Below are 54,931 nucleotides of genomic sequence, written 5' to 3' on the forward strand. Positions count from 1 at the left end.
CCCGCGGAGCGGGTACCACAGCGCTGCGCGCTGTGCAAGGGAAGGCCCTGCGCTGCGCTCCGGGCGCCCCACCCTTCGGGTGGGGCCGGCCTGCGCTGCGCTTCGGCCTGGTGGGGGTTCGCTGCGCTCTCCCCCACCCCTCGGTCATCCCCTGCGCTGCGCTTCGGGGTTGACCGAGGGTCACCGGCCGCCGCTGCGCGGCGGCCGGGCTTGCTGCTGTGGGGCGTCAGCCACTCCAGGTGGTCCAGCGGGCGTGGGACGGCTCGCACTGTCCGGACTCGATTGCCCTTTGGTAGGCCTCGTTCGGATCTACCGGCTCCGCGGCACTGCTGAAGAAGCCGTAAACGCAATCCGGGTAGACCGGCTGTAGCCCGTACCAGCAGGTGGATATCAGGAGAGTCAGCACGAATGGAGCAAAGGGGTACCTCCACGTGAGAGGACCTGAGAGAGGACGGATCACACCGGAAATCGTACGGCCGGGACCTCGAGATCCGGCCCTCGCGGGGCCTTCCCATCGACCAGGGGTGGCCGCGCTTGCCGCTGCTGTAGGGAGTCAGCGTCGTCTTCTGAAGTAACCGTGTTGATGCAGTTTGTAGAGGACCACGGGAAGCAGGGCAGCCCACACCCCCAGGAACGCCCACTTGAACCACGGAGTCCCATCCGGCCTACTGTCTCGCGCCAACTCGGAGGCAACCACCATGAGTGAAGTCATACCCCCCGACTGCCCAGCCCACAGACCAACACACGGCCCCTCGGCACCGACCCAGATGGGGGAAGGTTCAGTCCGTTCCGCCGGACCGCGGCAGCCTCACCGGCCGCGCGGCGGGTGAGGCGGGTGAGGCGGGTGAGGCGGGTGAGGCGGCTGAGGCGGCTGAGGCCTTTCACTACGCTCCAAGTACAACCCCACCCTGAGCCCGCTTCCCGGCGGCCGGTTAGACCGTCTCTTCCGGGTCCTGCATGCCCGGCGCCGCCCAGCACGGTCAGACGACTCGGCTCATGCCGGCTGCTCGCGGCCGCCGCCCTCCACGGCCCAACCTGTGATCTCGGGCCTGACCGGAGGCAGCGCCCACGGGTCCAGGGCTCCGTCGCACAGCTCCGCCAGGAACTGGACCATTCCTCCCTCGTAGTGCCACCAGGGGCCATTGCGGGAGCAGACGGTGACCGGCCAGTGTTCCGGATCATCGCCGAGCACACTCCAGAAGAACTGGTCGCCCTCCGCCGAGTCCCCCCAGGGCATCAGGCTCGTCGAGACGAGCTCCACGGGACGCAGTTCCGCGGGGTAGTCGGAGTCCCATCTCTTCGATTGCGTGCCCTCCGCCCCGGCCCGGCCGGTTTCCTGCCCGGGCCAGGGGAGCATGATGGCCAAAAAGTCGTCCAGGTCGAAGGCCGGATACCACTCGGCGAGCGACTTGAAGTCGGACGGCAGTGCCCTGCCGGCTTCCTCCTCGACCGCCCGCCAGTCGAAAACGGCCGGCGTCTGCCGGCGCAGTGCCACCAGGCCGGGGACAGTGCGTTCCAGTACGGCAATCGCCTCGTCCGGGTCGAGGATCCTGCGCACCGGCTTCTGGGTTCCCATGAGCTCTTCCACAGGCGCAGCCTGCCAGACGGTTCCGACGGTCTCGCTGCTGGGTGATCCGCTGGTTGGTGTTCCGGTGTAGCGGCTACATCAGTTAGATGCAGCATGTAACGTTAGCAAAAACACGGGACATCCACAGACCGCCTCGGCAGCAAGCGGTATCCTCTGAAAAAGACCAGTGGGCATGTGGAGTGCTGACGACGTGGCGCGAGATTCGGTTCGACGCCAGGGGGATGGTCTGGCCGGGGCTGTGGTGGCGGAGCGGGTCGCGGAGGCGGCGGTCAGGAAGAGGGAGACGGAACGGGCCCTGCTCGGCGGGGCGTTCTCCGAGTGCGAGTCGGATCCGGAGCGGTTGGCCGCGGTCTGGACGGCGAAGCGGCGCGTCAGCCTCCTGATGGAGGCCTCCGGGTGGGGCGCGTACGAGCCGGAGCGGGATGTCCAGGGCTCCGAGTGGGCGCGGGAGCGTGATGAGCGGCGGCAGGTGGTCCTGTCCGGGCACGCTGCGGAGCTGGCCCAGCGGCAGGGCGAGCGGGACGAGTTGCGGGCGGAGCTGTGGCTGTCCGCGGGCTCCGGCCGGCTGATCCGGGGGGCGGCCGTCCGGGCAGGGCTGCGGCCCGTCGAGGTCCTCGCGCAGCTCGCCGAGCGGGTCGTGGTCAGCGGGGACGGCACGGTGTCCGTGCCGTCGTTCTCGCCGTCGCGATGACCCGTGGCCGTCTGAAAACCCGCCGAAATTAGTGATCGGAAGGCCTGGAGAATGTCTGTGATTCAGCTCAGGGAACACCAGCTCGTGCAGAAGTCGGCGTTCCGGAAATGGGTTGGATTTGCTGCAAGATCTTCTGCGCCTGCTCAGGGGGTTCGGGGCACGATCGTGTCCGCGACCGGTTCGGGTAAGACGATCATGGCTGCCGCCTCCGCGCTCGAGTGCTTCCCGGGCGGCCGGATCCTCGTCACCGTGCCGACCCTGGACCTCCTCGTGCAGACCGCGCAGGCCTGGCGGAAGGTCGGGCACCGGGCGCCGATGGTCGCCGTGTGCTCGCTGGAGAACGACGCGGTCCTGGAGCAGCTCGGGGTCCGTACGACCACGAACCCGATCCAGCTCGCCCTGTGGGCCGGGGCGGGGCCGGTCGTCGTGTTCGCCACGTACGCCTCGTTGGTGGACCGGGACGACGTCGAGGACCTGGGCGGCGCGGGGAAGGTGCGGGGGCCGCTGGAGGCCGCGCTCGCGGGCGGGGAGCGGCTGTACGGGCAGGTGATGGCGCCGTTCGACCTCGCCGTGGTGGACGAGGCGCACTCGACCGCGGGAGATCTGGGGCGGCCGTGGGCAGCGATCCACGACAACGCACGGATCCCCGCGGCCTTCCGGCTCTACATGACCGCGACCCCGCGGATCCTGGCCGCGCCGCGGCCGCGGAAGGGGGCGGGCGGGTCCGAGCCGGTGATCGCGAGCATGGCCGACGATCCGGACGGCACGTACGGGGCCTGGCTCCCCGGGGCCGAGCTCGGGCTGTCGGAGGCGGTGGAGCGGGGGATCCTCGCCAGGTTCGAGATCGACGTGCTGGAGATCCGCGACCCCGACCCCGTCCTCGGGATCTCCGAGGACGGGCTGCGGGGCCGGCGCCTGGCCCTGCTGCAGGCCGCGCTCCTCGAACACGCGGCCCGGCACAACCTCAAGACCGTCATGACGTTCCACCAGCGGGTCGAGGAAGCCGCCGCGTTCGCCGTGAAGCTGCCGGAGACCGCGGCCGAGCTGCACGCCACCGAGGCGTCCGACGCCGATCTGGCGGCCGCCGGCCGGCTGCCGAAGTCCTCGATCGGCGCCGAGCCGTACGAGCTGGAGACCGGCCGTCACGTACCCCCTGGCCGGGTGTGGTCGGCGTGGCTGTGCGGGGACCATCTCGTCGCCGAGCGGCGCGAGACCCTGCGCCAGTTCGCCAACGGCATCAACGCCGAGGGCCAGCGGGTCCACCGGGCGTTCCTCGCGTCCGTACGCGTCCTCGGCGAAGGCGTCGACATCACCGGCGAGCGGGGAGTCGAGGCGATCTGCTTCGCCGACACCCGCGGGTCGCAGGTGGAGATCGTGCAGAACATCGGCAGGGCGCTCCGCCCGAACCCGGACGGGACCACGAAGGTCGCCCGCATCATCGTCCCGGTGTTCCTGGAGCGGGGCGAGGACCCCGGCGACATGGTCGCCTCGGCGTCCTTCGCACCCTTGGTGGCCGTGCTCCAGGGCCTGCGCTCGCACGACGCCCGCCTCGTCGAGCAGCTTGCCTCCCGCGCCCTCACCCGCGGACGGCACGAGCGCGCCGTCCACGTCCAGCGTGACGAGGACGGCCGGATCACCAGCGCCAGCGCCGCGGCCGGCGCCGGGGACGGGTTCGGGGCGGGCAGCGAGGGCCAGGAGCAGGACGGTACTGGCGCCGCGGCGGAGTCGGCGCTGCTGCGCTTCTCCAGCCCGCGGGATCCCGCGACGATCGCCGCGTTCCTGCGCACCCGCGTCTACCGGCCCGAATCCCTGGTCTGGCTGGAGGGGTATCAGGCCCTGCTGCGGTGGCGGGCCGAGCACGGGATCACCGGGCTGTACGCGGTGCCCTACGACGTCGAGACCCCGGTCGGGGTGACCGAGGCGTTCCCGCTCGGGCGGTGGGTGCACCAGCAGCGGAAAGCCCTACGCGGCGGGGAGCTGGAAGAGCGGCGCAAGACCCTCCTCGACGCGGCCGACGCCGGGATGGTGTGGGAGCCGGGCGAGGAGGCCTGGGAGACCAAGCTCGCCGGCCTCCGCTCCTACCGGCACGCGCACGGGCACCTGGCGCCCCGGCAGGACGCCGTCTGGGGCGAGGACGGCGAGCAGCTCGCGATCGGACAGCTGATGGCCAACCTCCGGCGGAAGGGTGGCCTCGGGAAGAACGAAGAGCGGGCCCGTACTCGCGCGCAGCAGCTGGCCGCGATCGACGCCGACTGGGCGTGCCCGTGGCCGCTCGACTGGCAACGCCACCACCGGGTCCTCGCCCTGCTCGCCGAGACGGAGGCCGGCGGCCTGCTGCCCGCGATCGAGCCTGGTGTCCTCTTCGACGGCGACGACCTCGGCCGATGGCTCACACGACAGACCCGCAACTGGACGCAGCTCTCCGCCGAACAGCAGGAACGACTTGCCGCGCTCGGCGTACAAGCCATCCCCGCGCCGGCGCCCGAGCCCGTGGCGAAGGGGTCGGGCAGGGTGCGGGAGGCGTTTGAGCGGGGTGTGGAGGCGCTCGCGCAGTACGTCGCCCGGGAAGGCGCCGACCGGCCCGTCCCCCGCGGGCACGCCGAGCCGGTCGCGGTCGACGGCGAGGCGGAGCCGGTGATCGTCAAGCTCGGCGTGTGGGTCTCCAACACCCGGGCCCGGCGCGACAAGCTCGACGGGGCGCAGCTGGCCGCGCTCGCCGAGCTCGGGGTGGAGTGGGCGCGGTAGCGGGACCGCGGGGGGGCGCAGAGCCGTGGCGGGGGTAGGCCACCGGCCGTACGGCCCGCCCGACGGCGTGAAGCGTACAGATCGCGTACCCCAGACGCGGCGACAGATCGCGCTCCGACCAACGCCGTGCGTACCGGGCGGGGCAGGGGTCCGGGGAGCGCGCGGCCGAGCTGGAGGAGCTGGGGGTCGTGTGGGACACCGCCGATGCCGGGTTCGCGGAGAATCTCGCCGCCGCGCGGGCGTACTTCGAGCTGCACGGGACCATGGCGACCCCGCGGCACGCGACCGCCCTGGACCGGTCGATCGGGGAGTGGCTGACGAAGGTGCGGCGCCCCGGCGAGCTCGGGAAGGAGGGCCGCGCGGGTCGGCGGGCGGAGCAGCTCGCGGCCGTCGATCCGGACTGGAACCCGTGCGGACGCGGGTGGACCGTCGACTGCCAGCGGCACCACGCCTACCTCGCCCAGCTCCTCGCCGGCGGCGCCCGGCTCGCCGACGTCGTGCCCGGGGTCACCCGGCACGGCGAGGACGTCGGCCGCTGGCTCGCCACCCAGCGGCGGGACTTCGGGAAGCTGAACGCCGAGCAGCAGCGCAGGCGCGGCAAGCTCGGCGTGAAGGGCCGTACGGGCCCATAAGGCCCCCGCGAAGGCGGTTGTGGCGTCCGGCCCGGCGCGGGCGGCGGGGCGTTCCAGAAGGGTGTGGAAGCGCTCGCGCAGTACGTGACGCGGGAAGGCCGGCCACCGGGGCGCGGCGTCGTCGAGGTCCTGCCCGACGGAACCGAGCACCGGACGGGGATCTGGATCGGCAACCAGAAAGCCCGCCGCGACAAGCTCGACGCCGAACAGCTCGCCGCCCTCACAGCGTTGGGCATCGACTGGGCATGAGTGGAGGAGGGGCGTCGGAGGAGAGAACGTGCCCTGGGCGCTCTGGGCAAATGCGGATCCGCCTCCTCCATGTCGGCCTACGATCTTTCGAGAACCTGGGCTAGGCAGCTGAAAGGCTCATCTGCTGAGCGGCAGGACCGAGGGGGTACGTCGTGGCCACGCTGAACCACAAGGAACGCACCGTCGGCTTCTTCGAGGTCGTCGTTGTCAAAGAGGGAGAAGCCCGGCGCATTCCAGAACTCATGGACTGGGACGGGGCGCTCGCGGCTCTGGCGCAGGCGCCCGTCGGAGCGCGTTCACACGAGAGCGAACACCGGATCGTAGGCACCACGATCACCCACAACATGGAGGACCACCTGCTCCTGCACCGGGTGAAGGATGCCGGCGAGTGGCTGTCAGTCATCAACTTCGACACCGGCCACCTCCGAGAGCTTGAGCAGTCGGCACATGAGGGTTACCTGGACACCTCCGTGGTCTGCTTTCTGCCGTTCGGGAACGTGGTGGGGATCATGCAGGGTGGTGTATCTGCGCCCAGTCACAAGGCCCTTGAGACCTGGCTTAACGGCATCGAGATGTTTCCCGGCACGCAGCTGCAGCTGCGCCCTGTCGTTGCGCACTCCGAGATCGAGAAACTCAAGACTGCGGTTGGGGCAAGCCGCGTAGAAGTAAAGGTCATGGGCAACAAGATGGGCGCGCTGCAGGACCGGCCCGGCGGCCTCGCCCGACTCCTGCGTGTTGCTGGCGAAGCCTATGGAGAGATCAGCGTCACGATGGTCATCTCCGTGCCCAGAGGGAAGGAGCTCAGGGAACACCGGGAGCATCTGCTGGCGGACCTCGATGAGATCTCCGATGTCGTCACCGGTGCCGAACGGGCGCGGGCCCGGCTCGTGTACTCGGACCCAAGCGGCCCGGAACAGACCCGCCTCGTCGAGCTGGTCGAGCACAGCATCACGGCCAAGAAGCGAGTGCCGGCCACGGACGCGGAAGGCAACTCGATCCGGATCGTGTCAGCGGTGGATGCCATCCTGGCAGCAGCGGCCGAGCATGAGGACGCGCTCCGGCTCGCGGTGGACGCGGGGGATTCATGACCTAGGCAGGGGGATCGTGTGGGCGTCCGTACGAGCATCATCGACAAGTGGGCCGAGCGCGTCTGGGCCGACTACCTGGTCGCGGTGACGGTCCTTGGCGCCCACCTCCTCATCGTCCGGGCGTCAGGATCGGGAGACTGGCTCACGTGGATCGGCGCCACCCAGCGCACCGACATGTACGCGGCGGCAACCGGGGCGGTGTCAGCCATCGGGGGTCTCAGTGCCATCGCCATCGCCATCTACACCACGGCCAATGGCGCGCGTTTGCGTGCCGTACGGCGGCAACGGCACGGCGAGCTCAGGCGGACCTGGCGCAGCTTGCTGCAGGGCACCGCGCTGACCTGTGCGCTGATCCTGGCCGCCTTCTCGCTCGACCGGGACAAGGACCCTCTCTCCGCCCGCTTCATCTTCGAGTTCGCCATCGTCTTCGCGGCCCTACGGTTCGCCCGGTTCGTCTGGCTCTTCGACAGAATCATGGCCATCTCGGACGCTGACCTGGTGGAGGAGAGTTCCACCGCCGCCGTACCCGTACGTGACCCCAACTGGCTCGAACGTCGCCGGCGCCAGCACGACAGCAACGCGTAGCCTCCAAAGCCGCAGGGAGCCCGCCGCAGGCGGTAGACGGCCGGGACAGCTCTCCGCCTCTCAGCGCAGATGCCGAAGCTCGCGCAGCCCGTAGTCCGGTGGCATCCACCCGTTCTTTTTGCGGTCGATGGTCTTCGCTGTGTGGGGAGGTGGGTACGGACAGCCCTGCATCAGGTCCGGCTCCGGGATACCCCATGAACGCCGGTAGTGGGCGGTGCACACAGGCCAGATGGTCTTCACGGGCTCCTTCGAACGCTGGGGCGTCCTGCTCCTGGTACGGCGGCGCTTGGGGCGCGGCGGCTGGGGTGGTCGTAGCTTGCAGCTCTCGGCGAGGGTCGTCAGGGACGGGGTGTCGTTGCTTTCCAGGGGGTTGTTGAACAGGGATCCGTTGGTGCCGGTCTCGATGCTCCACAGGAGAGCGGCGGCTCTCAGCAGAGGGCGGGCCCAGGCGGGAACGGGGTGGGTCATGCAGCCCTGGCGCAGCCCGTGGTCGTGGAGCGTGATGGTGGTGCCGTCCGGGCCCAGGTCGCGGACATGCGCGGTGTCGAGCTGTGTTGTGGAGGCCGCGGTGAATATTGCCGTGGCGAGCTTGGCCGCCAGGTGGGGGTGTGCCGTGGCGCGGTGAAGGCGTCGGGCGACTTCGGCTTCGGTCACCGGCGGCATGGCGGGCGGGTAGAAGTCCTGGTCCGTCGCCATGGGCGCGGTGCACCGGCAGGGGCTTGCCGTCTCGTCGAAGGTCTTGAGGGTGGTCAGGGCGGGCAGGCTGATCCAGCGGTTCGCCAACGGCCTCGCTGTCGGGGGCGTCTGCGGCTGCGGGGCGGCCGGTTCGGCTTCGGGCAGCAGGGCTGAGGCCTCGGCGATGTGGTGTTCCACCTGCCGCAGCTCGCGCTCCAAGAAGGGCCGCATGGCCCGGCGGTGGCAGACGAGGACCAGGCGGATGCCCGTGCGCCGGCGCAGGGCCAGGAGGTCTTTGAAGCGGTGCGGGGTGAGCAGGTGGGCGCGCAGCAGGGTCAGGTGGGTGATGGGGGTGGCCAGGATCCAGGCGGCGGCGGTCGTCCAGGCCGGGGCCGGGTCGAGTGGGCGGTGGCTGTTCAGGGGTACGGGCTTGTTCAGGGCGGCGAGGATGTCGTGGGCGAGCGCGACGGCCGAGTCGACGCCCGGGGTGGGGTGGACGGTGAGGCGTCCTTCGTGCGGGGCGTGGGATGCCAGGGCCGCGCGGGTGTGGACCACGTCGTCGTGCGGGTCCAGGATCACCGTGACCGGCGGCGGGTTCGGGCAGTCCAGCATCAGGCCGCCCGGCGGTGGCTCAGTTTGCTGTAGGCCCAGCGCAGGAGTTCCTCGTCCACGTGCGCGCGTCCGGACTCCTTCATCCCGACGGTGAGGTGGTGGGTGATCTTCGCCCAGGCCCGGAAGTTCCCGTGGGCCGCTTCCCGGTCGCACAAGGCGATCAGTTCCGGGTCCGCGTCCGTCCAGGCGGGGTGGAAGGCCGGGACGACGGCCAGGACCTCGTCCAGCGGCATTCGGTCGATCTCCTGCCAGGCGTAGACGCGGGACTCCAGCATCGGCTCGCTCTGCAGCATCGCGAAGCAGCCGTTGCCGCCGGTGAAGACGATTGTGAGGTCGGAGTCGGTGTCATCCCAGAGGTAGCGCAGGTATTCGAAGCAGAGTTTCGACAGCCACTGGGCCTCGTCGCAGACCAGGACGTGCGGTTCCTGGAGGGCGCCGCGCAGCATCCGGTCGAACTCGATCGGCTGCGCCGGCGGGCGGCCCGGCAGGCCGAGGGCGTGGAACAGTTCGTGGCGCAGGTCGCGGGTGGAGGGCCGGGCCCGGAACTGGATCCGGCGTGTCAGCTTCGGCGCGAGCTCGCGCAGGCAGGCGTTGACCGCGAAGGACTTGCCGTTGCCGGCCTGCCCGTAGATACAGATCATCGCCTTGGCGTCGATCGCGGCCCGGATGTTCTCCCGGGCGGTGAGCAGGGCGCGAGTGGAGACGACCTGGGCGCCCGGCAGGCGCATGAAGTGGTCCTCCCGCTCCGCGGGCAGACGGCCCCTGCGGGGTGAGGTGGGCATGACGGTCACTCCTTGCTGTCCGGCGCGGGCTCGCTGGTGTGGTCGTCCGGCACGGCGGTGCCGGACGGGTCGGACTCGGACAGGACGGTGGTGTCCGGGTGGGGACGGGGCCGGGCCCAGCCCGGCGGTGGCTCGCGCGGTGGGATCAGGTCCGGCAGCGCGCGGGCCGCGAGGTCGACCGCCCGGGCGCGGCTGATCTCCTCCTGGGCCTGCTGCCCGGTGACCGATCGCCTCGGGTGGGGCGCGGCAGGGGTGGTCGTCGCGGTGTAGCGGGTCCGGCTCAGCTTCTCGGCTGCTTTCAGGTCCGCTTTCAGTGCGCGGGCGTTGCTCTCGCGGACCTTGGACAGGGCACGGCGCTGGGCCGGTGTCGCGGCTTCGGCGAGGTAGGCGCTGCCCAGGTGCCGGGTCGGTCCGTCGGCGGTGAAGACCTCGACCTTGCCGTCGAAGTGCGGGAGGTAGCGCAGCCGCACTTTGGTGCCGACGTGGCCGGACATCCACGGGGCGATGTAGGCGCGGCGCCGCCACGCGACCCCGTTCGTGGTGATCTTCCGGATACGGCCGTCGTCCTCCATCGCGAAGAACGCCAGCTGCTCCTCCGGGACCTCCTCGAGGGGTGTCGGGTCCGCCTCCCACGCCTCGAGCGGGGTCATCCCGTCCGGAACGCCGGCCGGACGGTGCTCGCTGTTCCACCAGGCCACCCAGTCCAGCAGGACCCTGACGAAGTCCGGGTAGGACAGCAGGTCCTCCACCGGAGTCGGCCGGTATACCTGCGCGGGGCGGGCACGGCGTGTGTAGCCCGGCAGAGAGACCAGCAGCATCTTCTCCACCGCGCTGTTCAGGGCCTCCACGGTGCCCTTCCGGTACGGCTTGTAGGCCGGCAGGTCGTGGACGGGGACCGCGAAGCCGCCGAGTGCTTTCGCGACCGCGTTCGATAGAAAGTCCTTGCCGCGGTCCACGCGTACCTGGCCTGGCAGGCCGCCGAACGGCCCGTAGGGGGCTGTCCGGCTGATGCCCGTGCGCAGCGCGGCCAGAACCGCGTCCCGGGCCGGCTGATGCGGGGTGACCGCCACCCCCACGATCACCTTCGACGCCACATCGATGAACCACGTCACCCACGGACATACCGCAGAGCCTTCGAGATCCACTCGTACCGGGATCCGTTTGTGATCACCCTCCCAGCAGGTATTGCGGTGCGTGGGCGGCCGTTTGCCGTAGACGTCGAAACGACGACGCGCCGCCTCACCCCCGCGCAGGCCCGCCCGCTCCCCCACAGACAAATCCCGCACGATCGCACGCTGCAACGTCGCCAATGACGGCACGTCGAACACGTCCCCGGCATCCCGGGCCCGGGCAGCAAGCTCACGGTGTACCGCGGCCGCGTTCCCGCCCCACACGGCCAGCAGCCGACGCACCTCGGGCGACACGGTGAATCTGGGACGCGGTCTCCGACCGGTCCGGCCTTCCCGGCGCGCCGCCTCAACCCAGCGCCGCACCGTCCTGACGGATACTTCCTGAGCGTCGGCAACCAGCCGCACGTGCCCAGACGTCAACTCACCACGCCCATCCAGCGCCATCAGGCGGAGCACCGCAGCCTCACGGCCGACAACAGCTTCTCTCCCACGGCAAGGAGAGCCCTCGTCGTCCGGCTCGGTCATCCTCACCACCCCCGCCCACACAAGACGGCATCACCAAGATGAGACCGACCCGAAGGGCGATAGGACACCAAAAGCCGCATAGAGCTGACGGCTGCCAATTGAATGCGGTACAAGCAAGCCCAGCTGTCGGAGCCTTGCGAGACAATGCGCCATGGCTGAATCACTGGCTACGCAGATACTCCGGTCAGACCTCGAAGCCGATTGCCCTTTCTGCGGGTACCTCATGTGGATCCGGTACTCCGAGGTAGTGGCGCAGACCGCGGTGACATGCCCCTGCTGCTACGCCCGCATCTGGCTGGTCGACGAAACCGGCAGCGCCCAGAACGCCGGCGCAGTCGTCGAACGTCAGATCGCCCAGGCGCTGAGAGGAATGTTCAGGTGAGGTACCAGCAACAACTCCAGGTCGCCGTACGCGAGCGCTTCCGAAGGCTCATGACCGCGACCTCTTCGGCCGCTTCCCACGAGATCTACCTCGCCACCCAGTGGATCAAGGCCCAACCTGCGTTGCGCGGGCTACTCGAAGAAGCTTCCCGGGCAGAGCCCGGGATGGACCACGAGGGCTTCCGGGCCAGTCTCAGCGGTAGCCAGCGATTCCGTTGGCCCAACCGCACGGAAGAAGGCGGCGCCGTTCTCGTATGGGAGCTGATGCAAAACATCGCCCGGCTCGAGGAGAGCCAACCTGACTTCGCCCAACGAATCGCGGTCGCGTACAGCCACAGTCGCAACATCCAGGACAGCTGGCGCGAGCTCGCCGAAGAGGTACTCCAACCGCTGTTCAACTTCCTGAGCGAACGAATCGGCTCCCAGAGCAGCGTCCTCCACACCCTCGAGCGCTACCGCACCCGCATCGAGTGGTTCGACCGTCAGGAGCTGTACGCGCGGTTCGAAGCCGACACCGCCAATGGCGAAGAGATCTACAACCTCGACCTCCAGCGATTCCTGTTCCTCGAAGGCGATCACGTCACCCACGCCAAACCGCGCTCAGCCTCCGGCGAAGCAGACCTCATCGGCAGCCTCGATGCAACCGACCCCCTCGTATGCGACGGCAAGATATTCGACGGCAGCAGCCGAGGAAAGACCTACCTCCTCAAAGGGCTCCACCAAGTCGTGAAGTACGCCCACGACTACGGACAGCACACCGCCTACCTCGTCATCTACAACATCACAGCCAAACTCATCGAGTTCCCCACCGACGGACCGGCCGACACATGGCCGCCCTACACCGAAGTCTCCGGCGTACGCGTCTACTTCGTGCACGTCCGTGTCCTCCCACCAGCCACCACCGCCAGCAAAGCCGGCAAAGCCACCCGCGTCACCATCACACGAGACGACCTCACCAACCCCGACGCGAACTGACACCTACAGACACCGCACCCACCCGCCCAGCCAACCGCATCCCGATGACACCACGAAGAACGCACCACGCCGACACACACAACGCCTATACCCCGCTGACCAGCCCGACCACGACGACCCACACGGTCAACAAAACGCGGCCTTGCAAGGACAAACAAACGCCGCCCATCACCCCATGCTTCCCCCTCTAGGTTCCCCCTCCATTTCCCCCTCTAGGTTCCCCCCAACGTTCCCCCCATGCTTCCCCCCGTTCCTGTCTCTCGGTCAGAGGTCGATGGGGTCGCCCCGGAGCACCCAGGCAGCCCGTGTCCCTCGGGTCGGGTGGCGGTACCACTAGACAGAATGAACCGTGACGTGCTTTAATAGAGATGTCGAGAGGGGGAGGGCAAACCCCCGGACCGACGGTCGAACACCGCCTTCACACCGAGGAGTAGAAGTCAGCATGACCAACCCCAACACCCCCGCGGAACGCTCCCCCGAAACCATGCTCGGCACCCTGTTCGGCATGCCGGTGCCGATCATCCACAAGTACACCCGGGCGCAGGCCATCGAGGACGGTGCGCTCATCCAGGTGCCCGAGGCCTTCGCGAAGGAAGCCGGCTTTAAGTTCCCCGTCGCACTCACGGCCGCCGCGTGGGCGGACTGCGTCGCGTGGAGCGACGAGGACAGCAAGGCCCAGACGCATCAGGACGAGACGGCCCGACTCTGGGATGTGCTCAACATGACCCGCTACGCCGCCGTACGGTCGTCCGGCGGAGGAAGGATCACGGTTCAGCTGTACCGGATCCCCTGCGACGGGAAGACCACCCGCGCGCTCCCGGTCAGTCTCGCGTGCGAAATCGGCCCCGGTGACAACGCCGAACCGGTACTGACGATCATGCAGCCCGACGAGGACTAGCCGCCCACCGGCGCGGGTGCCGTACCACCGGCACCCGCGCCCCACAGGCCGGACAACGTCAGTGGCGGGAGAGCGCAGCGCCCCCGCCACGCCATCCCCGAAGGAACAGGCATGCAGATCACCAGGGCCGCGAACCTGTACGAGGGCGCCCGCTTCATCGTTGACGGAATGCGCACCGCGAGCGTTGACAAGGTCCAGGGTCGAGACGGGGCCGTTCTTGTCAGCTCCCACTACGACGACGCCGGCGCGCCCACCGGGACCAGGCTCGACACCTACCAGCCCGAAGACGACGTGAGGTTGTGCTCCATCCCGGCCGTCAGCTGGAGCATTCTCCACAGCGACCGTGACCCCAACACCGGTCAGGCCACCGCCGGTACGCACGTCTCCGGCCCCATCACCCCCGTCTACTGCGTCCGTGACCACTGGGCTTACACGGTCGGGCACCAGGTGGTCACCCGGTTGATCGAACACCACACGGTCACCGCCTACACGCCCATCACCCTGGAGCAGCTCCCCGGAGAGGGAGAGCCCACCGAGCGGCCGGCCAACCCGGACGACCGACGGTTCTACCGCCTCAACGAGATCGGCCCCAACGTCCTGCGGACCGGTGACGACGTGCGCCGGCTGCTCGCCAATATCGCCGAGGTACACGACCGCGAACACGGCCGGCGCGACGAACGCGGCAACAAGCTGGCCCCGCTCTACCCGCCGCACGAGTGCCTCAGGTGCGTGTCCGGACCCCACGATCTCCACCCCCTGGAGGTGACCATCACGCGCACCGAGCGGGACGTCCGGTTGTCCGATCTCCCTCAAGACTGGGACTACTCCCTCGGGCACGCCATGGCCCACGCCCGGATCACGGCCGCCAACAACCGCGACCAGGCCGAGGCCGGTGATTCCGTTGACCGCTGAGACGGAACCCGCCGAGCGCGGAGCAGCGTTGGTCTACCTGTACCTGGACGCCGTACTCGGAGGGCTTGCACCGACCCGTCAAGCCGGATGGCCGACGTTCGGGCGCCCGATGTCCGACACCTTGGACGACCCGGTGCGCCGGGCCGTGGTCGAGGCCATCTGCGACGTGTTGCACGCCGGTGACGGACACTACGGGGCGCAGTCGATCATCGGTCACGCGTTCACCCTCTACGGCAGTGGGGAGGATGGCGACCAGGCCCACGAGGTGAGTTCCGCCAGCCCCTGGCAAGGTCTGTCGGCACTGGCGGGAACCGTGGCCGCACTGCTCATGGTCGCCGGCAGGTTCTTCGACGTGGCCGACGATCTTGCCCGCGCGGCTCAGGAACAGTTCGCGGCCGAGGTCGAGGAAGCACGGTTCGAGGCGACCGCCAGGGAGCGCGCCTACTGGATTCCCCGCGCCGCCGGTCGGCGCTCCGTGCCGATGCCGCAGCCCAGGCCCCACGCCTGACGTCCCCCGGGGGTCCCGAGCAGTCGGGGCCCCCGGGGCCGGACGGCGAAGTCCCCAACCCCTTTCCGCCCGTTCCCCGGAGGAACCATGGACATGGACCAGGCGCCCGCCTACATCGACTCCCACCCCGACGGCCGGCGATTCACATGGGACGACCTCAGGCCGGGTGATCTCGTACAGGTGTGGGTCGGAGCGTGGCCCTACGACACCGAGTTCGCCACCGTCACCGAGACCCGTGGCAGGAACGTGCACGTGGCCTACGAGCGGTACAGCGGACCGACGTGGATCAGCCAGCGCCGCATCGCGTCGCTCCTGCGCCCGGTAACGCAGTAGCCGGCCGGCCCGAGGGTGGACCGGGGCGGAGCCCCGGAAAGCCGGCGGCCGGCGAGGGTGGGGCGCGTAACTCACCCGATCGGACAGCAGAACACCTAGACAGAATACACCCTGACGTGCTTTAATAGAGGTGTCGGGAGGGGGAGGGCAAACCCCCGGACCGACGGTCGAACATCACCTTCACACCTTGGAGTTCCACCCCATGAAGACCACCGTCAAGCCGAACCAGACCGGCCCCGTTCTCCCGAAGGCCGACGTTGCCACCCTGGTCGCGGCGAACCCCTTCCCCCCGCTCGACGTCGCCGCCCTGACCGAGGACATCGCGGCCAACGGAGTGCTGGAGCCCCTCTACGTGGCGACGACCGAGGGGGGCACGCTCCGACTCGTCGAGGGCAGGCGCCGCCTGGTCGCCGCCGCCGCCCTCGGGTTGACCGAGGTCCCGGTGACCTACCGGCCGCTCGTGAGCGTGACCGCGCTGCGCGCCCACCCCGGCAACGTCCGCCAGGACCTGCGCCTGACTCCCGAGTTCATCGGCTCCATCAGCGTCGAGGGCGTGCGCACCCCCCTGGTGGTGACCCGCACGGAGGGTGGGGAACTGCGGGTGGTCGACGGTCACCGCAGGCTGGCCGCCGCTATCGAGGCGAAGGTGACACATGTCCCGTACGTCTACGAGGAGCGCGACGAGGCCGGCCAGGTCCTCGACATGATCACCACCGCCCGCCACCGCGCACCGCTCACCCGCAGCGAGGAACAGTCCGCCCTGTTCGAGGCCGCCGCACTGGGCGCGGGTGACAGGCGGATCGCCGCCGCCGGCGCGACCACCCTCGCCAGGGCCCGCACGGTCCAGAAGCTGGCGAAGTCGCCGACCGTACTGGCCGCCGCCGCCCACACCACGACGAGCAACAACATGCCCGACCTTGAGACGCTCGCCATGCTGGCCACGCTGGAGAGCGACGACCCGGAGGCCGCCGCCCAGGCACTCGCCGAGCTGGAGGCCAACCCGAAGGGCAACCACCAGTGGATCATCCGTAGGACCCTGTCCGCGTCCAAGGCCCGCAAGGAGGCCGAGGCGCACCGCGCCAAGCTGGACGCGGCCGGGGCCACCGTCCGGCCGTTGTCCGAACTCAGCGACACCGCGACCCGGGTCTGGTCCCTGAAGGACGTCACGGCTCAGGCCCACACGAAGTGCCAGGGCCACGTGTGGGCGCTGGAGGAAGGCGCGAACGCCTACACCGCCTACTGCACCAACCCCGCCCTGTACGGGCACGAGACGGCCGCCGGCGACAAGGGCAAGGCCAAGCCGACCGCCGAGCAGCGCCGCGCCGTCATCCAGGGGAACCGGGATTGGGACACCGGCACGGAGATGCGCGCCGAGTGGCTGGCCGGCCACTTCCGGGCCGCCCGCCGCCCGAAGGCCGTCACCGAACGCATGGCGGAGATCACCGCGCTCGTGCTCGTGACGGGGTCGTCCGTGGTCCGCCGTCGCGCGTCGCACCCGGCCACCCATGCCCGCATCTGCACGTGGATGGGCGTGCCGGAGCACTCGAAGGACTCCGTCCTCGCGACCACCGTGGTCAAGTCCCCCGCCAAGGCGCAGCTGTACTCCTTCGCCGCCGTCGCGGCCGCGTACGAGCAGAACACCGAACGCACCGTGTGGCGCGCCCTCGGTACGACGACGCGCGTCGACGCCGCCCAGTACCTGTCGTGGCTGGTCAGCCTCGGGTACCAGCCGACCCCGATCGAGCAGGCCGTGATCGACAGGGCGGAGTACAAGCCCACCGTGCCCGCCAGCGGCAAGGCCAAGGCCAAGCGCTAGCCGCAGCACCGCCGGCGGAGGTCAACCCCGCCGGCGCCAGGGGCCCCGGGGGGAGGGGAGGGCAAACCCCCCCCCCCGGGGCCCCAGCACCCCCCGCCCCCTTCACACGCTGGAGCACCCATGCGCGCCATGCACACCGTGACCGCCGCCCCGACCGCCACCCCGACCGATGCCCTGACCGGGCTGGTCATCTCCGGCCCGCTCCGATCGGTCACCGCCAACGGTGATGGATCATGGACCGTGGTCCCCGTCGCCGGCCCCGCGTTGCTGCTCACCGGGACCGCTCAGGTCAGCGCCTACGTCGAGCGCGCCACCCACGGCACCGGACCCCAGGCCCTTTCCCCCGCCCGCGTCACCCTCCCCGCCGCGCCCAGCGTCCAGGCCGACGAGGACGAGAGCCCCCAGGGATGCGGGTGCGGCGGAAGCGAGCACAGCACCCCGGCCACCCCGTTCGCCGCCGATCTCATGCAGGCCCGCGCCGTGGCGCAGTTGCTCACCGCCGAGTTCCGGCTCAGCAGCAATGACGTGTCCGTCAGCGTGGACGAGGCCGCCCAGGCCGCCGTCGTCCGGGTGCAGACCAGCTACGGGCTGTACGCGCTGCATGTCCCCCCGCGCGGCGGACAGTTCAGCGTCCACCGCAACGGCCGGCGGGACGGAGCCATCGGCGCGCGCCGCATCCCCTCCACCAGCGATACCGGGATCACGCTCCAGTTCGGCGCCTATCTCCGCGACCGGGGCGCCCTGTAGGGCCTCAGGCCCCCACCGTGCGCGGAGTACCGGCGCAGCCCCCGGACGCCCGCAGGAAGCAGCCCGAACCGCCCTGACGGCCCCGCTCAGGCCCGCCCCTTTCAGGGGCGGGCCCACAGGGGGTGGGACGCCGACCGGGCGCCCAGGCAGCGAAGGAGAGCGAGTGCACCCGAGCACGAAGTACCTCGGTGATGGCGTTCAGGTGGCGCGACCGTACAACCACCGGGGGGTCGCCTACGCCTCACACCAGGAAAGGGTCCACGGCCCCGGCGGGGATGCGGTCGGGCACCTCACCGGCCGGGAGGCGGACCTCATGATCGGCCGGTTCGTCCGGCGCGGTGGCGTGGTCCGAGCCCAGCGGTACGGGGCGCTCACCCTGACCCTCCCGAACCGCCCGGGGCGGTGGGTCACCCTCACCCCGACGTCGGACCCGTGGAGGATCACCGGCCGCCAGTACGAGGACATGGAACTCCTCGCCGCCAACGAACACCGCATCCGGATCACCAGGGACCGGAACGGAGTCGCATCGATCGAAGCCGGCTTCACCCGGATCCCGCCCGGTGCGACCCGGGTCATCCGGCGGCGGGGATGGCTGCATGAAGAACCGCACGCCGAGGCCGCGCGGATCTCAGCGGCCGGACGAATGGCCATGGCGTTCCGGTGGGCGAAGACCAACGACGTTCTTCAGGTCCTGACGGGCCTGTACGTGGACGCGGCATTGGAAGCCGCGAACAACCGATGAAGGAGAAGACGATGACGCAGGTACAGGCGGGATCCGAGACGTTCGAGGTGACCCCGGGCGGGTTGGCGGACGCCGAACTGCTGCTGTTCCACCAGCGGGAGGCAATGACCTCCGGCCGCTACCAGGCCGGGGTCATGCACGAGCGGACGGCGCGTCTGGAGAGGGCGGTCGAGGACTTGGTGAAGCGATTGAACGTCGAGAAGGCCGGCGCGGCCGAGCTGGACCTGAAGCCGGCGCCGGCGGACTTGAAGCGGCACGAACGGGTGTGCGTGGTCGGGTGCAGCGGGCACTTGGAAGGGCGACTCGTGTGGGCGGTTCACACCGAATCGAAGCGCGGCGGAATGGTGTGCCTGACGCACTACGACACGAGCAAGGTCATTGCCCGACTGCGGGGCGGGGTGCAGATGACCAGCGAGACGTACACGGAGATGATCACGTACACGAGCGAGTGCCGGCCCAACGAGCCGTGGCGGAATTTCGAGCGGGAGTGGTCCGGGCAGGGGTGGGCCGACATCGAGGACGAGGACGGGGACGTGTTCCGGCCGCACCAACTACGAGTCCGGTGGATGCAGGTGGAAGGCAAGGTGGAGTGGCAGTTGATCCAGGTGACGGGCCGGGCGGTGGTGGACGGGAAGCTGACCCGGCATGAGAGCCGGTTCGTGTGGACACAGCATCACAACTGGCTCGGCGGACCCATCGCGGCGGACGTGATGCGGTTCGTCGAGGCGAACACTCCCGAGGCGAGGACCGCCGGCAGCACACGCACCTGAGAACCTGCCGGGCCACGACGTGGCCGTCGCCGAGCCCCTGCCGGCGACGGCCGCCACACGGCGGATCCGCCCCGGTCGGTTGTCCGGACCCTTGCGGAGGCCGGACGACCGGCCCTCGGGCACCGTCCGACGAGCCTGTTCACCAGTGCCTTTCATCCGATTGGACCAGAGGAACACCTAGACAGAACACACTCTCTCGTGCTTTAATAAAGATGTCGGGAAGGGGGAGGGCAAACCCCCGGACCGACGGTCGAACACCACCTTCACACCGAGGAGTCCCGCACCATGCAGAACACCGAGCCGGCCAGCCCCGCCCGCCTCTCCCTGACCAAGACCTTTCACACCTACTTCCTCGTCGCGGACGACGAGTGCACCACCGTCCCCGGAGCGCTCGGCCGCTACCGGAGCATCCTGCTGGCCGAGGCCGCGCCGACCGACCCCGAGGCGTACGCCGCCCGTGAGGACTGGATCCACGAAGGAGTCGAGGAGTCGCAGAGCCCGCTCCGGTTCCTGACCTATCGGGCCCACAGCGTGGAGCACGCCATCCGACTGGCCCGCCGCGCCTACGAGGCCGAGCGCGCCGCCGAGGACGGCGAGGAGACGCCGACCACAACGACCCTGGACCCCCAGGGCATCCCCCACCGGCTGTTCGGCCCGTGCGGCGCCACGTTCCGACGGGTGCCCGTCATCAAGCAGCGCACCGGCGAGCGCATGGGCCTCACCTCCCAGTTCGGGCACCGCGCGTGCGGACTCCCCGCACGCGTCGCGCGGTTCGTCAAGGTCGCCCAGAGCGACCGGTACGCGCCCGTGTACCACTGCCCGGAGCACCAGGCTCGCTAGGCGCCGTGCGGTGCCCCCTGGAGGGGGCACCGCGCCCGCCCGCTTCGCGGGCGGCGGGCCGGCCGTGGCCGGCCGGCCCGAAAAACCCCGCCGACCACCGCCGGTCGTCCCCGCCGGCCGCGCGCCGCTGAAAGGCGCGCGGAGCCGCCCGAGGGGCGTCTCCGCGGCCGCCGCCCGCTTCGCGGGCGGCGGGCCGGCCGTGGCCGGCCGGCCCGAGAAACCCCCGCCGCCCACCGCGATCGTCACCCGCCGGGCCGCACCTCCCCACGAAGCCCGCACCGACGACCAACACCCGGTCGGCGCCCGGTTCGCGCGGCCCCGCGGCCACACCCCCCGGCGATCCGCCCCGGGACCGGCCGCCCCCCTCTACCAGTGGCCAGCGCCACTCACTTCCAGGAGTCATCGACATGAGCCACACCCTTCAGCCGCGCACCGAGCTGTGCGCGATCTCCACCCACGCCCAGGCCCTCGCGCTCCACCCGACCACTCCCGACGGTCGGCGCCCCGCGCTGCTGTCCGTGGCCGACGAGGCCGGTTGGACCGCCCAGCACTGCCACCCCGGTGGCCCGTGGGAGCGCACGAACCTGAAAGTCGTCATGATCCTCGCCGACGCCCACCGCGACGCGGCCGCCGCCGGTCTGCCGCCCCTGGACACCACCGACACCGCCGGCTTCCTTCTCGACAGCGCGGTGACCCACCTGCGGAACTCCCCCTACTGCCGCGCCCAGGCCGTCACCGCCGTCGAGGTCACCGCGCGCCCCTTCGGCCGGAACATCGAGTGGAGCCCCATCACCGACGCTGTCACCCACTACGCCGACGGCACCACCCGCGACACCATCAGCTACCCCGCGACCCAGCTCGGCACCTACCTGCAAGACCTCGCCGCGATCCTCTCCCCCCGCGTCGGCGACAAGCTCACCCTTCACATCGCGCCCGGCCCCTCCCACCTGCCCACCGACTGGACCCCCTTCGACCTGTTGAGCCTGTTCGACCCCGAGCACGCCCCGACCCCGGACCCCGAACCGGACGCCGCCCCCACGCCCGAGGCAGCCGAGCCCGCCGCCATCCAGCCCCCGAAGGCCGCCCCGAAGGCGAGGTGGACGTTCCCCGCCGAGGACGATCACCTGGGGTGGGTGTGGCACCACATCGACCGGACGCACGTCAAGGGCACCGTCACCCGGCTGCACTTCATCAACAACGGCGGCCGGTCCAAGCTCACCGTCCGCATCCTCGACGGCACCCACAAGGGCATGGCGCCCACCCTCAATCGCGCGATCCACGCCGACCTGATCGAGGACGCCCACCGCCTGTTCAAGGCCAAGCACGGCGCCCGCCGCAACTGGCCCGTCCACACCCTGCTGGAGCGCCCCGCGCACGACAGCACCGCCACCGCCGACCAGAGCTGAGCCCCCTACCCGGGGGTGCGGGACGACACCGCGCCCCCGGCCGGGGCCGCGCACCCCCGGTCCCACCGCGGCGCCGGCACCGCCCCTGTCCGCGCAAGTCCCGCCCCGGTACCTGCCCCCGCGCCCACCCATCCCTCACCTGTCAGGAGTTCGTCATGCCCCGCACCCCCTTCCAGCCCGCCACCTATCGACTCATCCCCGGCCCCGACGGTTCGACCGTCGCCCAGGTCATCCACGGAACCCACATCGACGGCGAGACCCTCGCCGCCCGGCTCTACGACTACTACGTCCACCGCCAGGACGAGGGCGACGAACTGCCCACCGACCTCACCATCGACACCGTTCTGCACCACCTGGGCAAGCAGTCGACCATCTGCGTCGAGGGATGGCACCAGTCCATCAACGAACCCGGCGACGAGGCCGCCGAGATCACGTGGAAGTGGGCCCGCGCCCAGGTCGAACGACTCTTCCCCGAGCTGTCGTGGACGGTCGACCCCGACCAGCGGCACGCCATGACGTGGGAGCACCGAGGATGAGCGGCGACACGGCGCCCCGGCCGGACGGCGTCGCCGGGAACGTCCGCGTGCGTCATGTCGTCCAGTTCAGTGGGGGCGTCGGCTCCGCGCTCGCCGCCGTCCGTGTCGTGGAGCGGCACGGGCCACGGGACATGACGCTTTTGATCGCGGACACCAAGGTCGAGGACCCCGACCTGTGGCGGTTCAGCCGGGAATTCTCCGACCTGATCCAGGTGCCCCTCACGATCGTCGCCGACGGCCGGACCCCCTGGCAGCTTTTCCACGACGTGCGTTTTCTTGGCAATGACCGTCTCGCGCCGTGCACCCGCCACTTGAAGCAGATCCCGTGCCGCCGGTGGATGGAGGAGAACGCCCCGCCCGAATCGACGGTCGCGTACGTCGGGATCGAGCCCACCAAGAAGGACCGACCCCGCGCCACGGCCATCACCCGCAACTGGGCGCCCTGGACGGTGGAGTACCCGCTCCTGGACGGCCCCGACCGCACCAAGGCCGACCTACTGACCGAACTGCGCTCCCTGGGCATCCGACCCCCACGCCTCTACGAGCTCGGCTTCGAACACAACAACTGCGGGGGCGGTTGCGTCAGGGCCGGCCAGCGCCAGTGGCGGCGACTCCTCGACGTCTTCCCCGAGCGCTACCACCAGGCCGAACAGGCAGAGGAAGCGTTCCGCGAACGCGTCCAGAAGGACGTATCGATCCTCAAACGCCAACGCGACCGGACCACCACTCCCCTGACCCTGCGTGCGCTCCGCATCGAGGAGGAGAACGCCGGCTGATGAGGGCCGGGGCGTGCCGGGTCACCCTCGGCAGGCCCGGCCACCACAGTGACCAGTCCGCCCGACGGTCCCCGCCGGCCGTATCGAAGTCCACGCGCTGCGCCCCGGCAGGTCCCGCTCAGACGTGGCACCGCCCCCGCGGCCCGTTCGAAGCCCACCACGCGAGGAGACCCCCCGATGATCACCCATCAGCACGTCGGTACCGATTCCGCCGGAACCCCGCTCGTCACCGGCCCCCGGCCCGAGGACGACGAGTTCGAGGCCCTGCCCGAAGGCACCGACCTGGACGCGGCCCGCATGGTGCGCGCCCACGAAGTACGCGACGGTGACCTGATCCTGGCCCACTTCCCCGAATCGGAACCCGGCACCCCCCGCGAAGCCGACTACTTCACCACCGCCTACCCCGCCCGCCTCGGCCACCCCTGCGGTGAACGCCACCAGTGCCACACCGACCAGTACGAGATCGGGGACACCCCCGACCACCAGGTCCGCTACGCCGTCCTGGACTTCACCCCGGGCGACGGATGCGACATCTGGCTCCGCAACGAACCCATCCTGATCATCCCGGCCACCGTCACCCCCTGACCCACCCCGCCGGGCGGCGGATGACACCGCCGCCCCGGTCCCGCTCGAATCCCGGCGCACCCATCCCCACGCAGCCGGCCGGCCCCGTCGACCGAGAGCATCACCGAGCTGCCGTCGAACCCCGCCCCCGGAGGTCCCTCTCCCCCTCTCCGGCGCCCGTGAAGCGAGGAACGCGACGGCGGGCCGTGCGACTCACCCCCGTCGCGAACCCGAGGCCCCGCGAAGGGCCCGCAACCGTCACCCACCCGCTGCTCACCGCGCCGCGCGCGCCACCATCCGGCCGCAGCGTCACACTCACCACCGTCCCCGACCCACACGCGCCCGACCGGGGCCTCCACCGCCCTGGGCTCAGCCGTACCCGCCCCGCCGGCCCACGACGAGCCGCGCCGCGCGCTCGACGAACGGCGAACCACTGGTAAAATTACTCCTACGGTGGTTCAATAAACCTCGCCTCGGGGAGGAAAACCCCCGGCGGGAACGACGACCACCGACCACACCAGGACACCCGAAAAAGGCGCGGCCGCCAAGGGAGAACCCCGGCGGCCGCGGCCAGAACGTAGATCGCCCGGCGGCGCAATGGGCAAAAGGCCGCCGGGCGGGAGTCCCCTTCACACTGAGCAGCCTCACGGCCCCACAGAAGGAACACCCCCATGGTAGACCCCGTCCCGACCGACCTGCCACGCCCCTACGACCACGTCCACCTGCACCCCGACAACCGGCTCGGCGCGGACCCCGCCACCCCGTACCTCGTCGTCGACGTCCTCGACACCGAACCCCCGACCATCGAGCTGTGGCACCTCGCCGACCACCCCGACCACCAGGACTGGGCCGGCACCGCCTCCCTCGCCGACATCGCGCTCGTCGTCCGCGTCACCACCGGCGACACCCGCACCTGGACCCCCAGCAAGTAACCCAACCGGAGGCCACCATGACCGAAACTCCCGAACCGCGCCGTATGACCCGCGCCGAACTTGCCGCCGCCCACGGACTGCACGTCGGCACCCTCGCCCGCTGGTACGCCAAGCGCGACAGCAACGGCCACCCCCTCGGCCGGCGCAACGGCAAGAACCTCGAATGGGACGCGGCGGAATGGGCGGAATGGCACCGCCGCGAACACCAGCAGGACCCCAACCTCGTCAACGTGACCGAGTTCATGAAGATCCTCGGCCACAAGGACCACGCATGGGTCAGCAAGGCCGCCAACGTCCCCCCGCCCGGGTTCCCCGAACCCGTCGAATGGGACGACCCCGAAAACCGCCGCGGCCCCAAATGGCGCCGCTCCGAAGCCCAGGCCTTCGCCGACAACCGAGAGGAACGCACCGCACCCCCCGGCGCCGGCCGACGCGCGGGATCCCGAGCCGGCACCCGCTACGCCAACGACGAACGCCTCACCGCGGCCCTCAAAAGCCTCACCGACCACCCCGACGACCGCCTCGCCCGCCACATCGAGCGACTCCACCAACTCCTCCCCGGCACCTCCCCCAGCGGCTGGACCCAAATCCTCAAAGCCGCCCGCGACCAGATCGCCGAAGCCCAGGCCGAACCTCACCAGCAGGCCTGACCCAGGTGGGCCACGTTGTCCCCGCCGCCGGAACTGGATCGCGACCCCGCGATGCTGTTGAGTCAGCAGGTCAAGTTGTCTACGGATTTCAGGGGTTGACGGTGTTCAGGACGGTACGGGGACTCGCGGGTGGAGCAGCGTTGATAGTGGCGCTGACGGCGTGCGTAAGTGAGGGTGACGACGGGACGGGTGCTGTCGGGGGCGCCGGGGAAGCGGGTGGCAAGGCAAAAGCTCCGGTGGTCGTGACCGAGGACATGATCCGCACGGCCCTCATCAGCAAGGCGGCAGCGCCGCAGGGCTGGAAGCAGACGGGCAGCGTCCAGTTCTATGAGGGCGGCGACAGTCTGCGGGCGTGCGAGGAGCACACGTCGACGAACTGCGGCGGCTTCGTCTCCGTCGGGTCGAGCGCTATTGGCCTCGAAGGGGGCGGGTTTGACGGATCGTCCATCCGGTTCAGCATCGTGTCGTTCAGGTCCGTGGATGATGCGAAGGCAGGGCTGAAGGGCATGTCAGCCGAAGCGCGGCGCAAGGCAGGGGCTGAGGCGAAGCCTCTGAAGATCTCGGCGGGAGCGGACGAGACCGACGCCTTCACGGGTCCGCACACAGAAGTCATGATGCGCGTCGGAAGCGCCCTGATCCGACTGGAGAGCGGGAACCTGAAGGAGAACCAGCCCCAGCCCTACAGCGAATTCGCCAAGCTCCAGGTCGATCGCCTCAACAAGACGATCGAGGGGAAGAACCCCGACGCCTGAGGCCGGCACCCATTCGAGGGGGGGGAAGGAGGGCCGTTGCCGCCCCGGCGACGGCCCTCCGCCATGCGCCCATCCGTACCGCGGCGCACCCGTACACCGGTGTCGCACAGCGGCCAGAGGGGCGACCCGCAGTCCGGGTTACCCGACCGGTCGGGTCCGCTCCGCCGTGCGCAGCGCGTGGACCAGCGTCCACGCCGGATCGTCGGAGTCGAGGTCCTCGGGGTCGGCTTCGTTCATGAAGGCGTCGGGGTCGTACAGCTGCCGAGCGGGCCGCAGAGGATCTGAACGTCACCCGGTCGACACCGACACCGCAGAGCCCTGCGACCAGTCGACAATCACTCGGGGCAGGACCTCAGGCCTGAGGCCTGAAGCCCGAGGCGAACCCGCCGCGCTTGTAGAGCTTTAAGAGTCGTGGGAAAGTGGCATCCGTCCGATGACGCGTAAAACTTGACGCGGAGCCGGACAACGACGAAGGCCCCCCCGGACTGCGAATCTAAGAGGGGCCTCGCCGTTCGTACTAGCTGCCGTCGGCACCTTGGTGGGTTACCACCAGGGGCCGGTGGCCTGCTGGGCATAGTCCCAGAAGCGCCACGACCAGTAGCCAGCCTTCGCGAGCGCCGCCACCATCATCGGAATGATGAGGAACGCCCAGGCCCACCACGGGTACGGCGGGCGGAAGAAGTGCCACATGGGCACCTCCTTCACGGAGCACTTTCCGTAGCTCCTCCTCGGGCACGGCCGTTATCCGGCCGTACGCGTAACGGTCGGCACGCGTACCCGAGTTCGGAGAGTCCCGGAGGACTCCCGCCGGGATGAATCGAATCACATCCGCCGGCGCTGCGGCAGTTGACGGAGTCAAGGCCTTCCACCTGCTCAGGGCTTTGGGAGCCGCACATCGTGCAGCAACCGATCAGCACTCGGACGGCCGGGACGCTGCTGCACTGTCTCATGGCGAAATAGGACAAACTCGCGCGGCCGGGGCGGTGACCAGCAGCTGGCCAGGCGGTGACCAGCGGCGACGAGATCGGCGTCATTCACGTGATCAACACCACCATGCGAATGGTGCCGATCTTCACCATGACCATGGTGGAGATCGGCACCAGGGGGTTCGAACCCCAAAAAATGGCCGATTTACGGCTGTGGCGAAAAGTCGCCGAAAGGCACGGGTTCGCTGCGCCGGCCGTGGTCTGTCCACGGCCGGAATACCTGGACGCACATGGAGGCCCCCGGTTTCTCGTGGAACCGGGGGCCGGTGATATTCCAGCGGGTCAGGCCGGCCGCGGGGTGAGGGCGGAGGGGCCGGTGAAGTCCTCGGGGAGGGCGTCCATGAGCAGTTCGTCCACGGGTCGGCCGAGCCAGAACCCGGACTGTCGCATGCGGCCCGACTCCTGAAATCCCGCTTTCCGGTACGCGGTGATACCGGCCGTGTTGGGTTCGAGAACCTTCAGCCAGACCATGCGCAGCGCGCCGAGGTGGAAGGCCCAGTCGAGGGTGAGGTGGGTGGCTTCGGTGGCGTAGCCGTTCCCGCGTGCTTCGGGTGCCAGAACGATGATGAACTCGGCTGTGCGCACGTAGGTGTTCACGATCAGGGTGGTGATGCCGATGGGTGTCTCGCCGTCGAGTCGCACGACCTCGAACTGCGGGTAGTTGTGGTTCGCGCGTTGTCCGGCCCATCCGGCCTCGCGGGTCTCCCACGCCTGCGGGAACTGGTTGCCGTATCCCAGGAGCGTGCCCGGATCGTTCTCCCAACGGTGGTACTCAGCGAGCATGTCGCGGCGGGCATGGCCCAGGCCGAGCCGGCGTCCGCGCAGCAGCACCTGCGGTTCACTCATCAGGTCCTCCATTGCGGCCCCGGCGAGCGGGGCCCGGTCCATCGGGTGTGTGGGTCACGACGCACAGGGAGATGTCCTCGGGTTCCCCGACCGGCCGCCCCTACCGGTCAACGATCCATGCGTGCAGGCGCACCGGGTCCCCGGCCACCCCGTGCCGCCGCTCGCCCCTGACTCCCGTCGCGGCGAGCAGCAGGGCGGCGGCCGCCGACTGTTCCAGGCAAGCCCAGCGGGCGGGCATCATCCGTAATGCCGCGCGCACCGCCGCCCGCGTGCCTCGCCCGCCGGGGGAAGTGCCCGCCCGACACAGCCGAGGCGCGTCAGGCGGTGGCTCTGCCCGCCGGTGGCGCCGCGGCGGACACGGCGGCCGTCGCGAGGAGTCCGGTCAGGGCCCGGCCGCCACGCCGGCGGGACCACGGACGCCGGCCCAGGGCCGCCGCCAGTGGAATCGTCGACTGGCCCGGACTGTTACACCTCCTCAGCTGCTGTTGGACACCCCAACTGCGGAGCAGCCGTGACGGCATCGCGAAGAAAGGTGCGCTTGGAGTAGAAGGTGCGTTCCTTCGTCAGGCCACGTGCGGATAGGTAGGAGAGCAGCCAGGTGTCGATGCGTGCCATCTCGGTGAGCATCCCGGCCGCGTCGCTGTCCAGGAGACTGCGGGACCGCCTGTACTCCAGCTCGCATTGGGAGAGCACGATCTTGGGAGCGGCCAGGAGCGAGCAGCGGTCGAGGAAGATGCCGTAGACGTGGCCGGTCCTCATGGATTCGCACTGGATGTCGTATCGGACTCGGCGAAAGGGAGGTAGTGCCCTCACGTGAAGTTTCAGTTCCGAGCGCAGGTACTCGCCGAATGTGGCAGGCGTGACGTCCATGTCGGTGAACAGCTCCTCGCGGCGGGCGAAGGCGTCGCGTTCGAACCACTTTCGTTTCAGGACGAACCCGCCGTCGGCCCGGGGGATGAAGGAGGCGTAGCCGATCTCCTCCCTGGGCCCGAGCACGTCGAACATGTGGTTCTCGATGGCGTGGATCTGGAATTCCTCCCGGTACTCGGGTCGGCAGCCGGGCAGTTCGCCTGCGCGCAGCGCCTTGAGGAGTTCCATGGACGTCGCCCAGATGTCGGGGGCCGGGTCCAGGTTGTATTTGACTTCCAGTTCGGTTCCCGCGTTGAGGGTGCGGAACTATCGCAGGTGGTTGTCCAGCTGTGGCGCCGACTTCGCGCGTTCTGCCATGGCGGGTTCCAGCCAGGTCAGAGCGTCTGCGGGACCGTGGCCGATCGGTTCGGGGGTGATGCGGATGAAGCAGGCGTCTTCGGCGTAGAAGCGGACCTGCGCGTAGGTGTGGAACCCGCCTGTGGGGTCTTCGGCGAGGTAGAACATGGGGACGAGTCCTGGGGCGGCCGCGGCGCCGACCAGTGCGCCGAGCGTCGGGCCGGCGATGGCGTCGGGGAACAGTTCGCCGCCCTCGATCCGGGTTTCGCCCAGGGGGATGCCCCGGGTCGTCAGCGCGGTGGCGGGGCAGGTGCCGAGGAAGGCCCAGCGCACGATCACGGTCGTCGTTGGAAAGCTGACCTCCTGGGCTGTCACTCGGATCAGCACGATCGGGTCGCCGTCCTGGCGGGGCGCGGTTCGGTTGAGGAGGTGGATTCCGCCGAGAACGATCCAGGCGGTCCGTGTCGTGTCGTCTGGCATGGGTGATGAGTCCTTTCGGAGGTGTGGTGCGGCATAGGGTGAGTGGGGTGATCGAAGAGATGACCCTGGAAGCGGCGCTCGCCGATGCCCACCTGGCGGTGCGGGAGTACGACGACGCCCTGTCGTGGCTGGATCGGGCTCGTCAGGGGCCGATGGCGCCGCTGTCGGCCGAGGTGTGGGTGACCGATCCGAGCCACCGCCACGTCCTGCTGGTCAAGCACCGGGTGCGGGGGTGGGTGCCGCCCGGCGGCAAGGTCGAGGCGGGCGAGACCCCGCGGCAGGCCGCGGTGCGGGAGCTCGGTGAGGAAACCGGCCTGCGGGGCAAGTTGCTTGCCCGTCCGGCGGCCGTGGCCGTCCGCTCCTACCGGGCGGACTGGTCCGCGACACTGGGGTTGTCGTACGCCGCCGTGATCGATTCGGAACTGCCGCTCGGCGGCGAGAGCGGTCAGCCGCCCCGCTGGTTCCCCCTGGGCGAAGAGTGGGAGAGCGCCTTTCCCGCCGACCGTGAACGCATTCGCGCACATGTACGTCTACTGGCGGGCCGCGAGTCGGTCGCGCGCTGAGCGGCCGGTCCCCGGGGTCTATGCCGGTTGCCGGGCGACGACGGTGAGCCAGCTCGTCACGGTGAGGGCCTGCGGAGTCGTCAGCGCGTAGGCCTTGGCCAGGATGGTCATGCGCTGGGCGTGGGTGAAGTCCCCTTCGGGTCGGGCGAACACGGGGATCGACAACCACGCCCTCTTCTCGGCCATGGTGCCGTGCTGCGCGACGACTTCGGACTCGACCAGGTCCAGCCCGGCGGCCACCAGGTGGGCGCCGACCTTCTCCAGCGGCAGCTTCGGGGGCTTCGCCGCCGCGGCCGGGGTGTGCCCGTGGTCGCGGGCCGCGATCTGGTGGATCAGGCGGTTCAGGGAGAGCCCCGGGTGGGCGTCGTCCTCGTCGGCGTGACGAACTCCGGCGAAGCCTCCACCGATGTTGAAGACGAAGAACCCGCCGGGGCGCAGCACGCGGGCCACGGCGGTGAACACGCGGGGCACGTCGGTCTTCCAGATCGCCGAGTTGCAGACGACGGCGTCGACGCCCCCGGTCGGCGCCAACAGGGCCAGGTCTTCGGCCGGGGCTGTGATCCAGCCGAGGCGCGGGTCGGTGAGGGTTCGGCGCCCGGCGCGCTGCATGGCGGCGGAGCTGTCCAGGGAGAGGACCCGGCAGTGGGGCGGGGCGAGGGCGAGGATCGCTTCCGCGGTGGCGCCGGCCCCGCCGCACAGGTCGATGACCAGGTGGCTGTCGGCGAGGTGGGCGCGGCGCGCGAGGTCGCGGCTGGTGGCGCCGTAGAGGGGGAAGTCGCGGCAGTAGGCGGCGTAGGCCTCTGCGGTGGTGTCCTCGTCCCAGCCGAGGACGGCGTCATGGGGTGCCATCAGGGGATACCTCGCTTCGAGGAAGAGGGGGCGGGCTCGATGGGGCCTTGAGGGGTTCAGAACAGGGAGGCCTGGACGGCCGTGCCCGGGGAGGCGAACGGGCCCAGGGTGATACGACATCCCTTGAGTGTTCCGAGGTCGAGGAGGTACCCGGCTTCGTTCTCGTCGTCCAGGAGGGCCAGGACCTGGGAGCCGAGACATGCCACGGGGGTGATGCCATGTTCTCCCTCGCGCGGGTCGTGCGGGTACAGGGCCCGTTCGGTGTCCACGGTGCGCAGGCGGTCACCTTCTGCGGGGGGTGTCCACTCCTCGGGCGCCGCCGGCACGTCCAGGTCTGCCAACGCCGCGACGGCGCGGGCGACATCCGCCTCGTGGCCGGCGCGGACGGCTCGCGGATCTCGGAGTTCGGCCAGGGCCCGCAGCTTGGCCGCGGCGCGGACCGTTTGTGTCATGCCCAGCCGGCGCGTCAGGGCGTCTTCGAGGTGGCGCACCGTGCGGCCGTCGGCACCTTTGACCAGGTAGGTCGCGAAGAGGGTGCCCTGCTCGTCGAGGCGGGAGCGCCTGCGGGGTTCGGCGGCGGTGCCGACCTTGGTGGTGCCGTCGGCGAAGGTGGCCAGGTAGAGCCAATGCGGCTGCGCCATGTACGTGATCAGGGCGTTCGTGGCGTGGGCGCCCTGGTGGAATTGATGGGCGAAGCGGAAGTCGTCCCGGCTCGTGCACGGGCCGCACTGGCCGCCCTGCTCGGCGCGGGCCCGGTCGGGGCAGGCGACGGCCTCGACGTTGACGGTGTTGGCGAACCGGTAGCGGCCGGTGCACCATCGGCCGCCACCGACCTGATAGCCGAGGCTGTGGTGCAGGACCTCGGTGTAGGTCAGTGGCCCGCCGGGGAGCGGGGCGAGGAGCAGCCGGGGGTCTCCGGTTGCCCAGGTGACGCCGTGGCATACGTACGCGCCGTCGGTCGGTCGGGTCACTGACATGGTGTGTTCCTTGGGAGCTCGGGGTCAGAGAGGCAGGTGCAGGAGGTCGGTCACGGCGCGGGCCGCGGTCTTGAAGACGGCGTCCCGGTCCAAGACGGTGACGTCGATGGACGTCCAGCCGTCGCGTTTTTCCTGGACGCGCAGTCGGTCCAGGACGGTGTTCTGGTAGCGGATGAAGTCCTCGTCGCCGCTGCCGGAGTGGCCGGTCTCCAGGGAGGTGAACGAGCCTTTGCGGCGGAGGGCTTCGCGGGCGCCGATCCGCAGGAAGAACACCAGGTCGGGCTCGGTAAGGTGCTCGAAGACCTGTTCGGCCAGCAGGGGGTTGACGTCCGGGTTGACGGCGTACCGGGCGAGGATCTTGTGGTGGGCGTTGTCGAGGATCACGTGGGTCCCGGCGGCGAGGGCGGGCTTGATCACCAGCTGGTCCTGGAGGGTGTACCAAGCGGCCAGGGCAAGCAGCCAGTAGTGATCCCCGCAGGCCTGTGCGACTCGGGCGTCCCGACGGTAGACGAGCGCGTTGAGGCGGTCGACGTAGGCGGACAGTTCCGCGTCCATGGGGACGGTCGTGGAGTGCTTGCCGATCAGGATCGTCGGGTGTCCGGCCGTGTTGAGGGCCTCGTGCAGGCGAGCGGCGAGCGTCGACTTCCCGGCCCCGTCGATCCCGGTGACCGTGATTTCCCGGCCCCGGGAGGGTGCGGCGGATTGGTGGGCGACCGTCATGGTCGGTTCCTCCCTGAGGGACGGGTCGGGCGGGCGGCCAGACGGTCCGCGATGATGTGTCGGATCCGGTCGACCAGGTCCGCGCGGCGCCTCACGACGTCGCCGTGCCGTTCATTGGACAGGTCGGCGGGGTAGTGGCGGGCCAAATTGTTGGAAATGACGTGCAGGTAGCCGAATCCGATTCCGGCTCGATGCGCGGCCGCGCCCATGGGGCCGATCTCGGGGTCGACGAAGGCGTGCTCGGAGTGCTTGGTCAGCCAGTCGCGATCCTCCAGGAGGACCGACGGTGAGGTGACGTGGACGCCGGTGCGCACACCGGGTTGGGCGGCGGCGTAGTCGCCGAAGAAGTCGTTCCAGGTGACGAGCGTGCCGTCGATCAGGCTTTCGCGGCCGGTGGCAAGCCACGTATTGGGTTCGATGTCCGGGGCGAGGGCGCCGACCTTGCCGACGTAGACGACATCGCCGGCGCCGAGTTCGGCCAGGCGGTCGACGACCAGGCCGGCGACGTCGCCCCAGATGCTGTGGAGGAAGCCGAGGTAGACCACCCTGCGGCCGTGGACCGTGGCCCGCTGCCAGGCGTAGCCGGGTCCTCGGGTCCACACCCCGTCGGCAGGGGCGAGGTGGGTCAGGCCCCAGCCGACGACGACCAGGTCCCCGTCCAGGTCCAGGTCCAGGCGGCGTACCGCGCGCCGGCTGTCGGCCGGTGGGGGCGGCCGGTAGGTGACGGTGTCGGCCGGGCGGCCGGTCATGGCCAGATAGGTGGCGATGATCAGCCCGTAGTGCCGCACGTAGTCGACGCCGGGGAACGTCTTGACCACCAGCCGGCGGTCGTGGCCCCCGGCTGCGGGCCGCTCGGTGTGGACCTCGGCGGTGGGTCGCTCGGTGTTGAAGAGCTTGCCGGTCTTCTCGTGCCGTGAGATGACGGCCGTGCGGTCGTAGTCCCCGACGACACCAACGCTGTCCCAGGGGTGTTCCTGGATGAGGTGATGGACCTTGATCCGGAGGTAGCGCAGGAGACTGTCCGGGCCCATCGTGTGGCCGTCGATATCGATCGGGTCGGCCCGCAGGACCGTGCCCTCGGGCGCGCCACGGTGGAGGGTCATCCGCCGGCCCCCAGGATGCGGACGCCGCTGCCCGCCGCCTCGCGGACGACGGCGATGTTCGAGCGGATCAGGTCGAACCGGCTCTCGGGGATGGTGCCGAGGTTCTCGATGCGGGGCGTGCTGGGCTTCTCGTACGGGCCGCCGGGCAGCATGGCGATGCCCATCGCTCCGAGGATGACCGGCGCCGCCCCGTCCACTGACGCGATCCACTCGTGCTCGCGCTGCTCGACAAGCTCCAGGTGACCGGTGCGCCCCAGCCCGAGCAGCCGGTAGACGATGCGGTCATCGACCAGGCCGCGCTCCTCCAGGTAGAGGGTGGCCGCCCACCGTGTACGGCACAGCTGGTCGAGCGGCGCGGGCCGTCGGGAGGCCGGTAGGGCGATGGCGCCGACGTAGTCGCTGGAGAGGAGAGTGTCGTACGTGCGCTTCCACTCCTCGTCGCTCCCCGCGTGCAGGACCGCGCACAGCCGGAAGTCGTCCCCGGCGAGCTCGCGGATTTCGCGGGCGGCCCGCTCGCTCGCCGTGATCGTTGCGGGGCCGTCCCGCATGACGTCCGGCAGGATGATCTCCTGCGCCTTGACCGCCTGAGCCGCCTTGACGAGATCGACCGTGGGCAGGGCGTGTCCGAGGTCGAAGACTCCGTTGTCCACGATGATCTCCGCGCCCCGTTCCGCCTCGCGGCGGAAGAAGTCCCGGTAGGTCTCGTTCGACAGGACGTGCTGCGCGGCAACGTGGTGGACGCGGGCCGGGTCCTGCCCGACGAACGCCTCCAGGTATGCGGACGGCGCGATGGCCGAGAACTCGATGGTCATCACTTCACCCCCCACTGCGCGGAGGCGGACGCCATGAACTGAGCGGCGAGTACTGGGTCGGTCAGGAACCGGCCGCCGGAGTCCACGGTGGTGGTACGGGCCTGCTCCATCCGTACCCCGCGCATGCTCATGCACAGGTGGGTCCCGCGGACGGCGACCGCCACGTCCTTGCTGCCGGTCACGCCGGCCAGCTCCTCGGCGAAGTGCTGCGTGAAGCGCTCCTGCACCTGGAGCCTCGCGGCGAGCCGCTGGGCGATCCGTCCGAACTTGCTCAGGCCGACCACGTCACCGTCCGGCAGGTAGCCGGCCGCCACCTGGAGGCTCATGGGCAGCATGTGGTGCTCGCACAAGGTCCACACGCTCATGTCGCCGACCACGACCAGTTGGCCGGACAGGGTGGGTTCGGGGAAGCAGGTGGCCGTGGCCCCGGGGTCCGGGGAAAGGAACGACTTCCACCAGGACGCCACCCGCAGCGGCGTCTCGGCCAGGCCCTCGCGGTCCGGGTCCTCGCCAAGGGCGACGAGCAGCTCGCGGGTGAGCGCGGCGACGCGCTCGACGTCAACGCGGTCTGAGGATCCAGGCTGCGGCGGGACCGCCGGGCTGTTGCTGTCGACCGGCGTGAACGTGGTGTTCGTCATGGGCTGGGATCTCGCTTCCAGTAGTTGGAGACGGGAGTGCCGGGTAGGTGGTCAGCGTCCGCGGGGATCGGGGAACGCAAGGATGTGAAGCCGGGTGGTGAGGTGCCAGCGGCGGGCCGTGACGGCGTCCGCCAGGACGCGCGTGGTCGCGATCACCGCTTCAGGCGTGGCGCCCTCCGGCATGACCCACACGGGTTCGAGGCCGTACGTGCTGACGAGCTCGGCGATCCGGTCGAGATCCGGCGCCGCGCCGGCGACGAACTTGAACACGGCCCGCCCCGAGGCCACGAAGGCTTGGAGGGCGGCCGGCCTGATGCTCTTCTCCTCGGCCACGCCGAAGCTTGCGAGCTTGGGGGACACGTTGAACTGGACGCCGTAGAGGACCAGTTCTGGAAGCGGGGCGATGGTGCCGTTCGTCTCGAACTCCACCCTCTTGCCGGCTGCGAGCAGGCCCTTGACTAGTGGAATGAGCCTCCGCTGCTGGATGAGCGGCTCGCCGCCGGTGATCACGACCAGTTCGACCGGCGAGGACGTGGCCCAGGCCAGCAGGTCCGCCACGGTTTGGCTCGTGGACTCCGTGCTGGGGTCGTACCGACTCCAGTCCCATGTCTCCTTCGTGTCGCAGCGGGTGCAGGTGAGGTTGCACTGGGACAGGCGGATGAACAGGGAGGGGTGCCCGCAACTGGGGCCTTCGCCCTGAAAGGTGGGCTGCTCGATGCCGAAGCGCTCGGCGATGATGAGTCGCACGTCGTCGCCCGCGGCGCCGGGCGGCAGCGGTACCGCTGCGAGAGGCATCAGACTTCCGCCAGGTCGAAGCGTGCCCAGCTTCGCGCGGTCTCGCGGACGCGGACGGCCACGAGCTTGCCGGCGATGCCCGGCTGGACGTTCTGTACGAACCAGCCGGCCAGGAACTGGGCCAGAAGTTCGGAGGTCGGCTCGAAGGGGAGGAGCTGGTGGAGGTTCTCGTGATCAAGCTCGGAGTCCAGGAACGCCTTGAAGGGGGCGAGGTCTGCGAAGTCCGTCACGAAGCCGGGTCCGTCCAGGGAGGAACCGGTGAGGATGACCTCCACCTGGTAGCTGTGCCCGTGCTGGCGGTTGCACTTGTGGTCGGTCGGGAGACTGGGCAGCCGGTGGCCGGCCTCGAAGTCGAAGGTCTTGCCGATGGTGAAGGTGCCGGGCGGAACGGGCACGGAGATGATCATTGAACCTCCTGGTTCGGTAACTCGTGCGATCGGAGAACACTGCGCGTGGGCAGTGGCGGAAGGCGTTCGGATCTGGCCCGCTCTCGACCGGACTGTCGTGGGGCATCGGTCAGGAGTGGGGGTTTCGGGGCCGCCGGGATGGGTGACGGCGTGTCCACCGGAGCCTCTTTCCGTTCGGGCCGGCCGGCTGGCTCAGGCGCGCGGTTGGAGGGCTTGGACGTGAGTCCGTACCGGAGGGCGAGAAAGTCTGAGGAAGGGACGCGGGGCCTGCCAACTCATCGAGCCGCTCCCCGCGCACGCGACAGGGTGCGCACGGCGTCGCGAACCCCGTTCAAGCTCTCGTCCGGGCTGTAGGCCTCCTCGCGGGCTCGTCGGATCACCCCCGAGCGCCAACTGCTGGCATCACCCGTGGAGAACGCCGGCATCAGCCCCTCGTCGACCCAGATCTGTCGGTCGTGGGACAGGGTGATCTCGCTGACCAACTGGGAGCCCTGGGGAAGGAACAGTTCCTGGGGAACCAGGCGGATCTCCAGCGACCCGGATTCCGCGAGGTCCCTCCAGTAGGACAGTTGGTCCGTGAGCAGTTCCGGGACGGGTAGGCATACGAAGAGCACGGACACGTCCAGGAGCAACGTGATGGGACAGTCCGGGAGCGGACGGGGCGCGGGCAGGAACGCGTGGTCCTGCTGCGCCTTGTACGCCTGGAGGGCCGGGCTGTAGAGGGTGGGTGGAATGGGGCGAGCTGTGAAGACGGTGAGTCCCTTCGCCTGTTCCTCAAGGGCTTCCAGGCAGTGCGGAGGCAGTGGGGTCGGCGATCGGAGCTCGTCGTCGGTGGCGTGGGCGCGGAGTGCCTCGGCATGCCGCATGTCGTCGGCCTTGCCGTACAGGCTGATCAGCGCGGCAAGGTTTCGCTCGTCGAGGGGCGATATTCCGAGTTCGTGGCTCGTGACGGCGGCGGCGGTCCTTCTCAGCGCCGTGGCCGCCTGCTGCACGGACAGACCCGCCTGCCCTCGAATGCGGCGGAGGTAGGCGCCCAGGACGAGAGCCCCCGCGGAAGCCGTGTTCGGGTGCATCGGCCGGGTGATCGGCGTACCGGCGGCGAGTTTGTTGTAGATCATGCGTACTCTCCAAGTGCAGGAGGACGGGTCAGGTCCGGGTCCGGAACAGCTCCCCGGAGTTCAAGGACGAGGTAGCGGGCCAGGACGAAGCGCAGCCGGGAGTCGGTGAGCATCACCAACTGGTCGGCGTCGCCGGGCCCGCCGTCGGTGTAGAGGGTGCCGAGGACGCCTACCTGCTGTACCTCCGGCACCCGCACCGCGAGGTGACCGTGTCGCAGCATGCTGCACCGGCCGATCGCCATCTCGGCGTGGTCCCGGCAGATCGGTGGGGTCGTCGTGCGTATGTCCGCCGGCCACGCGTGTTCGTCGTGGTCGGCCCGCAGGAGCCACAGCATGCCGCTTCCCGGTTCACGATCCGGCTGCGCCTCGCAATGCGCGCACAGCAGCCGATCAGCCGCGCGCCACTGCACCTCGGGGTCGAATACGCCGTAGAGCGGGGTTCCGGTCGGGGTGCCGCCCCATCGCTCCCTCAGCACCTCGAAGTACGGATCAACCTGATCCGCACGGTCGCCCCCGTCGTACCGCACGCCAAAGTCGTCGACGACGATCGTCGGATGGTCAGGGTGACGGCCGGTCCACAAGGTGACCGAGGGGGCGAGTGCCTGCATGGTGGCTCCGAAGGGAACGAGATAGAAGGGGGGACCGGCTGCTCGTCGTTGGAAGTAGCCGGCGCAAGCGGGTGGAACGTCTTGGAAACCGGGTCCCCTGGACACGAGCGGTCAGTGCACAGGGACCCGGCGGTCACGAGAGGTGTGCGACGTACAGGTAGGACAGCCACACAACCCAGGCGGCAACGAACGCCAGAACGAGCAGGGCCTGGAGGGGGCCGAAGCCGTTGCGCCGAAGGAAGATCAGGGGGTGCCTGATGGCCCAGCGCAGCCGCGGCAGTCGACGAGCGTGAGCAGGCGCGAGCCGGTTCACGCTGTCACGCAACGTCGTCGGGTCGGGCCGGTCCGCACGACTGCCGGAAGGCGGTCAGCACCCGACGGGTCCCCTCCGGCGTCCGCGGCGTTGTCGAGGGCCCCGCCACCGGGTCCAGCTTCGGGAACTCGAACGCGCCTTCCGTGTCCTGCCAGGACTTGCCCAACGGTGGACCCAGCAGCGGCGCAGGTCCCGCACTGGGCTCGTGATCGACATGCTGCGGTAAGCCGTCGCGGCCGACCTCGTACATCAGTGCCTCCAGGGAAAAGATGCGATCAAGGGGAAGGGAAAGCACGGGGTGTCCGACGCGGCGACTGGCCACCATCGGGGTTCTCCGCGCCGGCGAGGGCGAGGGTGCACCAGACTCCGGAGCCGTCTTCGCTCACCGCCCAGCCGTCGGCGTAGGCGTCCACGAGGAAGAGGCCGCGCCCGCTCTCCTCAAGGGCGAGGGGGTTGGTCTCGCGCATCTGCGGAGCCCCGCAGGCCGCCACCTTCACCTCGATGGCCAGGTAGGCCCTGGTCAGGAATACGCGGACCCGAACGTCTCCGTGACCGTGTCGGAAGGCGTTCGCCACCAGCTCCGACAGGAGGAGGCGGGCATCGTCGGCGTAGGCACGAAGACCCCAAACGCCCATCCAGGCCGCTGCAATGCGTCGGGCCTGTCGCGGGCGCTGGTTGTCCCGGTCCGGTATGCCAGTCCGTCCGAAGATCACTTCCGCCTGGTCGAGAACCGGCAGCGGATCCGGTACACCGACCCGCAGAAGCGGGTTGGGCCGTGCGGCGATCGACATGGCGCAGTCCTCCGTACGGACGGGGAGCGGGCGGATGCAGCAACGTGCAGGTTCGCTAGGTCAGGCCAGTTGAACCCAAAGTGACGGGCGATCATGAACTGACGCCTCGTCATTGCGGCCTGCGCTAAGCATGCTCCTACTTGCAGTAGTTCCGCAATATTGCGGTGCCAATCCGCAGGCAACTGGAACAGCTGTTCTCTCGGCAGGTCCACAATGTTGTGCCAAACTGCGCCCATGACGAGCCTTCAGACTCCACCGCCGGTGATGAGGCGCAGACTTGGGTCTTTGCTGCGCCGTTTCCGGAAGGCGGCCGGTATGAACGGCGTTCAAGCCGCTGCCGTTCTCGGCTGGGAGAGCACCCGGCTGTCCCGCGTCGAGACCGGCCAGTACCTGATCAAGGCCGAGGAGGTGGCACGTCTCCTTACCGCGTACGGAGTGACCGACCCGGAGACGATCCGCGGCATCACCGAAGTGGTGCAGTCGCATCAGCGAAGGTGGTGGGCCGCCTACGAGGAGGTGCTGCCCAAGCCGTACGCGGACAGCATCGCTCTTGAGGAGGCCGCGGTCTCGATCAAGACGTACTTCCCTCAGTTGATCACCGCGCTGCTGCAGACGCCCGCGTACGCGCACAGCGCGATTTTCAGCTCACCAAGTCCCTCCGTCCGCAAGAACGCCGACTCGCTGGTGCAGGTTCGCCAGGCGCGGAAGATGGTGCTGACCCGCTCGGAGCATCCGGCGCTCCTGGACACCGTGATCGACGAGTCCGCGCTGTTTCCGCCGGCGGGCGCAACCCCGGATGTAATGCGGGACCAGCTCCGGGGTCTGCTGGATCTATCGAAGCGGGATAACGTCACAATTCGGGTCATGCCGCTTGGAGCGCCGGCTCATCCAGGGCTCACCAGCAACATGACCGTTATGGATTTCCGGTTCCCGTGGCCGCCCGTGGTGCTGATCGACCACCTGCGAGGCGGCGTCTTTCTGGAGGATCCGGAAGATGTAGAAGCGTTCGCAATGGCCTTCGACGCCGTGGCCGATGCCGCCCTCGACGTCGATGCCTCGCGTGAAATGATCAAGGACTACATGAAAGGGAAGAACCCGTGACTGAAATGGCCAGCGTCAGCGCTGCCGACCTGGGAGACGTGGAGTGGCGCAAGTCGTCCTACTCCGGAGGCGGAGAGTCCCAGTGCGTCGAGGTAGCCGACCTTTCGGCTACCGCTCACAGCAAGATCGCCGTCCGTGATTCCAAGAGTGCGACCGGCCCCGCTCTCCTGCTGTCGGCCAGCGCCTTCGACGCCTTCGTCCGCCTCGCCGCCGCTCAGACGGTGTGAGCGGGGACCACTCCATCCTCCCCGGTCATGACGGGGAGGCGGGCGGTCCCCGCTAACCACAGATTGTCAGCGATGGCTCCGACAATCCATAGAGCCACGGTTCCCCACCTGCGTTGTGAACGCGGGGAGCCGTGGCTTCTTTCGGTCCAGCCGCGACGCCCCTGCACAGCGCAGCCGGTCGGCGAACTCTTACGAGTCCCACGCAGGGCCTCACCTGCCGTGGAGGCGCACTCCGCGCCTCTTTGGCCGCCGCGGCCATGGCCCTCGCCACCAGCAGCGCGGCAGCCAGCATCGGATCCGGGCAATAGGGTTGAGGACCACATGAAAGCGGAGGGCAGTTCTGTGAGCGGTGGCACCACCCTTCCCACGGTCGGCGTCGTCGTCCTGACGATGAACGACCGGCCCGAGGACTTCCCCCGTGCCATGGCCTCCCTCCTGGCCCAGGAGGGCATCGAACTGGACGTCGTCGTGGTCGGCAACGGCTGCGTCCCCGAACAGGTCCCCACGGGTGTCCGAACCGTCGACCTACCGGAGAACGTTGGCATCCCCGAGGGCCGGAACATCGGAGCCGACCAGGTCAAAAGTGACTACCTGTTCTTCTTCGACAACGACGCCCATCTCCCCGACACCGACACCCTCGCGCGTCTGGTCGCCGAATTCCCCCGCGACCCCCAACTCGCTTACGCCCAACCCCGGATCTGCGACCCCGTGACCGGCGTGACCCTGCGCCGCTGGGTACCGCGCCTGCGCGCCTCCGACCCGGCCCGCCCCGGCATCGTCACCGTCATGGCCGAAGGCGTCGTCATGGTCCGACGCGACCTCTACGACCGGGCTGGCGGCTGGCCCGGTCACTTCTTCCTCTTCCACGAAGGCGTCGAACTCGCCTGGAGGCTCTGGGACCTCGACTGCCACGGCCGCTACCTGCCCGACATCGTCGTCCACCACCCGGCCACCGACCCGGCCCGCCACGACACCTTCCACCGGCTCAACGCCCGCAATCGCGTATGGGTCGCCCGCCGCAACCTCCCCCGCCCCCTCATTCCCCTCAACCTCGCCACGTGGTGCCTCCTCACCCTGGCACGCACACACGACCGCAAGGCCCTCCAGGTCTCCCTCGCCGGACTCCGGGAAGGCCTCACCGGCGGTCAAGGACCCAGGCGACCCATGTCCTGGAAAACGGTGGCCCGCCTCACCCGCGCGGGCCGGCCCCCCGTTTTCTGACCCGAACCAGAATGCCCTGACCGGTCCGTGGCCCGATCCCTCTCCCGTGGAAGCATGCGCGCGCCTACGGTGGAAGACGACACCGGTCTCGCGTGAACGGAGCCCCGTAAAGCAGTCCGGCCGAACGGCGTGCCCCACCAGCCTCGCCACCGAGGGAGTGAAATCCGTGAACGCACTGCCCCAACCGCACCACGAACCCGAGCCCCTGCCCCGCACCCCCAACGCGATCGCCGCCGCACTCAACCCCACCCGCAAAGGCGTCTTCCTGGAGGAGCTCCTCGCCGCCGAGGCAGGCGCGGCCATGCTCGCCGTCATGGACCGCTGGCACCTGCGCGCCGTCGCCGACTCCACCCGCACCGACTCCGACCGCGCCCAGGTCGCCGCCCTACGCGCCGGCGACCGATCCGGGCTGCGCCCCCTCGACGACGTCCTCGCCGCCCTGGGGAACCGGTGAGCCACGGCCTGAGCGACCAGGCCGCCGCGGTCCTGTCGACCATGGCCGACAAGGCGCCCGAGGTGTTCGCCGCCACCGTGCGCACCCTGACCGTCATCACCGCCGCGCACGAGCAGGACTCCGTCCCCACGGGCGCCACCCCCACCGACCGGTGGGGCGACGTGCACGACCTCCCCGTGCCCGGCCACCCCGTCCTCGTCGAATGGTTCAGCGGCGACCCCGACGCGATCACCATCACCCGCATCACCTGGATGGACACCAGCACGTAGGAGTGCCGGCAACGCCACGGCCAACCACGGCGCCTGCGAAAGCAGCAGTCGACGACGCCCTACCCATATTGCTGGTAAGTGCGGCAGCACACGCCTGCCAGGACCGGCGCAGCATCAACGTAGGCCGCGTAGTCCTCCGCGAGGACGACCCGGCCCGCCTCGGCGCTGAGCTGGTCCACCGAGGTGACGGCCGGGACTTGCCGGCCCTCGGCGGTGACGTGGTCAGCTTGACCCGGCAGACCAGCTGGGCGACAACTCTCGTACGGATGCCAGGAACTGCAACTGACGGCCGCCGGGGTTCTACGATGAACGGGTGCCTGAGACGCTGCCCCCTACGGTTGACCTCTTCTTCGATGTTGAGCGCCTCCAGCTCACGGAGGGGAAGGAGCCGCGCCTGTCACCCGCGGACGAAGCGGCCAGAGATCGCGTGTGGGAGAAGGCGGTCCAGGCCAACCCGGACCTCTTTGACGGGCCGGTGGTTGCCTGTGCTGGGCTGGAGCGCACGGATCCGAGCGTCTTGAGTTTGTCGTGGGTGCGGGTCACTTACCGGCACTACGCCCTGCGTCGTGTTCCTGGCGCCACGGCGCTGCCGTCGCTGTTCGTGAACGTGCTTCAGCCGACCGATGACGGCCGTGTGGTGGTGGCGAGGATGTCGTCCTCCACGGCTGCGCCTGGCCGTTGGCAGTTGCCGGGGGGCTCCGTGGAACCGCCGCGGGCGGGTGAGGCGCTGGTGGAGGCGGACCTGGCGGGCCAGGCCGCGCGGGAGCTGTCCGAGGAGCTCGGGCTCGATGCCGGCGCGAAGATGTTGAAGCTGTGGGCTGTGACCCGGGGGGAGAACGGGAGCGTCGGCCTGACCTACCGTGCTCCGGTTCTGCCGGAACCGGCGGTACGGGCCGCCTTTGCGGCTGCTGCTGCCGCCGACCGGGCTCAAGGACGGGAGCCGGAGCTCGACGACATCGCCCTGGTGAGTTCGCAGCGGGACCTGGAGTTCCTGTCCGGTCCCCACGCGGACTACCTGGAGCCGCTGGTCCGGCGTTTCACCGACCGGCTCGGACGCTGACGCACCGAGTTCAGGTGCCAGCGAGGAACTCGCGGCCGCGTTCGTCGAGCTCGGCTACGCACCGCAGTCCGCGGGCCCGGAACCGGGCGAGGTCGCCGCGCATCCTGGAGACGGCCTTGCGGGTCCGTACGGAGCGGACGCCGCCCATGTGGTCGATGGCCCGGTGCCAGGTGACGCACGCCTGCTCGATGCTGCCCCTCTTGAGGTGCATCTCGGCGCCCGCGACCAGGTCGAGGGCGACGATCCGCGCATAGGTGGAGGACGGGCGGGCCGTGGCGGCCAGACCGTACTGCTCGGCGGCGGCGCGGTGGTCGCCGATGGTCTCGTGGACCTTGGCGGTGCGGGAGTACACGGATGCGGCCGGCGGCCCCCAGGCCAGCGCCCAGAACGGCACCTCGTCCCCGGGTGCGCCGGTCAGCAGGGTGCGGGCGTGTTCGGCGGCGGCCAGGGCGGCGCGGTGTTTGCCGCTCTTGGCGAGGGTGTGGGCGTGGACGACGCGGAAGAGGGCTTCGGTCTGGGCGTCGACGTGGCCCGCGGCCCGGTTCAGGCCGGTCTCGGCCAGCCCCAGGCAGTGCTCGGGGCGGTGGAGCTTGAGGCCCTGCATGGCCATGGTGCGCATCACGAAGCCGTCGTGCCCGCGAAGGCCCGATTCGGTGGCCAGGGCGTAGGACTGGAGGTAGTAGCGCTGGGCGAGTCCCTGCTGGCCGGCGTCGTAGGACTTCCAGCCGAGCAGGTGCACGCCGCGGCTGGCGGCGGAGAGCATGTGCTGGCGGACCTCGTCGGTGCGGAACCGGGCCCGGCACAGCAGGGCGACGTCGTCGCGGAGGTAGGTGACGAGGGCGCTGCGGCCGTGCTGTCCGCCGTGGCGTTCGTCCATTTCGGAGAACGCGTTGATCATGTCGCGGACGGCGGCGACCTCCGCCATGCCGACGGTGTGGCCGGTGCGGGCGGCGGCAGTGCGGGCGGCGATGTCCTGGACATGGTGGAGGGGCAGGGCGGCGGCGGCCACGGAGTAGGCGGAGGCCGTCAGGAAGCGGCGGCGGTCCAACTCGTACCTCCACATGGGCAGCAGGGCGTCCAGCGGGTCGATCCCGAGGGACAGTCCGATGGTGTCACTTTCGGCCTCGGCTGTGGAGGGCAGTCCGAGGTCGGCGGGGGTCAGCAGGCGGCCCAGGCGTCGTGAGAGGGCGACCGCCAGGAAGCGGGGGGTGTCCCCGCGGGGTGCGGAGCCGGAGATCCAGTGCTCGATGTTCGACTTGTTCGTGCATAAGCGTGTGCCGCACTCGGCCGCGACGGCGCAGACGGTCTTGGCCAGCGCCTCGTAGGTGAGGCCGGATTCCGCGACGAGGGCTCTGAGCTGGTCGTTCGGCGTGCGCGTGGTCATGGCACCTGCCTGGGATATACGCGATATACCGCTTGGCCTGCCCGTCACCGTACCGCTGCGCGGCGCCCGGCGGTTGACTCTTCATCAGGCCCGAGCCCGGCGGCCGGCATCCGTATCGACGCCGCCCCGGATCTGCTCCCGTGCCCACGTCTGCGAGCCCTACGGATGTCCCATGCCCTGGGAGGGATCTTCATGGATGAGCCTGATGACCGCTGGATCGCCGCCACCGCGGCGGCGCTACTGGCTGCGGAGTACGAGAACGTACCGGTCGAGCCGCTGACCCGAAGCCGTCCCGGCCTGCCGCTGGAGACCGCCTACCGCATCCAGGCGGCCACAGTGGCCCGGCGCGTGGCGGCCGGTGCCCAGGTCGTCGGGTACAAGGCCGGCGCCACCTCCAAGGCCATTCAGGCGCAGGCGGGCGTCGACGAGCCGGACTCCGGTGTCCTCCTGGACGACATGGTGCTGCCCACCGGCAGCACCGTGCACCGCTCCGTGCTGATGCAGCCGCGAGTGGAGGCGGAACTGGCCTTCCGGCTCGGCAGCGACCTGTACGGGCCCGGCATCGCCCCGGAAGAGGCGCGGGCGGCGGTGAAGGAGGTGTTCCTCGCCCTGGAGGTGATCGACACGCGGTTCACCGGCTGGCAGATCACCATCGCGGACAGCATCGCCGACAACGCCTCCTGCGGGCTGGTGGTCACCGGCCCCATGGTGCCCCTGGACGCGGACATGGACCTGGCTGCCGAGCCGCTCGTCGTCAGCGTCAACGGCACCGCCGTCGCCACAGGCGAGGGCCGGGCCGTCCTGGGCGACCCGCTGCTCGTCCTGGTCTGGCTCGCCGAACGGCTGCACCGCTTCGGCGAAGGGCTGCGGGCCGGTCAGCTGGTCCTGGCCGGCGCCGTCCACGCGAGCCTCCCGCTGGAGGCCGGAAGCACGGTCCGCGCCCAGTCGCCGCACCTGCCGCCGGTCGAACTACGCGTCCGGTAACGAGGCCGGCACCGCTTCTCTGCGTATCCACCCATTCCTCCCCTGGACGAAGGAGCGGCCGATGGCTGCTGAAGAACGAAGGCGCGTCGCCGTACTCGGCGCGGGTCTGATCGGGGTCGACCTCGCGGGCAAGATCGCCCGGTCGTCGAAGCTGGAGCTAGCCCTGGTCGCGGGCCGCAACCGCGACAGTCTGGGCCTACGCCGGGCGGCACAGATGGGCCATCCCACGGCCGCGGGCGGTGTCCGCGCCGTGGTGGAAGCGGGGGCATTCGACGTCGTCTTCGACGCGACCAACGCCGACAGCCACGCCGAGCACTGGGCGGCGCTGCGGCCGACCGGCACCACCTTGATCGACCTGACCCCCACGAGTCTGGGCATGGTCACCGTGCCGGGGGTCACGGGGCACAGCTCGGCCTCTCACCGGCACCTCAACCTCGTCAGCTGCGGCGGGCAAGCCTCCATCCCGATCCTCCACGCCATCGCCCAGCGCTGCACCCCGGCCTACATCGAGGTGGTCTCAACGGGGGCGAGCGCAAGCGCCGGCCCGGCCACCCGCCTCAACCTCGACCAGTACATCGCCACCACCTCGGCCGCGATCCGGACCTGCACCGGCGCCCAGGAGACGAAGGTGATGGTGAACATCAGCCCCGCCCGGCCCGCCCCGCCGTTCCGGGTGGCCATGACCGTACTCGCCGACAGCTTCCGCCCGGCGCCGGTGCGTACGAGCATCGCGGCCGCTGCCGACGCCGTCCGTGCGTACGCGCCCGGCTTCAAGGTGACCTCCCTCGCGGTGGACCCCGGCCGGATTCAGGTCGTGGTGGAAGTGACCCCTTCCGGCCGCCACCTGCCCCGGCACGCAGGAAGCGTCGACATCATCAACGCCGCTGCCGTGCTGCTCGCCGAGCAGTCCGCCGTCTCCTCCCGATGAAGGGAACCACGCCCGTGAGCAGCACACCGAACGATCCCCGGCCCCCCGTTGTGATCCACGACCCGACCCTGCGCGACGGGCACCACGCGGTCGGCCACCAGCTCGACGCCGGCCAGCTCCGCGCCTACGCCACCGCCGCGAACGCGGCCCGGGTGCCGGTCGTGGAAGTCGGCCACGGCAACGGCCTGGGCGCCTCCAGCCTCCAGATCGGCCGCGCCCTCCTCGACGACGCCACGATGCTCACCACCGTCCGCGAAGCCCTCACCTCCTCGAAGATGGGCGTCTTCATGGCCCCCGGCTGGGGCACCTCCGACGACCTGACGGCCGCCGTCCACCTCGGCGCCGACGTCGTACGCATCGCCGCGCACTGCACCGAGGCCGACGTCACCGAACGCCACCTCGGAACCGCCCGCGCCGTCGGCGCCGAGGCCCAGGGCGTCCTACTCATGAGCCACATGGCCAGCCCCGAACGCCTCGCCGAGCAGTGCGCCGTCATGGTGAAGTACGGCGCGCAGGCCGTCGGCATCATGGACTCCGCCGGCCACTACCTCCCCGGCGACGTCGCCGAGCGGATCCACGCCATCGCCTCGGCCGTGGACGTCCCGGTCATCTTCCACGGCCACAACAACCTGGGCCTGGCCGTGGCGAACTCGCTGGCCGCCGTCGATGCGGGGGCGTCCGTCATCGACGCGACCGCCCGCGGGTTCGGTGCCGGAGCGGGCAACACCCAGCTCGAAGCCCTCGTGGCCGTCCTCGACCGGCGCGGCATCGACACCGGGATCGGTCTGCGCGAAGTCCTGTCCGCCGCCGACGTCGCCGCCGACCACCTGATGAAGGCCCCGCCGTCCATCGACTCCATCGCCGTGGCCGGCGGGCTGGCCGGGGTGTTCTCCGGGTTCAAGCGCCCCGTCCTGGAAGCCGCCCGAGCCGAAGGCGTCGACGCCATCGACCTGTTCCTCGCCCTCGGCGAGCGGCAGATCGTCGCCGGTCAGGAAGACCTGATCGGTGAAGTCGCCCGGCAGATCAAGGCGGGCACGCGATGACCCGAGCCGCCGTGGTGGCCGGGGTCGGCTCCGCGCTCCCGCCGTCCGTCATCTCCAACGAGGACCTGACCGCGCGCCTGGACACCACCGACGAGTGGATCCGCTCGCGGACCGGCATCACCCGCAGGCACGTCGCCGGAGCGAAGCAGTCCACCGCCGACCTCGCCGTGCGGGCCGCCACCCAAGCCCTGACCAGCAACGAACCGGAGCACGTGGACGCCCTGGTCCTCGCCACGACCACGCCGGACCGCTGCTGCCCGGCCACCGCGCCCGCCGTCGCAACTCGCCTGGGCCTCACCGGCATCCCCGCCTTCGACCTGGCCGCCGGCTGCACCGGCTTCCTCTACGCCCTGGCCACCGGCGCCGGACTCATCGCCGCCGCTACCGCGCGCACGGTCCTCGTCATCGGGGCGGACCGCCTGGCCAGCCTCCCCCGCCCCGACGACCGCACCACCGTTCCCCTGTTCGGCGACGGCGCCGGCGTGCTGCTGCTGCGCCGCGGCACCACCGACGAGCCGGGGGCGCTCGGCCCGGTCGTGCTGGGCAGCGACGGCACCGGCGCGGACCTGATCCGCGCCGAGCGCCCCGGCGCCCTCCACATGGACGGAGCCGACGTATTCCGCCACGCCGTCGACCACATGGCCGCCGCCTCCCGGCAGGCCGCCACCGCCGCCGGATGGGACCTCGGCGACGTCGACCGGCTGGTCCCGCACCAGGCCAACCACCGCATCACCTCTTTCGTCGCCCGCCGGCTCGGCGTCCCCGCAGACCGTCAGCTCGGCAACGTGGCCGAGGTCGGCAACACCGGCGCCGCCTCCATCCCCCTGCTGCTGGACCGGGCCTCGTCCGACGGGCAACTGAAGCCCGGACACCGCACCCTGCTCACCGCGTTCGGCGCCGGACTGACCTGGGGCGCCCTCACCCTCACCTGGCCCGACCTCACCCGCACCCGCCGCCTGGAAGGACCCCGGCATGACCAGTGACCTCGCCCGCATCCTGACCGACGACCTGGGGCTGCCCGCCGACCGGCTGGCCGACGACGCCAGCCTCGACCACGCCGGCTTCGACTCCCTCGCCGTCGTCGAGCTCTCCGTCCTCCTCGCCGACCGGTACGGCATCGACGTCACCGACAGCGACATCAAGACCGCCGCCACCCTCGGCCGGCTCGACCTCCTCATCACCAGCAAGCGCACCGGAAGGTAGACCGCCCCATGACCCACACAAGCCGCCGGCCCGGACGGGCCTGGATCATCACCCCCGGCCTGCGCACCGACCGCTTCGACACCGCCCGCGCCTCGGGTGCCTCGGTCGCCGTCGTCGACATCGAGGACTCCGTCGCCCTCCCCGACAAGGAGACCGCCCGCACCGCCTCCGAAGCCTTCTTCACCCTCCCCGCACCGCCGCCGTGCACGCTCGGGATCCGCATGAACAGCCTCACCACCCTCGACGGCATCAAGGACCTCGTCGCCCTCGCCTCCTACAGCGCCCGCCCCGACCTGATCGTGGTCCCCAAGGTGGAATCCGCCCGCGACGTCGAACTCGTGGCCGCCGCCCTGGACACCGACGGCTACACCCCCGACGTCTGGGCCCTGATCGAAACCCCCCGCGCCCTGAACGCGCTCCCCGAGATCACGCACGCACCCCGCCTCGGGGGCGTCATCTTCGGCTCCGCCGACTACGCCGCCTCAGTCCGATGCGGCCTGGACTGGGACGCCCTGCGCTACGCCCGCTCGGCCCTCATCAACGCCGCCACCGCGGCGAACATCCCCGCCATCGACGCCCCCACCTGGGAACTCGACGACCCCGACGCCCTGCGCCGCGACGCCGAACGCGCCAAGGAACTCGGCTTCTACGGCAAGGGCTGCATCCACCCCCGCCACGTGAAGGTGATCGACGACGTCTTCACCCCCACCGCCCAGGAGATCGCCCAGGCCCGCGCCATCATCGCGGCCGCCGACGCCAGCGGCGGCACGGTCACCACCGTCGACGGACACATGCGCGGCACCCCCTTCTTCAACCGCGCCCGCGCGCTGGTCGCCGAAGCGGACCAGAACTCATGAACACCGTGCTGCCCCACGGATACCGTGCCATTGACGACGCCCGGATCCGGGAGAGCGTCGGCCTCTCCTACGGCGAGCTCATCCCCGGCCTGGTCATCGAACATCGGCCCGGCCGGACCGTCACCGAACTCGACAGCCTCCTCGGCGCCGCCCTGAGCGGCAACGTCGCCCCCATCCACACCGACGCCCACTACAGCAGCCAGACCCGGTGGGGCCGCATCCTGGTCTGCTCCGGCGTCACCCTCAACCTCGTCGCCGGCATGACCGTCCGCAGCATCAGCGGCCTGACCACCGCCAACCTCGCCGTCGACCGCGTCCGCTTCACCGCACCCGTCCACATCGGCGACACCCTCTACGCCGAAACCAGGATCCTCACCCGCCGCACCTCGGAGAGCAGCCCCGGCAACGGCGTCATCACCTGCCACACCACCGCGCACAACCAGACGGACACCGCCGTCATGGCCTTCAACCGGACCTTCCTGGTCCCCCTGGACGCCGACACCGTCCGTGACGCCACCAACTACTAGAAGGGTGGGCCCGTGAACCAACAGCTGACCTTCACCGCGGCCGACGGCGGCCTGTGGGAGCAGTACGACCAGCTCGCCGCCCGCGCCTACGGACACCCGATCTCCGACATCGCCCACCTGCGCGAACACGCCGACCTCCAGGTCGCCCTCCGCGGCGGCCGTGTCGTCGCGGGCGGCCTCGGCCTCCTCGTCGACCAGTTCTTCGGCGGCGCCCCCGTACCCAGCGCCTGCCTCGGCGACGGCTGCGTGGCACCCGAAGAACGCGGCGACCACCTGGCCACCGACATGGCCACCGAACGCCTGCGGCCCCTCATCGACCGCGGAGCGGTGATCTCCACCATCGTCACCTCCTCCACCGGCTACGCGCGGCGCCTCGGCTGGGAGGCCCCGGTCGACGTCCTCGCCTGGGCCGTGGCCACCGACGACCTCAAGAAGTCCTTCACCGGCGAGGACTTCGAGGCCGCGCACGGACTCACCGACGAAGCCGAAGGCCTCCAGCACCAGCTCGCCCGCCAGTGGAACGGACCCGTCCACCGCCCCGCCTGGTGGACCCGGTGGAAGCAGGACAAGAGCAACCTCACCACGTACCGCTTCGCCCGCCCCGGCCTCCCCACCGCCGGCCTGCTCACCCTGACGACCAACCGCCACGAGCGCCACGGCATGAGCCTGGTCGTCCACGACTTCTGGGCCGCCAGCCAGCCCACCGCCGCCGCGATGCTCGCCTTCCTCGGCCGCCACAACACCCGGGCCCGCACCATCACCTTCCGCCGCGGCGCCCTCCCGCCCTACCCCACCCTCCTCAACGGCCTACGCCACCACCGCACCACCGCAGAGTCCTGGCACCCCTGGATGCTCCGCATCCTCGACGCACCCGAAGCCATCCGGCTCCGTGGCTGGCCCGCCGACCTCACCACCACGGTCCACGTCGAGATCGAGAACGCGACCGGCGACGGCCGGGACTGCTGGCTGCTTCACATCAAGAACATGTCAGCGGAACTCACCCCCACGTCCGTCCCCGGGCAAGTGACCTTGAGCCGGAAGCAGCTCGCGGTCTGGTACGCCGGCGGGTACCGAACGACCACCAGCGCCCGCATGGCCGGAGTCCAGGCTGTCTCCGAACAAGCACTCGCAAGCCTGATCCGAAGCACGACGGATCACGAGCCCTGGCTCCCCGACCACTTCTAGTGCTCAGTTCGCAGGGCCTTCCGACCTGTTGGGCCGGAGGGCCCTTCGGGCTATGTGGTGCTGCCTTGAGTCACGATGTACTAGGGACAGTGTTGCGCTTTTAGCGCTCGCGGTCGAAGCCGGTGGGGCGGCCGCCTCGGGAGCTGTGGTCCCGCGCGTAGGACTCGGCGTCGAGGATCGCGGTGATCACCTCTTCCCTGGGCCACCGCTCCAAAGGCACGTCACTCGACAGATGTCCCATCGCCCGATACAGGGCCACCAATGCCGGCGTCGGCATGCGCGGCAGCTCCCCGTACCGGGCAATCCGTTCTTCCATCACGTCACTCCTCGTCCCTCTCCACCCCAACGCAGCCCCCGGGGCGGGCATATCGACACCAGCCACGCCCGCCCCGGGGCAACAGAACGACCCAGTCGTCCGGCTCACGCCGACCTCGTCGCCGACCGGGAGACATTCGCGGCCGATGCAGAGGCTTGAGCCGCGCCACCCCGGCCACGGTCCACCCTGGCCCCACTGACCCGCGTCGCCCTTCGCGCCAGGTCGGCGCAGCGCAGTCCGCCGCCCGAGTGCCACTCCATCACCGGGTTGACCGGGTCGCCGTGTTCCGGGCACCAGCCCACCGGGAGCAGCCCGCCGCACTCCTGGCGGGCGCAGAGGCAGTTCCCGCCCGGGGCCGCGTACGGGACCCCGTGGCGCACGACTCCGCCCGCCGGCCTTGACGAGGCCGTGCCCCGCAGCCGGGCCGGCCACGCCAGGGTGACCCGCAGGCCGCCGTGGCCCGCGCGGGCCCGGTTCAGGAGCCGCACCTCGCCCGGTACCGCGACCGCCTCGACCCCGGGCGCGGTCAGTCGGCGCAGTGTCGCGCCGAATTCCCCGGCTCCGAGGGCGGCGAGGGCATCAGCGTCCTCGTCAGTGGACCAGCCCGACAGCCGGTCCTCGCCCTCGACGTCGTCGGCCAGGGTCAGAACGGGGTCGTCGAGGCGGAACGTGCGGGTGCCGCCGGCGGATCGGGTCATCAGGAGGGAGGCCATCGGGGTTCGGGTGGGCACCTCGATCTCGCCGTGGGCCAGCAGCCACGCGATCACGGCGGCCCGGTCGAATTCCGGGTGGACGTCGCTCCCGCCGACCGGGGCGGGGAAGTCGTCGTGTCGGCGGCGCCAGGTCACCACCGCGGCCCGCCCCACCCGAGCGATCCGCGCCACCGCCGCCAACAGCAGCCGGTACCCGGCCGGGTCAACGGGGTCGAGGCCGGCGAGCGGGGAGCGGCGCCCGGCCGCGACCGTGCGCACCGCCCGCCAGGCGATCCCCGGCCACACCACCGGCAGGAGGGCAACCTCCCGCGCGTCGTAGAGGGCGATCGTGGCGAGACCGCCCTGCTTCTTGAAGTCGACGTCGACCGACCCCACCGGCGAGATGTACCCCCGCGCCACCAGCACGTCGAAGTCGACCCGGCGGACGCCGAGGCGCACGGCCGCCTGATCCGGGCCCAACGGCACGTGCCGGTCCAGGAGGGCCGGCAGGTCCCGGCGGCGTCCGAGGGCGGCGACCTGATCGGGGTGGACGTCGGGGAACTCCGTGTCGCCGCCGACGTGGACCAGGAGGCCGGCACGGACCAGGTGCCCGACGGCCGCCGCCGTCACCCGGGGCCGGCACCGCGGCAACGGTGTGCCGAGGGCTTCGGTCAGACGGTCCGCCGCCCACCCCGCGCCCACCGGGCCCCTCAACGCGGCCCGGACCGCTTCCGCGTCGACCGCCTCGACCACCGCCCTCGACCATGACCACTCCCCCGCGTCCGCCGGCGGAACCAGACCGGTGCCGGCCGCCCATCGCCAGGCGGCGATCGGCACCTTCAACCGGCCCGCCGCTTCGTACGCGTCGAACACCTCACGCTGCCGCTTCACCATGAAACGCACCCCAAACGCACATTGGGCCCGACCCTCGGACACGGAACGAACAATGACGAATAGCCCCAAAAGCTGTCAAGTCCCGCACTTTTGGAGCGAGTTGGGTGCGCACCGCGCAAGCCGCGTACGCGTACGCGGGGCCGGGATTCACCCCGCCGGGCGAACGGCGGGGCCACCTTCCCTGGACACCCGGGCCACCGCGAGGGGCGGCCCGAGTGTGTTCACGCGGGACCGGTCAGGCGCGCCGGCGCCCCCGTCGGCGCAGCCTCGCGGCGGCCGGTACGGCCAGCGCCAGGACCCGCACCACCTCCACCCACTCCGGCGCCCACGCACCCACCGCGGCCTCGACGACCACGCCGGTCGCCTCACGGGTCGCCTCGCGGGCCAGCTGGCCGGCGATCATCCGAACGGTGCGCCGAGGGCGCGCCGACCCCGGCTCCTCGCGGCGCTGGGTCGGCTCGCGCCCGGACTCCGCGCCCATCGAATCCCCACCCTGATCTGACGTGTCCATGACAGCTCACTCTCTATGGCAAAGCTCGGTCCGCACCTCCGATCGGAGGTGTGAACCGCACTGTCGAACACCAAGGGGTAAGCCACGCAAGTCCGAGGAAACACCAGCTCACAGCCGTGGTCGGCGATCCTCGCGCACGCCTTACACGGTCAACCCCCAAGCCCCGCAACCCCTGCCGACGGCGAGTTCACGAAAGCCCGGCCGGCTCGATCGCAGCATCGGGGGAAGCCAGTTGGCTACAGCCACATACAGCGCCGACGCCGCAGTCGGGAACGCTACGACGGCCGCGCCGGCGGTCGCGACCATCAGACCGCCGGCACGGCCAGCCGGGGCGATCGAGGTAAGGGCGATCCACAGTCCGAGGACGACCACGGCGAAACCAGCGAGCCGCGTCATCACGCCCAACTGTCCCAGACGGGCCCGACGTCGTCACCCGATCATCGGCGTCGGGCCGGCCCCGAAGCGGGCAACGTCCGCCGCGCCCATGTCCGCGCGCAGCCGCTTGAAGCGCAGCGGGTGGCGGAAGACGCCCCCGCGGTCGACGGCGCGGTCCGCGCTGATCTCCGCGACGAGGGTGGGGTGGACGAGGGTGGTGTCCAGGGTGTCGCGGGACCCCCACGCGGCGGCGAACCGGACCCCGTCCCACGGATGCCCCGACCCGGCCGGGGCCAGGTGCTCGGCGACTTGGCGGGCCTGCTCCGGGCGCAGGGTCACCGTTCGCCCGACCGCGCGCAGCCGGCCGTCGTGGTCGTGGCGGCCCAGGACGAGGAGTCGCGGGCGGGTGAGGGTGCCGGTGATCGCGCCGATGACGGCTTCGGTGGTGTCGCGTCTTTTGATCTTGATCCAGCCTCGGTGGCCCTGGAGGTAGCGCGCGCCCATGGGCTTGGCCAGTACTCCCTCGATGCCCGCCACCTCGGTCCAGGTGTCCAGCCACTGCGTCGCGGTGGCGTGGTCGGTGGTCATCGGGCAGAGCGTCCACGGGGAGGTCAGGGCGTGGGCGGCGAACAGCACCTCGAGGCGACG

Annotated in this window: 63 protein-coding genes and 1 pseudogene (1 of these 64 cut by a window edge); 39 read left to right on the forward strand and 25 right to left on the reverse strand. The window is 70.4% G+C overall.

The window, feature by feature from the left end:
- Positions 1-994: 994 nt before the first annotated feature.
- Positions 995-1,576, reverse strand: a complete 582-nt coding sequence (locus tag ACFY0I_RS33920) for a hypothetical protein (protein WP_388903005.1) — start codon at positions 1,574-1,576, stop codon at positions 995-997.
- Between the two features lie 253 nt (positions 1,577-1,829).
- On the opposite strand from ACFY0I_RS33920, the gene ACFY0I_RS33925 reads away from it, so the two are divergent.
- The 6 genes from ACFY0I_RS33925 to ACFY0I_RS33950 all read left to right on the forward strand — a co-directional run bounded on the left by ACFY0I_RS33925 (position 1,830) and on the right by ACFY0I_RS33950 (position 7,578).
- The gene (locus tag ACFY0I_RS33925; protein ID WP_388903007.1) at positions 1,830-2,279 is read left to right on the forward strand and encodes a hypothetical protein; all 450 of its coding nucleotides are present in this window, start codon (positions 1,830-1,832) and stop codon (positions 2,277-2,279) included.
- Positions 2,280-2,330: 51 nt separating this feature from the next.
- Positions 2,331-5,024: a Helicase associated domain protein gene (locus tag ACFY0I_RS33930; RefSeq protein WP_388903009.1), complete on the forward strand. Its 2,694-nt coding sequence runs from the start codon at positions 2,331-2,333 to the stop codon at positions 5,022-5,024.
- A gap of 188 nt (positions 5,025-5,212) precedes the next feature.
- Positions 5,213-5,656, forward strand: coding sequence for a helicase associated domain-containing protein (locus tag ACFY0I_RS33935; protein ID WP_388903012.1), 444 nt, complete (start codon positions 5,213-5,215; stop codon positions 5,654-5,656).
- 63 nt (positions 5,657-5,719) lie between these two features.
- Complete coding sequence (locus tag ACFY0I_RS33940) at positions 5,720-5,905, forward strand: hypothetical protein (RefSeq protein WP_388903014.1); 186 nt, start codon at positions 5,720-5,722, stop codon at positions 5,903-5,905.
- A gap of 152 nt (positions 5,906-6,057) precedes the next feature.
- On the forward strand, positions 6,058-6,993 hold the full coding sequence (locus tag ACFY0I_RS33945) for a hypothetical protein (protein ID WP_234437816.1): 936 nt from the start codon (positions 6,058-6,060) through the stop codon (positions 6,991-6,993).
- An 18-nt stretch (positions 6,994-7,011) separates the two neighbouring features.
- Positions 7,012-7,578 carry a hypothetical protein gene (locus ACFY0I_RS33950; protein ID WP_388903016.1) on the forward strand — a complete coding sequence of 189 codons (567 nt, stop codon included), beginning with the start codon at positions 7,012-7,014 and terminating at the stop codon, positions 7,576-7,578.
- Between the two features lie 60 nt (positions 7,579-7,638).
- Here the strand turns inward: ACFY0I_RS33950 and ACFY0I_RS33955 are convergent, their stop codons facing one another.
- From ACFY0I_RS33955 to ACFY0I_RS33965, 3 genes are read right to left on the reverse strand one after another with little or no spacing between them, the layout of a single operon-like run.
- A complete protein-coding gene (locus ACFY0I_RS33955; RefSeq protein WP_388903018.1) occupies positions 7,639-8,865 on the reverse strand; it encodes a hypothetical protein in 1,227 nt (408 codons plus the stop codon).
- Positions 8,865-9,647 carry an AAA family ATPase gene (locus ACFY0I_RS33960; RefSeq protein WP_388903020.1) on the reverse strand — a complete coding sequence of 261 codons (783 nt, stop codon included), beginning with the start codon at positions 9,645-9,647 and terminating at the stop codon, positions 8,865-8,867. The genes ACFY0I_RS33955 and ACFY0I_RS33960 overlap by 1 nt, the downstream gene beginning before the upstream one ends.
- Positions 9,648-9,652: 5 nt before the next feature.
- Entirely contained in the window at positions 9,653-10,759 is a 1,107-nt protein-coding gene (locus ACFY0I_RS33965) for a Mu transposase C-terminal domain-containing protein (RefSeq protein WP_388903023.1), read from the reverse strand.
- A gap of 694 nt (positions 10,760-11,453) precedes the next feature.
- Between ACFY0I_RS33965 and ACFY0I_RS33970 the strand changes: the two genes are divergently transcribed.
- The 18 genes from ACFY0I_RS33970 (at position 11,454) to ACFY0I_RS34055 (ending at position 25,840) form a co-directional block, all read left to right on the forward strand.
- Positions 11,454-11,684, forward strand: a complete 231-nt coding sequence (locus ACFY0I_RS33970; RefSeq protein WP_388903024.1) for a hypothetical protein — start codon at positions 11,454-11,456, stop codon at positions 11,682-11,684.
- The gene (locus ACFY0I_RS33975; protein ID WP_388903027.1) at positions 11,681-12,658 is read left to right on the forward strand and encodes a hypothetical protein; all 978 of its coding nucleotides are present in this window, start codon (positions 11,681-11,683) and stop codon (positions 12,656-12,658) included. The genes ACFY0I_RS33970 and ACFY0I_RS33975 overlap by 4 nt, the downstream gene beginning before the upstream one ends.
- Before the next feature lie 442 nt (positions 12,659-13,100).
- On the forward strand, positions 13,101-13,556 hold the full coding sequence (locus ACFY0I_RS33980) for a DUF6573 family protein (protein ID WP_388903030.1): 456 nt from the start codon (positions 13,101-13,103) through the stop codon (positions 13,554-13,556).
- A 111-nt stretch (positions 13,557-13,667) separates the two neighbouring features.
- Positions 13,668-14,468 (forward strand): hypothetical protein, encoded by an 801-nt coding sequence (locus ACFY0I_RS33985; protein ID WP_388903032.1) that lies wholly within the window; start codon positions 13,668-13,670, stop codon positions 14,466-14,468.
- A gap of 109 nt (positions 14,469-14,577) precedes the next feature.
- Positions 14,578-14,976, forward strand: a complete 399-nt coding sequence (locus tag ACFY0I_RS33990; RefSeq protein ID WP_388903035.1) for a hypothetical protein — start codon at positions 14,578-14,580, stop codon at positions 14,974-14,976.
- A gap of 87 nt (positions 14,977-15,063) precedes the next feature.
- The gene (locus ACFY0I_RS33995; protein ID WP_388903038.1) at positions 15,064-15,309 is read left to right on the forward strand and encodes a hypothetical protein; all 246 of its coding nucleotides are present in this window, start codon (positions 15,064-15,066) and stop codon (positions 15,307-15,309) included.
- 202 nt (positions 15,310-15,511) lie between these two features.
- Positions 15,512-17,125 (forward strand): ParB N-terminal domain-containing protein, encoded by a 1,614-nt coding sequence (locus ACFY0I_RS34000; protein WP_388903041.1) that lies wholly within the window; start codon positions 15,512-15,514, stop codon positions 17,123-17,125.
- Positions 17,126-17,245: 120 nt separating this feature from the next.
- Positions 17,246-17,872: a hypothetical protein gene (locus ACFY0I_RS34005; protein WP_388903043.1), complete on the forward strand. Its 627-nt coding sequence runs from the start codon at positions 17,246-17,248 to the stop codon at positions 17,870-17,872.
- A gap of 163 nt (positions 17,873-18,035) precedes the next feature.
- On the forward strand, positions 18,036-18,614 hold the full coding sequence (locus ACFY0I_RS34010; RefSeq protein ID WP_388903045.1) for a hypothetical protein: 579 nt from the start codon (positions 18,036-18,038) through the stop codon (positions 18,612-18,614).
- Positions 18,615-18,625: 11 nt separating this feature from the next.
- Positions 18,626-19,384, forward strand: coding sequence for a hypothetical protein (locus ACFY0I_RS34015; RefSeq protein ID WP_388903047.1), 759 nt, complete (start codon positions 18,626-18,628; stop codon positions 19,382-19,384).
- Between the two features lie 285 nt (positions 19,385-19,669).
- Positions 19,670-20,224: a hypothetical protein gene (locus tag ACFY0I_RS34020; protein ID WP_388903049.1), complete on the forward strand. Its 555-nt coding sequence runs from the start codon at positions 19,670-19,672 to the stop codon at positions 20,222-20,224.
- Between the two features lie 407 nt (positions 20,225-20,631).
- Positions 20,632-21,630: a hypothetical protein gene (locus ACFY0I_RS34025; protein WP_388903052.1), complete on the forward strand. Its 999-nt coding sequence runs from the start codon at positions 20,632-20,634 to the stop codon at positions 21,628-21,630.
- A 155-nt stretch (positions 21,631-21,785) separates the two neighbouring features.
- Positions 21,786-22,166, forward strand: a complete 381-nt coding sequence (locus ACFY0I_RS34030; protein ID WP_388903054.1) for a hypothetical protein — start codon at positions 21,786-21,788, stop codon at positions 22,164-22,166.
- The gene (locus ACFY0I_RS34035) at positions 22,163-22,942 is read left to right on the forward strand and encodes a hypothetical protein (RefSeq protein ID WP_388903056.1); all 780 of its coding nucleotides are present in this window, start codon (positions 22,163-22,165) and stop codon (positions 22,940-22,942) included. The genes ACFY0I_RS34030 and ACFY0I_RS34035 overlap by 4 nt, the downstream gene beginning before the upstream one ends.
- 177 nt (positions 22,943-23,119) lie before the next feature.
- A complete protein-coding gene (locus tag ACFY0I_RS34040; RefSeq protein ID WP_388903058.1) occupies positions 23,120-23,527 on the forward strand; it encodes a hypothetical protein in 408 nt (135 codons plus the stop codon).
- A gap of 650 nt (positions 23,528-24,177) precedes the next feature.
- The gene (locus ACFY0I_RS34045; RefSeq protein ID WP_388903060.1) at positions 24,178-24,438 is read left to right on the forward strand and encodes a DUF6211 family protein; all 261 of its coding nucleotides are present in this window, start codon (positions 24,178-24,180) and stop codon (positions 24,436-24,438) included.
- Positions 24,439-24,455: 17 nt separating this feature from the next.
- A complete protein-coding gene (locus tag ACFY0I_RS34050; protein ID WP_388903062.1) occupies positions 24,456-25,088 on the forward strand; it encodes a hypothetical protein in 633 nt (210 codons plus the stop codon).
- 242 nt (positions 25,089-25,330) lie between these two features.
- Positions 25,331-25,840: a hypothetical protein gene (locus ACFY0I_RS34055; protein ID WP_388903064.1), complete on the forward strand. Its 510-nt coding sequence runs from the start codon at positions 25,331-25,333 to the stop codon at positions 25,838-25,840.
- Between the two features lie 543 nt (positions 25,841-26,383).
- Here the strand turns inward: ACFY0I_RS34055 and ACFY0I_RS34060 are convergent.
- The 5 genes and pseudogenes from ACFY0I_RS34060 to ACFY0I_RS34080 form a co-directional block, all read right to left on the reverse strand.
- Entirely contained in the window at positions 26,384-26,530 is a 147-nt protein-coding gene (locus ACFY0I_RS34060; RefSeq protein WP_388903067.1) for a hypothetical protein, read from the reverse strand.
- A 578-nt stretch (positions 26,531-27,108) separates the two neighbouring features.
- Positions 27,109-27,672 carry a GNAT family N-acetyltransferase gene (locus ACFY0I_RS34065; RefSeq protein ID WP_388903069.1) on the reverse strand — a complete coding sequence of 188 codons (564 nt, stop codon included), beginning with the start codon at positions 27,670-27,672 and terminating at the stop codon, positions 27,109-27,111.
- 100 nt (positions 27,673-27,772) lie between these two features.
- A pseudogene (locus ACFY0I_RS34070) lies at positions 27,773-28,000 on the reverse strand (lasso peptide biosynthesis B2 protein); the annotation flags it as partial.
- A gap of 137 nt (positions 28,001-28,137) precedes the next feature.
- Positions 28,138-28,770 (reverse strand): hypothetical protein, encoded by a 633-nt coding sequence (locus tag ACFY0I_RS34075; protein ID WP_388903071.1) that lies wholly within the window; start codon positions 28,768-28,770, stop codon positions 28,138-28,140.
- 78 nt (positions 28,771-28,848) lie between these two features.
- Positions 28,849-29,358: a hypothetical protein gene (locus tag ACFY0I_RS34080; protein ID WP_388903073.1), complete on the reverse strand. Its 510-nt coding sequence runs from the start codon at positions 29,356-29,358 to the stop codon at positions 28,849-28,851.
- A gap of 47 nt (positions 29,359-29,405) precedes the next feature.
- On the opposite strand from ACFY0I_RS34080, the gene ACFY0I_RS34085 reads away from it, so the two are divergent.
- The gene (locus ACFY0I_RS34085) at positions 29,406-29,921 is read left to right on the forward strand and encodes an NUDIX hydrolase (RefSeq protein ID WP_388903075.1); all 516 of its coding nucleotides are present in this window, start codon (positions 29,406-29,408) and stop codon (positions 29,919-29,921) included.
- An 18-nt stretch (positions 29,922-29,939) separates the two neighbouring features.
- On the opposite strand, the gene ACFY0I_RS34090 is transcribed toward ACFY0I_RS34085, so the two are convergent.
- From ACFY0I_RS34090 to ACFY0I_RS34140, 11 genes are all read right to left on the reverse strand, one after another.
- Positions 29,940-30,770, reverse strand: coding sequence for a class I SAM-dependent methyltransferase (locus ACFY0I_RS34090; RefSeq protein WP_388903077.1), 831 nt, complete (start codon positions 30,768-30,770; stop codon positions 29,940-29,942).
- A gap of 56 nt (positions 30,771-30,826) precedes the next feature.
- The gene (locus tag ACFY0I_RS34095) at positions 30,827-31,747 is read right to left on the reverse strand and encodes a DUF2797 domain-containing protein (protein ID WP_388903079.1); all 921 of its coding nucleotides are present in this window, start codon (positions 31,745-31,747) and stop codon (positions 30,827-30,829) included.
- A 24-nt stretch (positions 31,748-31,771) separates the two neighbouring features.
- Positions 31,772-32,467, reverse strand: coding sequence for a dTMP kinase (locus ACFY0I_RS34100; RefSeq protein ID WP_388903082.1), 696 nt, complete (start codon positions 32,465-32,467; stop codon positions 31,772-31,774).
- Positions 32,464-33,570 carry a hypothetical protein gene (locus tag ACFY0I_RS34105; protein ID WP_388903084.1) on the reverse strand — a complete coding sequence of 369 codons (1,107 nt, stop codon included), beginning with the start codon at positions 33,568-33,570 and terminating at the stop codon, positions 32,464-32,466. The genes ACFY0I_RS34100 and ACFY0I_RS34105 overlap by 4 nt, the downstream gene beginning before the upstream one ends.
- Positions 33,567-34,382 carry a hypothetical protein gene (locus tag ACFY0I_RS34110; RefSeq protein ID WP_388903086.1) on the reverse strand — a complete coding sequence of 272 codons (816 nt, stop codon included), beginning with the start codon at positions 34,380-34,382 and terminating at the stop codon, positions 33,567-33,569. Before ACFY0I_RS34110 ends, ACFY0I_RS34105 begins: the two co-directional genes overlap by 4 nt.
- Positions 34,382-35,020 carry a GTP cyclohydrolase I gene (gene folE, locus ACFY0I_RS34115; RefSeq protein WP_388903088.1) on the reverse strand — a complete coding sequence of 213 codons (639 nt, stop codon included), beginning with the start codon at positions 35,018-35,020 and terminating at the stop codon, positions 34,382-34,384. The genes ACFY0I_RS34110 and folE overlap by 1 nt, the downstream gene beginning before the upstream one ends.
- Before the next feature lie 51 nt (positions 35,021-35,071).
- Positions 35,072-35,815, reverse strand: a complete 744-nt coding sequence (locus ACFY0I_RS34120) for a 7-carboxy-7-deazaguanine synthase QueE (RefSeq protein WP_388903090.1) — start codon at positions 35,813-35,815, stop codon at positions 35,072-35,074.
- On the reverse strand, positions 35,815-36,222 hold the full coding sequence (locus ACFY0I_RS34125) for a 6-pyruvoyl tetrahydropterin synthase family protein (protein ID WP_388903092.1): 408 nt from the start codon (positions 36,220-36,222) through the stop codon (positions 35,815-35,817). The genes ACFY0I_RS34120 and ACFY0I_RS34125 overlap by 1 nt, the downstream gene beginning before the upstream one ends.
- 275 nt (positions 36,223-36,497) lie before the next feature.
- A complete protein-coding gene (locus ACFY0I_RS34130; protein ID WP_388903094.1) occupies positions 36,498-37,340 on the reverse strand; it encodes a helix-turn-helix domain-containing protein in 843 nt (280 codons plus the stop codon).
- Positions 37,337-37,948, reverse strand: coding sequence for a hypothetical protein (locus ACFY0I_RS34135; protein ID WP_388903096.1), 612 nt, complete (start codon positions 37,946-37,948; stop codon positions 37,337-37,339). Before ACFY0I_RS34135 ends, ACFY0I_RS34130 begins: the two co-directional genes overlap by 4 nt.
- A gap of 588 nt (positions 37,949-38,536) precedes the next feature.
- Entirely contained in the window at positions 38,537-39,052 is a 516-nt protein-coding gene (locus tag ACFY0I_RS34140) for an ATP-binding protein (RefSeq protein WP_388903099.1), read from the reverse strand.
- A gap of 264 nt (positions 39,053-39,316) precedes the next feature.
- On the opposite strand from ACFY0I_RS34140, the gene ACFY0I_RS34145 reads away from it, so the two are divergent.
- From ACFY0I_RS34145 to ACFY0I_RS34170, 6 genes are all read left to right on the forward strand, one after another.
- Positions 39,317-40,153 (forward strand): helix-turn-helix domain-containing protein, encoded by an 837-nt coding sequence (locus ACFY0I_RS34145; protein WP_388903310.1) that lies wholly within the window; start codon positions 39,317-39,319, stop codon positions 40,151-40,153.
- A gap of 5 nt (positions 40,154-40,158) precedes the next feature.
- Positions 40,159-40,380 carry a DUF397 domain-containing protein gene (locus ACFY0I_RS34150; protein ID WP_388903311.1) on the forward strand — a complete coding sequence of 74 codons (222 nt, stop codon included), beginning with the start codon at positions 40,159-40,161 and terminating at the stop codon, positions 40,378-40,380.
- Between the two features lie 342 nt (positions 40,381-40,722).
- Entirely contained in the window at positions 40,723-41,601 is an 879-nt protein-coding gene (locus ACFY0I_RS34155; RefSeq protein ID WP_388903101.1) for a glycosyltransferase family 2 protein, read from the forward strand.
- A 166-nt stretch (positions 41,602-41,767) separates the two neighbouring features.
- On the forward strand, positions 41,768-42,055 hold the full coding sequence (locus ACFY0I_RS34160) for a hypothetical protein (protein WP_388903104.1): 288 nt from the start codon (positions 41,768-41,770) through the stop codon (positions 42,053-42,055).
- Positions 42,052-42,324, forward strand: a complete 273-nt coding sequence (locus ACFY0I_RS34165; RefSeq protein ID WP_388903107.1) for a hypothetical protein — start codon at positions 42,052-42,054, stop codon at positions 42,322-42,324. Before ACFY0I_RS34160 ends, ACFY0I_RS34165 begins: the two co-directional genes overlap by 4 nt.
- Positions 42,325-42,637: 313 nt before the next feature.
- The gene (locus ACFY0I_RS34170) at positions 42,638-43,384 is read left to right on the forward strand and encodes an NUDIX hydrolase (RefSeq protein WP_388903110.1); all 747 of its coding nucleotides are present in this window, start codon (positions 42,638-42,640) and stop codon (positions 43,382-43,384) included.
- Positions 43,385-43,394: 10 nt separating this feature from the next.
- On the opposite strand, the gene ACFY0I_RS34175 is transcribed toward ACFY0I_RS34170, so the two are convergent.
- Complete coding sequence (locus ACFY0I_RS34175) at positions 43,395-44,768, reverse strand: hypothetical protein (RefSeq protein WP_388903112.1); 1,374 nt, start codon at positions 44,766-44,768, stop codon at positions 43,395-43,397.
- Positions 44,769-44,960: 192 nt separating this feature from the next.
- Here ACFY0I_RS34175 and ACFY0I_RS34180 point away from each other — a divergent pair, with 192 nt between their 5' ends.
- The 8 genes from ACFY0I_RS34180 (at position 44,961) to eis (ending at position 51,495) form a co-directional block, all read left to right on the forward strand.
- Positions 44,961-45,752, forward strand: a complete 792-nt coding sequence (locus tag ACFY0I_RS34180; RefSeq protein ID WP_388903114.1) for a 2-keto-4-pentenoate hydratase — start codon at positions 44,961-44,963, stop codon at positions 45,750-45,752.
- Between the two features lie 61 nt (positions 45,753-45,813).
- A complete protein-coding gene (locus ACFY0I_RS34185; protein WP_388903116.1) occupies positions 45,814-46,680 on the forward strand; it encodes an acetaldehyde dehydrogenase (acetylating) in 867 nt (288 codons plus the stop codon).
- 14 nt (positions 46,681-46,694) lie between these two features.
- Complete coding sequence (dmpG, locus tag ACFY0I_RS34190) at positions 46,695-47,723, forward strand: 4-hydroxy-2-oxovalerate aldolase (RefSeq protein ID WP_388903118.1); 1,029 nt, start codon at positions 46,695-46,697, stop codon at positions 47,721-47,723.
- On the forward strand, positions 47,720-48,706 hold the full coding sequence (locus ACFY0I_RS34195) for a beta-ketoacyl-ACP synthase III (RefSeq protein ID WP_388903120.1): 987 nt from the start codon (positions 47,720-47,722) through the stop codon (positions 48,704-48,706). The genes dmpG and ACFY0I_RS34195 overlap by 4 nt, the downstream gene beginning before the upstream one ends.
- Positions 48,696-48,926, forward strand: coding sequence for an acyl carrier protein (locus ACFY0I_RS34200; RefSeq protein WP_388903122.1), 231 nt, complete (start codon positions 48,696-48,698; stop codon positions 48,924-48,926). Before ACFY0I_RS34195 ends, ACFY0I_RS34200 begins: the two co-directional genes overlap by 11 nt.
- 8 nt (positions 48,927-48,934) lie before the next feature.
- Positions 48,935-49,783, forward strand: coding sequence for an HpcH/HpaI aldolase/citrate lyase family protein (locus ACFY0I_RS34205; RefSeq protein WP_388903124.1), 849 nt, complete (start codon positions 48,935-48,937; stop codon positions 49,781-49,783).
- Positions 49,780-50,310 carry a MaoC family dehydratase gene (locus ACFY0I_RS34210; protein WP_388903126.1) on the forward strand — a complete coding sequence of 177 codons (531 nt, stop codon included), beginning with the start codon at positions 49,780-49,782 and terminating at the stop codon, positions 50,308-50,310. The genes ACFY0I_RS34205 and ACFY0I_RS34210 overlap by 4 nt, the downstream gene beginning before the upstream one ends.
- Positions 50,311-50,322: 12 nt before the next feature.
- A complete protein-coding gene (eis, locus tag ACFY0I_RS34215; protein ID WP_388903128.1) occupies positions 50,323-51,495 on the forward strand; it encodes an enhanced intracellular survival protein Eis in 1,173 nt (390 codons plus the stop codon).
- 100 nt (positions 51,496-51,595) lie between these two features.
- Here eis and ACFY0I_RS34220 read toward each other — a convergent pair whose 3' ends face one another.
- From ACFY0I_RS34220 to ACFY0I_RS34235, 4 genes are all read right to left on the reverse strand, one after another.
- On the reverse strand, positions 51,596-51,811 hold the full coding sequence (locus tag ACFY0I_RS34220; protein ID WP_388903130.1) for a hypothetical protein: 216 nt from the start codon (positions 51,809-51,811) through the stop codon (positions 51,596-51,598).
- A 104-nt stretch (positions 51,812-51,915) separates the two neighbouring features.
- Positions 51,916-53,397 (reverse strand): hypothetical protein, encoded by a 1,482-nt coding sequence (locus ACFY0I_RS34225; protein WP_388903133.1) that lies wholly within the window; start codon positions 53,395-53,397, stop codon positions 51,916-51,918.
- A 235-nt stretch (positions 53,398-53,632) separates the two neighbouring features.
- The gene (locus ACFY0I_RS34230; RefSeq protein WP_388903135.1) at positions 53,633-53,908 is read right to left on the reverse strand and encodes a hypothetical protein; all 276 of its coding nucleotides are present in this window, start codon (positions 53,906-53,908) and stop codon (positions 53,633-53,635) included.
- 429 nt (positions 53,909-54,337) lie between these two features.
- Positions 54,338-54,931: the 3' portion of an ATP-dependent DNA ligase gene (locus tag ACFY0I_RS34235; protein ID WP_388903138.1), read on the reverse strand. 432 nt of this gene lie beyond the right edge of the window; 594 of the gene's 1,026 nt are visible here — the last part of the coding sequence; its start codon lies off the right edge, out of view — the gene reads right to left on this strand; it ends in the stop codon at positions 54,338-54,340.

It is taken from the genome of Streptomyces sp. NPDC001568 (assembly GCF_042893755.1).
Taxonomy (GTDB): domain Bacteria; phylum Actinomycetota; class Actinomycetes; order Streptomycetales; family Streptomycetaceae; genus Streptomyces.

Coding starts and splice junctions, on each gene's coding strand:
- ACFY0I_RS34120 (WP_388903090.1), bottom strand. CDS start 35,815: ATGCCTCTCGCAGCGGTACCGCTGCCGCCCGGCGCCGCGGGCGACGAC.
- ACFY0I_RS33930 (WP_388903009.1), top strand. CDS start 2,331: ATGTCTGTGATTCAGCTCAGGGAACACCAGCTCGTGCAGAAGTCGGCG.
- ACFY0I_RS34110 (WP_388903086.1), bottom strand. CDS start 34,382: ATGACCATCGAGTTCTCGGCCATCGCGCCGTCCGCATACCTGGAGGCG.
- ACFY0I_RS34145 (WP_388903310.1), top strand. CDS start 39,317: ATGAGGCGCAGACTTGGGTCTTTGCTGCGCCGTTTCCGGAAGGCGGCC.
- ACFY0I_RS34000 (WP_388903041.1), top strand. CDS start 15,512: ATGAAGACCACCGTCAAGCCGAACCAGACCGGCCCCGTTCTCCCGAAG.
- ACFY0I_RS33970 (WP_388903024.1), top strand. CDS start 11,454: ATGGCTGAATCACTGGCTACGCAGATACTCCGGTCAGACCTCGAAGCC.
- ACFY0I_RS33980 (WP_388903030.1), top strand. CDS start 13,101: ATGACCAACCCCAACACCCCCGCGGAACGCTCCCCCGAAACCATGCTC.
- ACFY0I_RS34175 (WP_388903112.1), bottom strand. CDS start 44,768: ATGACCACGCGCACGCCGAACGACCAGCTCAGAGCCCTCGTCGCGGAA.
- ACFY0I_RS33990 (WP_388903035.1), top strand. CDS start 14,578: ATGTCCGACACCTTGGACGACCCGGTGCGCCGGGCCGTGGTCGAGGCC.
- ACFY0I_RS34015 (WP_388903047.1), top strand. CDS start 18,626: ATGACGCAGGTACAGGCGGGATCCGAGACGTTCGAGGTGACCCCGGGC.
- ACFY0I_RS34050 (WP_388903062.1), top strand. CDS start 24,456: ATGACCGAAACTCCCGAACCGCGCCGTATGACCCGCGCCGAACTTGCC.
- ACFY0I_RS34025 (WP_388903052.1), top strand. CDS start 20,632: ATGAGCCACACCCTTCAGCCGCGCACCGAGCTGTGCGCGATCTCCACC.
- ACFY0I_RS34205 (WP_388903124.1), top strand. CDS start 48,935: ATGACCCACACAAGCCGCCGGCCCGGACGGGCCTGGATCATCACCCCC.
- ACFY0I_RS34150 (WP_388903311.1), top strand. CDS start 40,159: ATGGCCAGCGTCAGCGCTGCCGACCTGGGAGACGTGGAGTGGCGCAAG.
- ACFY0I_RS34030 (WP_388903054.1), top strand. CDS start 21,786: ATGCCCCGCACCCCCTTCCAGCCCGCCACCTATCGACTCATCCCCGGC.
- ACFY0I_RS33985 (WP_388903032.1), top strand. CDS start 13,668: ATGCAGATCACCAGGGCCGCGAACCTGTACGAGGGCGCCCGCTTCATC.
- ACFY0I_RS34100 (WP_388903082.1), bottom strand. CDS start 32,467: ATGACGGTCGCCCACCAATCCGCCGCACCCTCCCGGGGCCGGGAAATC.
- ACFY0I_RS34130 (WP_388903094.1), bottom strand. CDS start 37,340: ATGATCTACAACAAACTCGCCGCCGGTACGCCGATCACCCGGCCGATG.
- ACFY0I_RS34140 (WP_388903099.1), bottom strand. CDS start 39,052: ATGTCGATCGCCGCACGGCCCAACCCGCTTCTGCGGGTCGGTGTACCG.
- ACFY0I_RS34065 (WP_388903069.1), bottom strand. CDS start 27,672: ATGAGTGAACCGCAGGTGCTGCTGCGCGGACGCCGGCTCGGCCTGGGC.
- ACFY0I_RS34195 (WP_388903120.1), top strand. CDS start 47,720: ATGACCCGAGCCGCCGTGGTGGCCGGGGTCGGCTCCGCGCTCCCGCCG.
- ACFY0I_RS34125 (WP_388903092.1), bottom strand. CDS start 36,222: ATGATCATCTCCGTGCCCGTTCCGCCCGGCACCTTCACCATCGGCAAG.
- ACFY0I_RS34020 (WP_388903049.1), top strand. CDS start 19,670: ATGCAGAACACCGAGCCGGCCAGCCCCGCCCGCCTCTCCCTGACCAAG.
- ACFY0I_RS34135 (WP_388903096.1), bottom strand. CDS start 37,948: ATGCAGGCACTCGCCCCCTCGGTCACCTTGTGGACCGGCCGTCACCCT.
- ACFY0I_RS34090 (WP_388903077.1), bottom strand. CDS start 30,770: ATGGCACCCCATGACGCCGTCCTCGGCTGGGACGAGGACACCACCGCA.
- ACFY0I_RS34095 (WP_388903079.1), bottom strand. CDS start 31,747: ATGTCAGTGACCCGACCGACCGACGGCGCGTACGTATGCCACGGCGTC.
- ACFY0I_RS34040 (WP_388903058.1), top strand. CDS start 23,120: ATGATCACCCATCAGCACGTCGGTACCGATTCCGCCGGAACCCCGCTC.
- ACFY0I_RS33955 (WP_388903018.1), bottom strand. CDS start 8,865: ATGCTGGACTGCCCGAACCCGCCGCCGGTCACGGTGATCCTGGACCCG.
- ACFY0I_RS34220 (WP_388903130.1), bottom strand. CDS start 51,811: ATGGAAGAACGGATTGCCCGGTACGGGGAGCTGCCGCGCATGCCGACG.
- ACFY0I_RS34075 (WP_388903071.1), bottom strand. CDS start 28,770: ATGGAACTCCTCAAGGCGCTGCGCGCAGGCGAACTGCCCGGCTGCCGA.
- ACFY0I_RS33920 (WP_388903005.1), bottom strand. CDS start 1,576: ATGGGAACCCAGAAGCCGGTGCGCAGGATCCTCGACCCGGACGAGGCG.
- ACFY0I_RS33960 (WP_388903020.1), bottom strand. CDS start 9,647: ATGCCCACCTCACCCCGCAGGGGCCGTCTGCCCGCGGAGCGGGAGGAC.
- ACFY0I_RS34045 (WP_388903060.1), top strand. CDS start 24,178: ATGGTAGACCCCGTCCCGACCGACCTGCCACGCCCCTACGACCACGTC.
- ACFY0I_RS34210 (WP_388903126.1), top strand. CDS start 49,780: ATGAACACCGTGCTGCCCCACGGATACCGTGCCATTGACGACGCCCGG.
- ACFY0I_RS33995 (WP_388903038.1), top strand. CDS start 15,064: ATGGACATGGACCAGGCGCCCGCCTACATCGACTCCCACCCCGACGGC.
- ACFY0I_RS34185 (WP_388903116.1), top strand. CDS start 45,814: ATGGCTGCTGAAGAACGAAGGCGCGTCGCCGTACTCGGCGCGGGTCTG.
- ACFY0I_RS34005 (WP_388903043.1), top strand. CDS start 17,246: ATGCGCGCCATGCACACCGTGACCGCCGCCCCGACCGCCACCCCGACC.
- ACFY0I_RS34105 (WP_388903084.1), bottom strand. CDS start 33,570: ATGACCCTCCACCGTGGCGCGCCCGAGGGCACGGTCCTGCGGGCCGAC.
- ACFY0I_RS34080 (WP_388903073.1), bottom strand. CDS start 29,358: ATGCCAGACGACACGACACGGACCGCCTGGATCGTTCTCGGCGGAATC.
- ACFY0I_RS34200 (WP_388903122.1), top strand. CDS start 48,696: ATGACCAGTGACCTCGCCCGCATCCTGACCGACGACCTGGGGCTGCCC.
- ACFY0I_RS34035 (WP_388903056.1), top strand. CDS start 22,163: ATGAGCGGCGACACGGCGCCCCGGCCGGACGGCGTCGCCGGGAACGTC.
- ACFY0I_RS34180 (WP_388903114.1), top strand. CDS start 44,961: ATGGATGAGCCTGATGACCGCTGGATCGCCGCCACCGCGGCGGCGCTA.
- folE (WP_388903088.1), bottom strand. CDS start 35,020: ATGACGAACACCACGTTCACGCCGGTCGACAGCAACAGCCCGGCGGTC.
- ACFY0I_RS34230 (WP_388903135.1), bottom strand. CDS start 53,908: ATGGACACGTCAGATCAGGGTGGGGATTCGATGGGCGCGGAGTCCGGG.
- ACFY0I_RS34225 (WP_388903133.1), bottom strand. CDS start 53,397: ATGGTGAAGCGGCAGCGTGAGGTGTTCGACGCGTACGAAGCGGCGGGC.
- ACFY0I_RS34060 (WP_388903067.1), bottom strand. CDS start 26,530: ATGTGGCACTTCTTCCGCCCGCCGTACCCGTGGTGGGCCTGGGCGTTC.